Here is a 57,671-nt window from a genome sequence, read left to right as displayed (position 1 = left end):
CGGAATACAACCATGCGACATCGGGCGCTCTCAAAAACGCAATCGATTTCTTATTTCTGGAGTGGAACAATAAAGCTGCAGGCTTCGTCGGGTATGGCAGTCTTGGGGGATCTCGAGCTGTAGAAAATTTGCGGCTTATTATGGGTGAGCTCCAAATCGCGGACGTTCGTGCGCAAGTTGCTCTCTCACTTCGTGATGATTTTGAGAATTACAGCGTATTTAAACCCTTGCCGCATCAAGAAGCGACAGTAAACGCCATGTTGGATCAGGTGGTAGCTTGGTCCGGAGCATTGCAGCAACTGCGCAAATAAGTAAATCGATAGCTAGCAAAAAGCCGCGACAATTCGCGGCTTTTTTTTGATCTATATTTTCTATCAGCTTCATTGAAACAATGACATTGATCAATCATTCGAGATTTCTTAGAATAAGGCATCGGCATAAATAAAGGGGGAGATCGAGATGCCAAGAAATCTTCTGAAGTACAAAAATGTTGTTGCGGCTTTACTAGTCATTATTCTGATGCTTGTTAGTTCGATCGTTCTCGGGCAGAAGGATATTCTGTTTCCGGAGATCGCCGGAATGGCGATCGGCGTGATGGCATTCCCGGTACCAAATTGGATCAAGAGACCGATTCACTTGTGGATATCGCCGAGTTTGGCTGCATTCTTAGGCACGGCTTTGAACGAAATGAGCATCTCACCGCTGTTGAAGCTTTGGCTATATTTAATCATTATCATTATTCTCATGCATCTGTTTCGAGTTCATTTTGCGCCGACAATTCCTGCTGGCTTGCTGCCTTTCTTCTTGGGGCTCCATGATTATGTGTTTGCAATCACAACGACGATTTTTACGTTCTTAATCATGTTAGGCGCTCTTAAAATGAAAAGACAAGAAGAGCTGCCTAATGGTACTCAGCACTTTCGGAGAAAGACTGATACATTTATAATGAGCGTGATTTTATGTCTGTGGATTGGATTAGCTTACGTTGCAGAGATTCAAGTATTGCTGGTTCCGCCTATATTTGTGTTACTTTTTGAAGTCTTTCATGCACCCAAATTTGGATGGCGCAAGATCCCGACACCATTGGCGGTAGCGACATTAACGGCTATTCTCTCGGTTGGCGTTTATCGCTTGTTTCCAGATTCCATCCTATTGGTCGGTATTGTCAATGTGCTGATAACTCTGATGCTTTGCAAGTTGTTCAAAGCTCTTCTACCCGGTGCATTTGGCGTCTCTTTAATGCCATTAATTTTTCCGGCATGGGGGACTTGGTGGTTCCCAATTGGCGTCTTTGTTACAGCAGGCGTTTTAATGTGTTTAGCTGCAGCCTATCGCCAATTCAGAATGAAACAGGCAGCCGCAGTGCATATGGAAGCGAATAACGCCGTACTAAAATAACTTTCAAGAGCCATCGTCAGCTAATAAGACGATGGTTTTTGATGTATCATAACGATGTGCATGTTTCGAGTCACGGAGGCGAACTAAGATGGAGTTCAGACAATTGGAGTGTTTCAGAGCTGTTTGCGAGCATCTGCACTTTACGCGGGCAGCGGAGCAGCTAGGGATTTCCCAACCCACATTGAGTTATCAGATTAAGCTGTTAGAAGACGAAGTCGGAGTCCCCTTATTTAATCGAATTGGCAAAAAAATCACGATAACCGCGAGCGGAGATATTTTATTGAAATATTGTTTGCAAATTTTCGGAGCGCTATCCGGCTTCCGTAACGAAATCAACGAGTTGCGTCAAATGGAACGGGGCGAGCTTTCCGTCGCTGTATTGATTGGTGAAATAAATGAGTTCGTTTCAGGCGTGCTGGGAGAGTTTTCTCGCGATCATCCGAATTTGAAAATCAGAGTTATCGGTTCCGAAGATGTAGTAGCCCCGATTTTAAACGAAGAGGCCGATATTGGCGTCACCATACTATTGAAAGACGATGATCGGTTTGGGAAAATTCCTATCTATGAAGAGGAATTTTACTTCGTGATGCGAGACGACCACCCCTTATCTGGAAATACCTATGTTGAATTCGATCAGATTCGCCATGAAGACCTGATCATGTTTCCGAACACCTATCGTTGCCGGCAAATGCTTGATGCGGTTAGTTTTGGCATAGGTTTCAAGCTGTTACCCAAAATCGAGACAACAACCATCAATTCCTTGTTGAAGCTTATCCAATCCGGAGCCGGTGTAACGATACTATCCAGGACTTTACTTCATTTGTATGAGCGTCAAGGACTTGTTGCCATTCCGATTGCGAATCCTTCGTTAACCAGGGAAGTGGGCATCGTTTACTTAAAGGAAAAGTATTTGGAAACGGCAGTCAGGGAATTAATTGACCTCATTAGACAAAGTGCGCTTGAGCTTAATTTAGTGAAAACAAAGTAAGATTCTTTTGATCTATTTCATCTATCGTTTATATAGAAATGTTGAGATTGATCAATGATGCTGAAATTCTTAGAATGAAGTTGTGGGAGCGAAGAAGGGAGGTTACTCTTATCAAGCCGACTTGTTAGCTATGATCTTGATTTCAGAAGTTTTCTTAGTACAATGGTTTTATGACAACTGACAAAAGATTGAATAATGAGCATAGGGCCAGAATATTTAAGGCTTTGGCTGACGAGACACGATTGGAGATTATACGGAATCTATACGCCAGCAAGAAAGAGATGAATTGCGGAGAAGTAGGGGACGTCAAAGGGACTTCAAAGTCGAATACTTCGTATCATTTACGTACCTTGAGGGAGGCGAAATTGATAAAGGTGCGAAAAGAAGCTCAAACGAGGTATATGAGTATCCAGATGGAGACCTTTCAAACGTACTTGCCCGGATTTCTGGATACGTTGTAGTACGTTTTTACATTCATTAGTTCAATAGTTATTGAACTAATGAACAAAAAGAGCAACTAACTAGAGAAATTATAGGAGTGAATGGCCATGGCTAAAATGCTTATCATCAACGCGCATCCAAAAGTGGATTCCGAGGATTCATTTAGTTTGAGAGTATTGGAACATTTTTTGAAGGTGTACAAGCAGCTGAATCCTGCTGAGACCATCGAACAGATTAATCTTTATGAAGACGAGATTCCTCTGATCGACCGGACTTACCTTCAAGCACGCGAGAAAATCGCGAAAGGGATGCCGCTCCAAGATTCGGAACAGAGCATTATTGATGTCGCTAACGAGCTTCTTAAACAGTTCAAAGAAGTGCGGAAGTACGTTATCGTCATGCCTTTGCATAATTTCAATATTCCATCCAAACTAAAAGACTACATGGACCACGTCATCGTTCCTAGAGAAACTTACAAGTTTACGGAATCAGGATCGGTCGGATTATTAAATGATGGGCGAAGTCTTCTCGTCATACAAGGCAGCGGGGGAGTTTATACAAATAACGACTGGTACACAGCGGTGGAATTCTCGCATCAATACCTGAAGGCCATGTTCGACTTCCTGGGCGTAAAGGATTATCAAATCGTAAGAGCACAAGGAACATCGATCTTAAACCCTGAAGAGGTTCTGACGGAAGCGTACATCAGCGTCGAGGATGCCGCAAAACATCTGTCTGCAGTAACCGTAAGTCATTAAGCGCGTTCTAATACGTTCTATTACGATCTAGAGATCTTCTTTTTTTGTTCGGTAGTTCAATATATTTTGAACTGCCGAACAAATTGGAAAGGGTGATTCAGAATGGGCAAGTTGACTACATTATTATTCACCATCATGTTTTTTATCGGCACGGATACATTTTTGATCTCGCCCTTAATCCCAACCCTACAGGAATTGTTTGATATCCCGACCCAGTATTCCGGATGGATGGTGGGGGCATACGCACTAGGTTATGCCATATTCGCATTGATTGCCGGACCGCTCTCCGATGGTTGGGATCGCAAAAAAGTGATGTTTTACGGGATGATTGCTTTTTCAATCTCCACCATTTTATGCGGACTTGCCACCGGTTTTTGGTCGATGTTTCTATTCCGGCTTCTGGCTGGGATCAGCGCAGCATTTACATCACCGCAAGTCTGGGCATCCATACCGGTTCTGTTCCCTGCGTCCAAGAACGCCAAAGTATTCGGTATCGTAATGGCGGGCTTGGCCACCGCTCAAGCATTCGGCATCCCAATTGGAGGGCTGCTCGCATCAACCCATTGGTCCTATCCATTCTTTGTAATCGGCGCTTGTTCACTCGTGGTGTCCATGTTTATCCATAAATCATTACCGTCGATGAAGCCAAACCAGGCTACAAGCTCTAGAATGCCGATTTTCTCAAGATATCTCCCGCTGCTCACAAGCAGAATTGCAAGAAGAGCTTTCATGGGACATTTCTTGTTTAATTGCGGATTCATGGCTGGCTTTGCTTTCATTGGCAAATGGATGACGGATCGCTTTGATCTCACGGTTGAACAGGTAGGATTCGTCATGTTCTTTCTGGGTATCGGTAATCTGGTGGGGAGTTTTGGCGGTGCTTATGCCGTTCAGAGGTTTAATCGATTTAACACGCTGGTTGGGGGCTTTCTTCTCGCCACCGTATGTTTTGTCATCTTGCCTTTCTTACCCTCGGTAGCGGCTTTCGATGGTGTATACTTCTTCATCTTCTTGAACATGGGAATCGCATTTCCGTTAATCATGGGACTGTTAACCTCGTTAAATCCGACTATCCGCGGCACGATATCAAGCATGGGCAATTCCATCATGTACGCTGCGACAACAATCGGCTCCTGGATTGCAGGCTTGATCTATGCGACTTTTAACGGCTTCATCGCGGTCGCCATATTTGCGGCTCTGTGCTTTGTCGGTGCATTATTCTATTTCATAACAAGCGGCATTCTGAAGAATCAATCGGAATTAAAGAAAAAACTCGCGTCATAACACTAGCGATGAGATAAGGAAAGCGGTCATCCGGCTCGTTCTATTGTCTGATCCCGCTTTCCATGATATTGACTTGTACATCTACATCCACGTTCATCATCGGATATTGGCGCATCCAATCTTCTTCGTTCCAATGACGAGTTCGGCTTCTTGCGAAGTCACCTAAGCCGAGAGGATCGATCGCGTTTTTTTGAAAAGTTTTGATTAGTTCCGTCTCCTCTTGAATGAGCTGCTGTTTGAATCGTTTCGTTAAGCTGCGGAGATGCTCATCTGAAGTAGGGTACCCCTCTGCTTCTCTTATTTTGCCCTTCATGGACAGGTTGATCGTAATGGCTTTATTCTTGAGATGATATTTTACGCTAGAGCCCACATTTTCTACTGCCAGGAACAATCCATTGTCCAGTTTTACTTCGTAGAATCCTTGATTCATGTCTTGCAGCAGCAGCTTCATGAGCCTTGATTGGTTGAGGTCCAGCGCTGCGACGTACTTGTCCTTATGGAATAAGGCAGTACCGGTAACGGCAATACGGTCGTTATGAAACTGAAGAATCGGCAAGAAGGAGTCCATTCCTTTTCCTACAAGCGCATATTCAAATTCATGCAGATTTTGGCCAGGAAGTGCGCCTTTCCTCGTATTCGAATCAAGAAGCTGGTAGAGGAACATTCCTTTTTCATCTTTTTTGCTAAAATCTTCGCTCAGTAACTCTTTGGCCTTTCCTTCAACGACGGCCAAGTAGATCTTGCGCGAGAAATAAGCGTTGCGCAGCAAAATATCGAGCTCCTTTTTCAGTCCGCTCGCAGCTTTGGCGCTCCCGAATATGACAACGGACAGCTTGCCAGGCTGCAATGGTTTGTCCATTTGCGTAGCTATGGTGTCCCGAATTCCGGTGCTTGTGTGACCTGTTCTCGAGTACATTTGGTCTGTCACGGTCTCGGGCTTACCTGCTTGAAACTGAGGTACCGCTAACGTGACTTCAAGCTGGTCTCTCGATATTTCATCGAATCCGGCGACGATAAACAGGTTGATTCTTTCTAGAATTTGTTGCTTGACGCAAGCCGTCAATAGCACACAGATCATTAACACCATGCAGAAGGTCCGTTTCACTTCGTTTTCTTCACCTTTGCTCTGAGGATATCGAATAAAAAGAGAGAAGGGAAGTAACCGAATATCACGCTAATTCCCGACAGCTTGATCCAGGATTGAACGACGTCTACTCCGATCCGATTCGGAATGAAACAGGTTGCGACAAACACGACACCTAACAAAACCGGCAGAACTCTTATTTGCCTGATGGAGAACGTAAACTTCATGATGCGGCTGGCAACCCATATGCACAGACAGATGATGGGGAACAATCGCAGCACCGTAACTGAAGATCCGATAAACTCGAATCGTTCAACGAACGGGAACTGGATGAACTTGTATTTAGTCAACCCCGGCCATAATTCATTCGATAACTGCTCCGGTCTGAAGGTTATGACGGCGAAGATGACCTCCACAACATAGATGAACGTCATGGATAGAACTCCCCAATGCGCCCACTTTTGCGATTTTCTCGGTGTTTTAATAAACGGATAGCAGAATGGAATGATTTCGATTCCCATGTAGGAAGCGGTTAATTCCTTCGTTGCCCCGAAAATATCATGAGGGGAATGGCTCATGGCAGGCAATAAGTTGTTGAAATGAAAATATGGAATCATAAAAAAAATCGTCAAAAATAGAATGGTGTTCAACAGGCTGAACATACATATGCCCACAATTACGCGAAAACCGCATGAAACGATGTAGAATGCGATGAGGAGCAGCACCAGTGCCAGTGACCACGTTTTCATTTCCGGAAACACCCAAACTTGGATCACTTCAATGAATAGCCGCAGCTGATAGACCGTAACGAGCAGAAAATAGCCCGCAAATAGGATATTAAGCATCCATCCCATCCATTTGCCGAACAGCAAGATGTGAATGTGGATCAGATCCGTCTGATGACGGTTAAGGAAACTGTACATCATGACAATGACAATATGAATGCCAGCGGAGCACAGCAAGACGGCCGTCCAGGCATCTTGGCCTGCCATTTGGACCGGCTTAATGGTAAGGAGCAGAAAGTCGATTCCGAAGAGCATGGCATGAACGATAACGAAAGTGAGATAAGGAGAGACGGTATTGCGTTCTTGTATGCGTGAAGTCAAAGCGACTTACCTCCTTGCCCAAAGACCAGTTGTTACTCGTCGATATCTTTTTTCAAGTTGGACTTTCTGTTATCATACCTGACCGGATTCTTAGTCCTATAGAACCCTGGTCGATGATGCAATTTGGAGTAGGGTGGACGGATTACTGTATCTGTTAAACCCTTCAATCGTAACGGGTAGAACGGAACCAGATACGGCATCCCTAGGGAAGTCAATCGCAGAAGATGCGTTACAACGATTACGCTGCATAAGAAAATCCCGAGCAACCCCCACATTTGAGCAAAGAGGATAAATGGAAATCGAAGGATGCGTATCGTATTGCTCATTCGAAAAACAGGCGTTGTGAAAGAAGCCATGGCAGACAAAGCGACGATGATCAGCAGAAAGTTGCTTGTCAGCGCGGCCTGAACGGCTGCGGTTCCGAGTACGATACCGCCGACAATCCCAATGGTTTGTCCAATTTTAGACGGTAATCTCGCTCCTGCTTCTCTTAGAAGCTCTATGGCCAGCTCCATGATGAGAACCTCAACAACCGGTGGAAAAGGAACATTAATTCGTGAAGCGATAATCGTTGGCAAGAACGAATTTGATATTCCATGACCATGATAAGTCAGCACTGCGACATACACGGCAGACGCTAATATGGAGAACAGAACGGATGTAATGCGGATCATGCGAATAATGGATCCGATTATCCAGGGCAGAAAATAATCTTCGTACGAAGTGAAGAAATGCTCGAGTGTAACGGGGCCAAGGATCGCATTCGGTGAACCGTCAACGAGTATACAAACCTGCCCCAAAGTCAACCCCCATACAATACGATCCGTCCGTTCTGTCCCAAGCATCTGCGGAAAGATAGAGTTTGAATTGTCCTCGATGATTTGTTGAATGATGGTGATATCCGAGATGGTATCGAACTGTATGTCCCCTATTCGCTGCAGACAGGTTTGCACATATTGTTCATTCGTGATGTCTTCCATATAACAAATTACAACTCTCGACTTAGAGAGGTCTCCGACCTGGAGTTCTTTGATTCGTAACGAAGCAACAGGTAACCGCTTGCGAATCAAATTCAGATTCACATCCAAGGATTCGACAAGAGCTTCCTTGGAACCCTCGACATTGAATTCGATTTCGGGTTTAGATACCGTACGTCCTTTCGATATGGACGCATTAAGCAAGATGGTTTGAGCACTCGCGGCATGTTGAACGGCTACATATCCGACAAGCAATTTATTCCTTATCGCGTCCCAGTCGGAGGAGAGTTCTTTCTCTGCGATAGGCAGCTCCTCGAATAACTCATTGAAGTGAAGACCGTTGTTCGCGCTGATAAATTCAAGAATTTGTTCGTTGAGCGTGTTCGTATCCGTAATGGATTTAAGAAAGCAGATCAAATATTGTTCATTTTTATTAGATTGGCGCAGATAAACGAAATCAGAGGATTCCCTAAATTCCTCCCACATTTTAGGGATTGTAAACATGCAAAATCCAGCCTTTTCCTGTCGCTTTTTGTATCATTATGTCCTTAAGAGAAGTACTTATACGCTTATCTGTCGCCTTGAGCTGCTGCGTATACCCGGTCATGCAAACGAGAAATATAGATAGGGAGTCGGATGAGGGAATGAGTAAATCGAGCTGCAAAAAAAGCAGCTCGATTGGATGATCTATTCGTTCCAGTGGTTATGAAGTACGCAGTCGCAGAAGCTGGGGCGTTGGTAACCTGGCAGCAATCGTTCGCATACATCAGACTTGATGTTGCCGAATGTAGTTTCCGGCTTATGCTTGAATCCTTCCAAGAACGCATGCAGAATCTTCTGTTTAAAGTTGTTGCGAGGGAATGCGGCAATGACCTGTTCCCGAACCTCAGCTGAAAGTGCTTCGAAATTCTCGCCCATAACGTCGTATCCGACACCGGAATAGATCAACGCAACTTCCGGCTCCTTGTATTGAGCGACTCCAATCGTCGTGTGAAGCGCGATCGCATCCCAGACAAGGCGGATGGATTCCTGAGGTACGCCATGAGACCTTAGGAAATCGCGGGCAGCGTTTGCTCCGTCAACCTCGAAGCGTTTATCTGGGCTGCTGAACTTCTTGGTTAAACCCAAATCGTGGAACAATGCACTAATATAAAGCAGCTCTGCGTCGAATTTCAAGCCGGCCTTTTGTCCTTGAAGGGCGCCAAAAAGAAATACGCGATTGGAATGGTTCCATAGTAACTCGTCTCCATGTTCTCGCAGCAACTCCGCTGCCTGAGTAGCAAGCCGACTATCCGGTATAACAATATTAGCAATCGTATTCGGCATTAAGATGACCTCCCGAGTTGGATGATGTCTTGCACACTCAGTGTAAATCTATAAAATGCATAGATCAATTTCATTGTTTCTATTAAAACGATAGAAGGAACTAATCAATCAGAATGGTTATCGGAGGTTAGCAATCCATTTAGTTCATCTATCATTTCTATTGAAACGTTGAGATTGATCCATCATGCTGAATTTCATAGAATGAAGTTGCCCGAACGATGACGGCAAACAGATGAGATAAATACAACGAGGAGGAATTACGATGGAGGTCATTTCCTTAACAAAGGATAATTTTCAGGACCAAATAGATGTTGGACTTACGTTCGTTGAATTTTTTGAGTCCGAATGCGACGCCTGTCGAGAACAGTCTGCTATTGCCGAGGAGCTAGCTGAAGAACTGAGACATATTGCTACCGTTGTTAAAGTGAATATCCGTCAAGAACAAGAAATCTCAAATGAATATCACGTAACAAGCACACCGACAATAATGCTATTTAAGGATGGTTATCAAGTGGAAACCTTAGTTGGTCTGCAAAGCAAGGACGTGTCGCGCCAGACTGTCCTTCGATATGCGGCTATGGGTGATACTTGTTAACAATGGAAACAAGGCATGCTCATGAGGAGCATGCCTTGTCTTTTTTTGCTTTTGCCTAATTACTTAACCGACTTGGTAACGAGGTTAATATGGTCAAGTCCCGTTCCGGTCGTGCCATTGAATATGAATTCAAGTTGGTACTTGCCACGGACGTAAGTGATTTTCTTTTGTACGAGTTTGCCCGATTTAATAAGAACCGATTCATTCGGCGTGCCCCAGTGCTGAACGAGCATGCGGACAGAAATGCCGCCAAGGTTAGTCTGGCGCTCGACGTTCGTTCCGAAATAGCGCATTTCCCGTATTTTGTTCAGCTTGTAGTTTATCGCGTAGCCGGGATGTCCCATCTCTGCGTGATAAACGTCGAATCCATCAGCATCTTTTGCCGGGTCTTCGGCTTCGCCTAGCGCCTTAATAACCGTTCCATGCGTGGTCGAACCGAGCGTAAAGCCGTGGAAATTCGGGAACTGGCCTTGGAGAGCCGGTTTGTAGAAGCTCATCAGCGTTTCGAAAGCCTTCGTATGGGCGTCAACCGGAGCAGCGGCTGTGGTTGATGCGTAAGTCGGTACAGCAGCGACAGTGGACAGAGCCAAGGTTCCGGCAACCACCGCAGCAACCGCCGTTTTTTTCATAGATGTATATACGTTCATTATTAATTCCTCCTCATTGTTGGACCAACTGTTTCTTACATGCTCATCTTATCCGATACACGAATGGAGTTCGTTACAAATGAGTAACGAAATAGTTACAATAAGGTTAAGAGAGGTGGTGCATTTGTAATGGATAACGCAATTATGAATACAGAGCTCGCTACATTTGCAGGAGGCTGTTTCTGGTGTATGGTGCAGCCGTTCGACACGCTCCCCGGGATTATCTCTGTCATTTCCGGGTATACAGGCGGCCATACCTTAAATCCGACCTACCAAGAGGTCGGTACGGAAACGACAGGTCATGCCGAAGCTGTTCAAATTACATTTCAGCCGGAATTGTTTCCTTATGAGCGACTGCTTGACATCTATTGGCAGCTGATTGATCCCACTGATCGTGGCGGACAATTCGGAGACCGAGGCTTATCGTACCGAACCGCGATATTCGTACATAATGAGGAACAGCGCAAGAAGGCTGAAGCCTCTAAGCAAGCGCTGCAGAAGAGCAAACGATTCAAGAAGCCGATTGTGACCGAGATCGTACCCGCGGTGGAGTTCTTTCCAGCAGAGGATGAGCATCAGGATTACTACAATACACATCGAAGATCCTACAATTTGTATCATGATGGCAGCGGACGAGAAGAATTCTACGAACGAAGCTGGAATTCGAAGAAAGACAAGGATCAATTGCGTCAGAAATTAACGGAGCTGCAATATCGCGTTACACAGAATAGGGAGACAGAGCCTGCATTTCAGAACGAATATTGGAATAACGAACGTGAAGGACTTTATGTCGATGTCGTTAACGGCGATCCGTTGTTCAGCTCCAAGGACAAGTACGATGCGGGAACCGGCTGGCCGACCTTCTCGAAGCCCATCGAAGAGGGCTGGATTCGGAAAGAATCCGATCTAAGCAATGGTCAGGTACGAACAGCGCTGCGCAGTCTAATATCCAAATCGCATCTGGGTCACCTGGTCCAAGATCGCAACAAGACGCAATACCGCGTCAATTCTGCTTCTTTGCTCTTTATTCCGGTAGAGCAATTGGAGAGGGAAGGGTACGGCCGCTATATGCGGTTTTTTGACGCCTGGATCGATTAGATCCAGGCGTCGTCGTTTTACTTTTCGACTTATGACGCATTAAATCGCATCAGAGGTATGGAACACTTGGCTTTGCTCGCCATTATGGAGCACGGCCGATTTGGCCGGGATAACCAGCTCGTAGAGCGGTTTGATAGTCTTCCCAAACGGAACAACAGGAATATATAGGTATAAACAAATTTGACATAATATCATCTTCTGGATAGACATACGAATACATTATGCGACATTAACAATATGGATGGAGGTCATCCAATATGCAACAACCTCAAATATGGCACTATGGCCTTGTCGCCCGGGCGCATGCCGAATTGTGGACGCAAGATGGTCCGGAAACCGCGTACTACAAGAAGCTGATCGAGACGTCCGGACAACCGGCGCTTGACCTTGGCTGCGGTGGCGGACGCTTGCTGCTTCGCTTCTTGCAGGCTGGTCTGGACGTGGATGGCTGCGACTATTCGGAAGATATGCTTGCAGTCTCCAAGGAGCGATCAGCGAAAGAAGGCTTTTCGCCCCGGCTCTATGCACAGGCAATGCATGAACTGGATCTGCCCAGACGCTACATGACGATCGTTGCATGCGGTGTGATTGGTCTCGGTGGAGAGCATCGTCTAACTATGCAAGCTATGCAGCGCTGCTACGAGCATCTGCGTCCAGGCGGCACGTTCGCATTCAACTATACGGTGCGATGGAACGATCCGCCCGCTTGGCTGGCTAGGCTGCCCCAGTACAGGCAGGCTGAACCCGAGGAATGGCCTGCATCCAGTGAGCGCCAGCACCTAGTCGACGGAATGGAGCTGGAATTAGCTGCACGGACGCTTAAGACAGATCCTTTGGAGAACGTCGCCACCCGTCAGATGCGAGCCCGGCTGTGGCACGAAGGAGTTCTTATCAAGGAGGAAGTTCACACGCAAAGAGCGGAAGACTTTACGAAGAACGAGCTGGTGCTGATGCTTGAGCGCGCAGGCTTCAACGACATACAGATCTTCGGAGATTTCAGCGACGAACCGGCTACCGCAGACCACCATGAACTTATCTTTATATGCCGGAAGTAAATCGCGTCCCAAGATGTTAGTAGGTTAGAACCTAAGAAGGGCCTACGGGAGTTACGGGAGTTACGGGAGTTACAGGAATTACGGGAGTTACGGGCTTGACCGGGGCAACAGGTATGGCTCCGACCACATCAACAGCCCTTCCGATGGTGAGGGGGTCCGTCTGCCAATGTGCTCGTATCGAACGGCGCGCCTTACGTGCTAGCCCCCGCAACCATATCTTGGACCAGTACAATGATCGGAAATCCCATTGCGCGTGATAATGCGCTGAGTCTATTCGCGACCCCCAACACCTCGCAGAGCGCTGCATTTGCCGTTTTTGTCAATACAGCCATTTAATATCGCAGCATTTAAATTTCGAAGAAACGGGATACGATCGCGCAAGAACAACAATAGGCTGCCGGCATCGGCAGCCTATTTGGTGTTTCTCGTTCAGCTCAACAAGCTCTCAACCAGCTCACAGCCAGCCAATCAATACGTCTTCACATCATCCATTCCAATCGAACTGCTGCCCGTGCCGCCTGAGCCTTGGTTAATATAGAAGTTGAGCTCAGCGACGGAGGAGAGGTCGACTATCCCGTTGCCGCCGCTGTACCAGCCCGGATGCTGGAAGCTGGTGAATGGCAGCTGCAATGAGGCAGCCGTCGTGCCTGACATGGTGTAATACGTCTCCCATGTCTCACCATTCGTCTCCTTGAACTGAATCGTCAGCGTACGGTTCGATCCGTCCGGCTTCACCCACAGCTGAAGTCCGTTCGCGGCGCTCCAATTGGCCGTGCCCAGTGTCCGCGTAACGCCCGCATAGTTAGGCGAGGCAGAGATCGTATACGCCGCCTTCATGCTATAGGTTCCGGCATCCTTGGTCGCGCTGTCCCGAGTTACGGTAAAAGCGCCACCGCTGGCATTCCGCACATAAGCGGCTTGAAGCGCGCTGTCCGAACTGTACGTATCGAAATTATCGATCGTTATTGGGCCTCCCGCAGCGGAAGTCGTGAAGGAAATGCCCGCGTTGGAGGAAATTGTCGTTCCGCTGCCGTTCTGCGCCGCCACTTTCCAATAGTAGGTTTTGCTATTCGCCAGCTGGATGCCTGACGTATACGATGTTCCCGTCAAGCCGCTTGCCGACACGACAGGACTGCTGTAGCTTGAATTATCAGCTACGGTGAGCGTATAGGACGCTGCATTGGAGGAAGCCCCCCAGCTGAAAGTCGGCTGCGTACCGACATTCGCAGCTCCTGATGCCGGCGCGCTCTGGGAGAAGCTGCCCGGAGCAGGGAGCGTCGTGCCGGAAATTGCGTACACATTGGAATAAGCGCCGGTCACTCCGCTCAAATTATGTCCCTTGACCCGGTACCAGACCGCCGTGCCGCTGGCGATGCCGGAATCCGTCCAAGGCGTCGAATTATCGGTTGCGCATTGATTGCAGATGACAGTCCAAGGTCCGCTGGCGCCTGCCGTGGAACGCTCGACGGTATAGGTTGCTGAAGGAACCGCGCCGCGCCACTTCAGCACATTCAATCCGCCGCTTACCGAAGCTCCAGTAATGAGCGGTGCACCTGGTATGCCGTGAGCCGGAACCGCAATGCCGCGCATTGCATAGGCATGCGTCCGCATCTGCTGTGTTTTCGTCGACATTGCGGCATTGTCGCCCGGATAGTGAATCGTGTAACCATCGTTATGCTGGACGTAGCCGTAATCGTCGCTGTGGCCGAACAGCGCCCAAGGCGCATCTCCGGCAATGACAGGGTTGCTTTCGATGGCGCTGTAGAAGCTCGCGAGCGTACCGTAGCCTTCCTCGTTCCATGCGTACTCGCCGACGTACATGACTTTGCCGGCATTCGCGACCTTCGTCGCTTGCGTGTTAAGCTGCGAGACGGACAGCCCCTTGCAGCAGCTGCCGATGGCAGGCCATTTGTAGAAATGATCGGAGTAGATATCGATGCTGGAGATAGAAAGGTGGGTGTCTTCGACGCCATAGTTGCCGTCCATGATCAGATGGTTGGCATCGAGGCTTTTTAAGTAGTTCGCAATTTCTTGCGTCCAGGCAAGCTCTGCGGGCTTGTTATCATACCAGAGCAGCTCGTTGCCTGTTTCCCAGGCCATAATGGTCGGGTCGTCTTTATATTTGACTCCGGTATACGTATTCGTCCGATTCAAGAGCACGCTGAGATGCTGCTTGAACGCATCAATAATTTCTCGTTTGTTGAAAAATTCGTAGCCCGAGTAAGGCTGACCATCATCCGGATAGCCGAACCAGTTGACGGTCCATGTTTTCTTGCCGCCATGATAGTAGCTGTACTGATCAATGAGAGGCAGAATGAGTCGAATGCCGTGATCGCCGGCTGATTTGATGGCGTAGTCGAGTTTCTTGAAGGCTTCTTCGTTGTAGTTGCCGAGCGTGGGCATGATGCATTTGGCACAGCCAAACGAGATGGCTGCGTGCGAACGAATGACGTTGAAGCCCATTTCCTTGGCAGTATCAAAGACATCGTCGACGCGGAAGGAAGTAGGGTTGTCGATCGTACCCGGCGGAACATTCTCGTCGACGCCGAGCCAGTAAATATTCGCGGACCCGAAACGGAACGGCTGTCCATTCAAGAGCAGCTGGCTGCCGGAGCGCGTGACGAAGCCGGTAACGGAAGCCTGCGCAGGTGCAGGCGCAAGAAGCGCGAGCAGGGTGGAAAACAAAAGCGCGAGTACTGCGATGAGCGATAAACCGCGCCGTGGAATTATCATAGACGTCCTCCTTTTATCCTTAGCGTTTGTGCGGAAATTAATCTCGGAACCGCTTTCACCTCCGTGCTAATTTTTATAGCCGCACCGCATTATTACCGTATACCTGAAGCCGTTTTTTTACATTGGACTAAAGTTAGATTTCTTATCTTCAATTCATAGATTCTAGCCCTGAACCTTTTCAAGATCATAAATATAAACAAGCCGGCTAGTTTTATAGCCGGCTTAGTTATGGAATATCTCAGATTCCGCACGAGCAATTCAATATCGGCTTCCGTGCCGCATTCGTCTCGTCGAGCCGGCGCACGACGGTGCCGTAGGGGGCGCCTGTGACGAGTTCGGGAGTCGTACGTGCTTCTTCGGCGATCTGAATCATCGTATCGATGAAGCGGTCGAGCGTCTCTTTGCTTTCGGTTTCGGTCGGCTCGATCATCATCGATTCCTCGACGTTGAGCGGAAAATAAATCGTCGGCGGGTGATAGCCGAAATCGAGCAGCCGCTTGGCGACGTCGAGCGTCCGGACGCCGTATGCCTTCAAGCCGCGTCCGGACATGACAAATTCATGCTTGCAGACGCCGGGGTACGGAATTTCGTAATGGGCTGAGAGGCGGTGCATCATGTAATTGGCATTCAGCACGGCGCATTCGGACACCTGACGCAGCCCTTCAGGTCCATAGGTACGGATATACGTGTAGGCTCGGACGAGTATGCCGAAGTTGCCGTAGAACGCTTTGACTCTGCCGATCGATTCCGGACGGTCATAGTCGAAATAGTAGGTCCCGTCGCTATGGATGCCAACGATCGGCTTAGGCAGATACGGGATCAGCATGCTTTTGACACCGACTGGCCCCGCGCCCGGACCGCCTCCGCCATGGGGAGTGCTCATCGTCTTGTGCAGATTCAAGTGCACGACGTCAAAGCCCATATCGCCGGGGCGGGTAATGCCCATAATGGCGTTGGAATTGGCTCCGTCGTAATATAGCAGCCCCCCGGCCTCGTGGACAATTTGCGCGATCTCCAGGATGTGCTCCTCGAAGAGGCCGAGCGTGCTCGGATTCGTCAGCATGAGCGCGGCGGTATCGCTGCCGACGGCTGCGCGCAAGGCATCCAGATCGACCATGCCGCTCGCATCCGACTGAATCGTTATCGTCTCGAACCCGGCGGTCGTCGCGCTTGCCGGGTTCGTGCCGTGCGAGGAGTCGGGAACGATCACCTTCGACCGCTTTTCGCCCCTGTTCTCGTGGTAGGCACGAATCATCATGAGTCCGGTCCATTCTCCATGCGCGCCGGCAGCGGGCTGAAGCGACACCTGATCCATGCCCGTTAATACGGCCAAATCGTTCTGCAGCGTATAAAGAAGCTCAAGAGCCCCCTGAATACTACCAGCCGGTTGATAGGGATGAATGTGGGCAAATCCGCTAAGCCTCGCCGTATCCTCATTAATCTTCGGATTGTATTTCATCGTGCACGAGCCGAGCGGGTAGAAACCGTTGTCGATGCCGAAGTTCCGCCTCGAAAGCGCCGTATAATGGCGAATGACATCGACCTCATACACTTCGGGCAGCTGAGCGGGCACTTGCCGGATCATCGATGCTGGAATGCAGACAGCAGCCTCTAGTTCAGGAACGTCGCAGGCAGGCAGCGAGTAGGCGATACGGCCCGGTTTGCTTAGTTCGAAAATAAGCGCTTTTTCCTCCGTGTTCATATCAATTCCCCCAATCTGCTTGCCAAATGATCGATTTCCTCGCGCTTCCGTTTCTCCGTGACGGCAACCAGCATATGACCTTCAAGCTCCGGATACGCCAGCCCGAGATCATAGCCGCCGAGGATGCCGTATGTTAGAAGCTGCCGGTTGATCTCACTCACAGATGGTCCTTCTTCAGGCAGCCGAATGACAAATTCATTGAAGAACGGAGCGGCAAAAGGAAGTGTGATCCCTTCGTGGAAGGCAAGCTGGCTATTGGCGTAATGCGCCTTCCGCAGATTCAGATTCGCTACGTCGATTAGGCCTTGCTTGCCCATTGTAGACAGGTAGATCGAAGCGCATAGGGCTAGCAGTGCCTGATTCGAGCAAATGTTGGAGGTCGCCTTCTCGCGGCGGATATGCTGCTCCCGCGCTTGCAGCGTCAGCACGAACCCGCGCTTGCCATCGATGTCCTTCGTCTGGCCGACGATTCGGCCGGGCATCCGGCGCATCAGCGGTTCGGCGACAGCGAAGAAGCCGCAGGTCGGTCCGCCGAGCGATTGCGGAATGCCTAGCGGCTGCGCATCGCCGACGACGATGTCGGCGCCGAGCTTGCCTGGCGCTTCGAGAAGTCCGAGCGAGATCGGATTGGCGCTGACGATGAACAGCCCTTTGACGCCATGGATGATCGGTTCGATCGCGGTCAGGTCTTCCAGGCAGCCGAAGAAGTTAGGGGATTGGACAAGCACAGCCGCAGTATCCGCGGTAACCGCTGCTCGCAGTGCCGCCAGATCGGTGACGCCGCTTGCGGAATAGCCTACCTCGACGATATCGAGGCCGAGTCCCCGCGCCATCGTTCGGACCGTTTCTCGAGCTTCCGGGTGAACCGTGCGCGAGACGACGAGCTCGCGCCGTTTGGTAGCTCCGGCTGCCAATGCGCCGGCTTCCGACAATGCCGTCACGCCGTCGTACATGCTGGCGTTTGCAACGGCCATGCCCGTCAATTCGCAAATATAGGATTGAAACTCGAAGATGGCTTGCAGTTCGCCTTGGCTTATTTCCGGCTGGTAAGGGGTATAGGCGGTATAAAACTCGGAGCGGGAGATCATGTGGTTGATGATTACCGGTATATGATGATCATAAATGCCAGCGCCGAGGAAACTGATGCAGCTAGCAGTATCCGTGTTGCGGCCGGCCAGTTCTTTCATATGGGCGAGCAGCGAAATTTCATCCAGGGCAGGGGACATCGGCAGAACGCCCCGATAACGGATCGCATCTGGAATATCGCGGAAGAGATCATCGGTCTGGGCTGCTCCGATCGCGGCCAGCATCTCGGATTTATCCCGCTCGGTCATCGGGATGTAGCGGTGCGGTCTCGTCATTATGCACGCTCCTTGCTCATCTTTTGTAAAAAGGGGTTTTGACGACTTCGGCCTTGAGCAGCTTGCCTCGGACCTCGACCCATACTTCGGTTCCAATCCCGGTGCAGCCAGTCTCGATAAGCGCAAGACCGAGGTTTCGCTTCAGCGTGGGGGATTGGGTGCCGGAAGTGACCTCACCGATCGGCGTGCCATCGGCAGTACAGACGGGATAGTGGCAGCGGGGGATGCCGCGGTCGATCATCTCGATGCCGACGAGTTTGCGGAGCACGCCGTCCGCCCTTTGCCGAACCAACGCGTCGCGGCCGATGAAGTTCCCTTTATCGAGCTTGACGAAAGGGCTCAGGCCTGCTTCGAGCGGCGAAATCCGATCGGACAGCTCTTGACCGTACAGCGGCAGCCTCGCCTCAAACCGAAGCGTATCGCGCGCGCCAAGACCGGCGGGCTGAAGACCGAATGCCTCGCCTGCAGCAAACAGCGACCGCCATACGTGCTGCGCCTGATTGGCAGACACATAGATTTCAAAGCCGTCTTCGCCGGTATATCCGGTACGGGAAACGAGAGATTGAACACCGCCGACCGAGACTGCGGCCTCGAAGCGGAAGGGAGCAAGCTTACCGCAGTCGAACTGCTCCGCGGCCAGCGCCATGATTGCGGCTGCAGATGGCCCTTGTAGCGCAAGCAGGGCAAGCTCGCTCGATTTATTTTCGAGCGTGACGTCGCCTATGAGATGCTCTCGCATCCATTCGAAATCGCGGTCGATATTGGCGGCATTGACGACAACCATGAATTGATCGGCCGTTATCCGGTACACGAGCAGGTCATCGACGACGCCTCCATCCGGATAACACATGAGCGTATACTGCGCCTGACCGTCAACCAGCTTCGAAACGTCGTTAGTGGTCACCAGCTGGAGAAAGGCTTCGGCGAAGCGGCCAGTAACGAAAAATTCACCCATATGCGAAACATCGAAGAGTCCGGCTTGCTGACGAACCGCATCATGCTCTTTTTGTATGCCGGAGAATTGAACAGGGAGCTCCCATCCGCCGAAGTCGATGCACCGCGCACCGGGATAATCGGCGTAGAGCGGATAAAGCGGCGTTCTCTTCAGATCGATCGCCATTTCGTTGCCCTCCTAGACGAGAATGCAATGCAAGACAATGCAAGACTAAGCCCAAACGCCATAAATTGAAATAAGACAGCAGCAAATAAGCTTGACGAACGCACAGCATGGCTGCGCTTGCCGTTCTCGCTCTTTGCTCTGTCCTTTGTACCTGAGAGTTACCCCGAACAAAGAAAGCACAAACCCCATACGTTCAGGTTTCCCCGTCGGTGACGCCGAGGGTCGGCAACCGACCTCGCGCGTGCTCTCCAGAGATGCGTCCGGTAAAGGTCCTTTTGCCTGAGAGATTCACTTCCTGAGAGGCTTACTCCTTCGGCGCCGCCGTTATTAGTGCCGCAGGCGGTCTCTCCCGTTACCATCATCCGCTTATTCAGTTCTCATATATGGCATTGGCATAATGCCTACCATCATACATTAAGATATACACCCCTATTAGAGAAGATGTCACTTTGAAAAAGTCGATTCCATTTCGGGAGGATGTTAAAGATGAGCTTGGTCAAGCCAGGATTAGGCTATACGGAGGATCATGAATGGGCGGAAGCGGGAAGCGGAGCCGTTAAAATTGGCATCACCGATTTCGCTCAATGTCAACTAGGCGATATCGTGTTTGTCGAGCTTCCCCAGATTGGCCAAGAGGTAGAAGCGGGACAGCCGATGGGTACCATTGAATCGGTAAAAACCGTTTCCGAGCTGTACAGCCCGGTGACGGGTAAAGTGACGAAGATTAACGAAACGCTGCTGGATGCGCCTGAGCTTGTCAATTCTGATCCGTATGGCGAAGGCTGGATCGTCGAAGTAGAGGTCGACGGTGATGCTGCCGATCTGGTGAACAGTTTGCTCAGTGCCGACCAGTATGAAGCCATTAATAAATAGCGGGCGTTTGCAGCATGATGCTGGTAATGAACGGTCGCCATGGCGTTTCTTGCATACAGGAAGACGATCTCCTGCGGAAAACATGGCGATTGACGAGGCGATCTCGATTGCACACAGTGAAGGCGCAGTAGCGCCGACAGTACGTTTTTACGGCTGGAACCCGGCTTCGCTGTCGATCGGCTACTTTCAGCATGCGGAGAAGGAAGTAGATTTCCGAGCGCTTCGCGAGCATGGTCTGGGGTTCGTCCGCCGATCAACGGGAGGACGAGCCGTCCTGCATGATCAGGAGCTGACATACAGCATCGTCGTCTCCGAAGGGTATCCGGGCATGCCGGCGAATCTCGCAGAAGCTTGCGCCGAGTTAAGCCGCGGCTTATTGATTGGCGTTCAGAGACTGGGATTGGATACGACTATGACAGGACAGATTGACGAAACGGAGGAGCAAAGCGGAAGCGAGCGCGTTTCCGAACGGAAGCCGCTTACCGCAGCCTGCTTTGACGCGCCGTCCAAGTACGAGCTGCTTGTCGACGGACGCAAAATCGCCGGCAGCGCGCAGATGCGAGGGAACGGCGTTATTATGCAGCACGGCTCGATTCTGCTCGAGCTGGATGACGAGAAGCTGTTCTCCGTCCTTCGATTCGGGGGTCCGGATATCAAGCAGCGGATGCGGAAGCTATTTGGACGTAAAGCTGCTTCGATTAACGATTGCCTGCGACGGAGGGAAATGCCGCCAGTGTCGGTGCAGCGTCTTGAACAAGTATTCCGTGACAGCTTCGCGGAAGGCCTTAACGTCGAGTTCATGGATGGGCAGCTAACCGAAGGCGAACTGGAGCTCGCGGCCAAACTCTCCAGAGAGAAGTATGGGGCGGATAATTGGAATTATCTCAGATAATGGTCACTAAACAAGACCATTGGTAGACAGGTCATTTGTCCCAAAGACTCGGAATAAAATGAAGCGAGAAGGAGGGAGATCGGATGAGAACGATGCCGCTTATCGGCATTACGGGCTATCATGTCTCCGGCGCGGAGGGAATAGGCGGGACATTCCGAGGCATGCCCGGACAAGGGTTTGGCGTGATCGGGCACGATTATATGCATGCCGTGCAGAAGGTCGGCGCGGCGCCGATTGGCATACCGGCTTGCGACCCTTCAGCTTGCGAGCGAATTGTCGAAGCGTTGGACGGCCTCATTCTGGCTGGCGGGGAGGATGTCGATCCGCAGCTGTACGGGGCGAATCCCGATCTGCGCTGCGGAATCCTTGCGCCCGAGCGGGATCGGTTCGAACTGCGATTGATAGAAGAGGCGCTTCGGCAGAAGAAGCCAATCCTGGCCATCTGCAGAGGGATGCAGCTCCTCAATGTGAGTTTCGGCGGAACGCTGTATGTGGACGTAGCGGATCACACGGTAGATGTGCTCGCCCATCAGTTCTCCCGAGCGCCTCGCTGGTACAAGGTGCACCGGGTGAGGCTGCTTGAGACGGGGATTCGGCGGCTATACGGAACGGAAGAAATCAGGGTAAACAGTTATCACCATCAAGCGGTTCGAGGACTCGGGAATGGACTTGTTGCGGCTGCAGTCGCTGAGGATGGTATTATCGAAGCGATCGTTCATCCCAGTCACCCGAACGTGCTCGCTGTGCAATGGCACCCTGAGATGATGGCCGTTCACGATGACGAAGGTCTAGTCCCGTTCCGCTGGCTGATCGATCAAATCAACGGAAGGAGCGGTAGCCGTGAACAGTGGGAACGAGGAGATGGATCCGAGCCAGGAACTGGATCTGGATATGGACAGATGGAACTGCCAATGGATTAACGGGGAGAAAGTGACAGAGGCACGGGACAGCTTGATTGTCTACAATCCCGCGACAGGCGAGGCGGTCGGCAGAGTGCCGAGAGGAAACGGCGAGGCTGCGGCTCGAGCCGTCGAAGCTGCGTCGCTTGCGCTGCCCGGCTGGGGTCGGCTGACTGCTGTGCAGAGGGCCTCATATCTAAACCAGTGGGCGGATCGGATTGAGCGGGAGCGCGATGACCTCGCGCGCTTAATCTCGCGGGAACAGGGGAAACCAGTCGAGGAAGCGGCGGGAGAGCTGGAAGGATCGGCGCAGTTTATCCGCTGGTATGCCGAGGAAGGCAAACGTAGCTACGGCGAGACGATACCCGGCTCCCGTCCTAATCAGCGCATTATGGTTTGGCGCCAGCCTGTCGGCGTCGTCGGCATGATTACACCATGGAATTTCCCCGCAGCGATGATCATCCGCAAAGCTGCCCCTGCGTTGGCAGCCGGCTGCACGATCGTGGTCAAGCCGGCGAGCCAGACGCCGCTTATTGCCGTCGCCTTATTACAGCTGCTGATGGATACCGGCATTCCGAGCGGCGTCGCGAATCTGGTGACCGGAAGCGCCGCAGCGATCAGCGACGTATTCTTATCAGATTCCCGTGTCCGCAAAATCTCCTTCACAGGTTCGACTGAAGTGGGGAAATCAATTATGATGCGGGCGGCGGGAGGGCTGAAACGGCTGTCGCTGGAGCTTGGCGGCATCGCGCCGGTCATCGTTTTCCCCGATGCAGACGTTGAGCTGGCAGCGAAGTCGATCGTAGGCAACAAGTTTGAAAATTGCGGGCAAGTGTGCAACGGCATCAATGTGATATATGCCCATGAGGCGATTCATAAAGAGCTAATTGAGCGGATCTCCTCGCTAGCCAGCATGCTTCGCGTCGGCCCTGGCGATGAGCCGAACGTCGACATCGGACCATTGATTGACGGGGAAGCGCTGCTTCGGGTTGATCGGCTCGTGGCAGACGCTGAGGCGAAGGGGGCGTCCATTCTGACCGGCGGGTACCGCCTGACGGAAGAGAAATATGCGCATGGTCATTTCTATGCACCGACTGTACTGACGGACGTGAATGAAGAGATGGACGTGATGAAGGAGGAAATTTTCGGACCGGTGGCGCCGATTGTGTCTTTCGCTTCGGAAGACGGGGTCATCGCCCGCTGCAATGCGACGCCCTACGGACTGGCGGCGTATGTGTTCACCCGCGAGGTGAGCCGTGTGTACCGGATGTGCGAGCAGCTCGAGTTCGGCATGATCGCCGTGAATGGAACCTCGCTCAGCGTCCCTCAAGCGCCGTTCGGCGGCATCAAGGAGAGCGGTACAGGACGGGAAGGCGGACATCACGGGCTGGACGATTTTCTGGAGTTGAAATATATCAATCTGAACCTGGAGGAGAAGGGAGGATGAACGATGGATGACAATCGGAAGAGGAACGAGCCCGAGTCCAGCTCTGAGTCCAGTTCCAGTTCCTGGTCAAGTGGACTAATATCCACAGCGGAGCTCGAAGAAGCGATGAAAGCCGGCGAGATCGACACGCTGATTCTCGCCTTTTGCGATATGCAGGGCCGGTTGATGGGAAAACGGCTGACCAGTGATTATTGTCTGCGCAGCGGGTTGACGAAAGGAACCCATTTCTGCGTCTATTTGCTCGGTACCGATATGGAGATGAATACACCTAGCGGTTATTCGCTGATGAACTGGGAAAGCGGCTATGGCGACTGGCTGGCTAAGCCGGATTGGAGTACACTGCGCGTCATTCCGTGGCAGGAGAGAACGGCGCTCGTGCTCTGCGATGTCGAGGAAGAGCATACAGGCAGCAGAATCGCCGTGTCTCCGAGGGAGATTTTACAACAGCAGCTTCGGCGGGCGGAACAGCTCTCCTTCCGCATCGTGACAGCGAGCGAGCTAGAGTTTTTTCTATTCCGGGATACATACGAGCAGCTCCATACAGATGGCTATCGCACCACGAAGATGAACGTCGCAGGGCATTACAACGAGGATTATAACTTGCTGCAGGGTACTCGGAACGAACCGCTGTACCGGCTCATTCGCAGCAGCATGAATGCGGCGGGCATTCCCATTGAGTCGACGAAAGGCGAAGCGGCCATCGGGCAGCATGAGATTAACATGCGTTTTGCGGATGCGCTGACCTCGGCTGATCGGCACGTCATCCTGAAGCATGGCATCAAGGAGATATGCATGCAGCAGAACTGCTCCGTTACGTTTATGGCGAAGCCTCATCACGGCTGGACTGGATCGAGCGGCCATATCCATATCAGCGTCTGGGATGAGAAAGGGGAACGCAATCTGTTCGACGATCCAGACCAGCAGCCGTACGGGATGTCGGAGAAGATGCGTTATTTTCTCGGCGGAATATTGGCCAGCACCCGTGACTTCTCGCTGTTCTTCGCCCCGACAGTCAACTCCTACAAACGGTTCGCGCCTGAGAGCTGGGCTCCGGTGAGCATCGTCTGGAGCCGAGATAACCGGACGAGCGGACTGCGCATTGTCGGCGAACGGCAAAGTCTGCGGATCGAAAGCCGTATTCCCGGTGCGGATATGAATCCGTATCTCGCCTATGCAGCCATGATCGCAGCAGGTTTGCATGGCATCGAGAATCGGATCGAACCGCCGCCGGAGTGGAAAGGAAACGCTTATGCGGCCGAGGGGCTTCCCCGTGTTCCGGCATCGCTGAATGAAGCGATGGCGGTATGGAAAGCAAGCCCGCTCGTGCGTTCGGCGTTCGGCGATGTAGTGACGGACCATTATTACAATATGGCCCGCGTGGAACAGCAAGCCTATGATGCATTCGTCACCGACTGGGAACGGATGCGGTATTTTGAACAAGGGTGATGGAGAGGAGATTGCTTCGATGGGACGCTTGCAGGATCGAGTATGTATAATAACCGGCGCAGGCAGCGGGATGGGGCTGACGGCGGCTCGCATGTTTGCCCGGGAAGGCGCGAAGGTCGCCTTGTTCGAGGTAAACGAACAATCGGGACAGGCAGCGGTGAGCGATATTTCGGAGCAAGGCGGAGAGGCGGCTTTCTTCCGGTGCAACGTCGCGGATGAGCAAAGTGTGGAGACGGCGGTCAGCCAAGCCGTGGAACGGTTCGGTCATGTCGACGTGCTTTACAACAATGCTGGCATCATGCCGGCAGAGGATGGCTCCGTCATCGATACGACGGTCGAGGTATGGGACCGGGTGATGGCTGTGAACGTGAAAGGGACTTTTCTCATGTGCAAGCACGTCATCCCGCATATGGTCCAGCGAGGAAGCGGCTCGATCATCAATATCGCGTCGTTCGTCGCATTCATGGGATGCTCGGTGCCGCAGGATGCCTATACCGCATCCAAAGGAGCGATCGTGTCGCTCACGAGATCGCTCGCGATTCAATTCCGCCCGTACGGCGTGCGCAGCAACGCCATCTGTCCCGGCCCGATTGAGACGCCGCTGCTTACGGAATGGCTGCTCAAGGATGAAGAGGCGAAGCGGCTTCGACTGAACCGACAGCCGAGCGGACGGTTCGGCCGGCCGGAGGATATCGTGAACAGCGCGATCTACCTCGCATCGGATGAATCCGATTGGACGAACGGCGCGATCTTGAATATTGACGGCGGGATTACGTGCAATTATTTTTAATGAGGCATTAGCAGGAGATTCAGATATGGTATTTCTCAAAGAGCCGCATATCTTTGCGGCTCTTTTATATGTCAACCTCTTAATGGTTCCATGGCGACGCGGTGGAAGAAGCCCTCAAGAGTTTGGTCGGAGAACGATCCTGCGACATTTTTCAACTCTTGGAAAAGAAGGCAGGGGGGCGTATGAAGTGGAGCACGCGCTTGACTGAACTGCTTGGAATCCAATATCCCATTATTCAAGGCGGCCTTGCCTACTTGGGGTATGCCGATCTTGCAGCGGCCATCTCCAATGCGGGAGGTCTTGGCCAGATTACAGGGATGAGTTTGCCGAATGCAAGCGTTCTTTTTCGCCTGCTGGCAGGAGTGTCTACCTCCACCGCGAATACAACAGAAAACGCTTATGTTGTGCCGTAACCGATTTATTACGAGATCAAAGTAATGGAGGCGAACGGAAGGATGGAGCAGCAGGAAAAGACGATTGAACAAAGGACAACGCGTACGGTAATCATCGATTGCGATGTGCACCCTTACCCTAGAAACACGGAGGAACTCCGTTCCTATATGAGCCAGCCGTGGAGGGAGCGTTATAACGGAGGCGGTCGCGGCTTTTACGGAAATCCGGTGCATGGAGACCGCTTGGACGCGAGACCTCCGCAGGGCGGTCCATCTGGCTCCGATCCGGAGCTTCTGCGTAAGCAGCTCATCGACGAGTACGGGTATGCGTATGCGATTCTGATGCCGCGCGCATTCTGCAACCTGCAGCCTGATCCCGATTTCGGAAACGCAATCGCGGCGGCTTACAACGATTGGCTCGCGGATACGTGGCTTAGCAAATATAATCCGGATGGCGTATTCAAAGGCTCCATCACGGTGAATACCCAAGATCCTGTGGCCGCTGCGCGCGAAATCGAGCGGTGGGCTGGGCATCCGCATTTTGTCCAGGTCATGACGGATTCCGGATCTCGCGCTCCATTCGGACAGCGCCAGTTCTATCCCATCTATGAAGCTTGCGAGAAATTCGGACTGCCCTTCGCCATTCACCCCGGTACTGACGGGATGGGAATTAACGTGCAGCCGACCCCGGGGTTTCCGACCCACTACATCGAATGGCACACTTGTTTGTCTCTCGGTTTCCAAGCGCATCTCGTCAGTTTTTTGACGGAAGGCGTTTTCGAGCGGTTTCCGGACTTTAAGATTGTCCTTGTCGAAGGCGGAGTCGCGTGGCTGGCTCCGTTGATGTGGCGGCTTGACGCGGAATATAAAGCGCTCCGATATGAAGTCCCTTGGTTGAAACGCAGACCTAGCGAATACTTGCGCGATCATGTGCGGATTACTTCGCAGCCATTGGAAAGACCGGACAACGACGCCTACTTGCTGCGAATGTTCGAAATGATGGACGCCGAGTATATTCTGATGTTCTCGAGCGATTATCCGCACTGGGATTTCGATTCCCCGACACGCGCTTTCCCGAAACTGCCGGAGTCGCTGCACCGCCGGATCTTCTTCGATAATGCGAAAGAGTTATATAAGCTTTAGCAGAGGAGGCAACCATTATGGGGAGGCATGTCATCGGACCGGTCGCCGAATTCCCTGCGGGAACGAGAAGGATGCTGGTCGTGGAAGGACGCCCGATCGGAATATTTAACGTGAACGGTTTATACTACGCCCTGAAAAACAGCTGCCCGCATCAAGGAGCGCCGCTTTGCGTCGGTACCGTAACGGGTATGACGCTTCCATCTGCGCCGGGGGAATATGTATACGGCCGGGAGGGCGAGATCGTACGCTGCCCATGGCATGGCTGGGAATTTGACATCACCACCGGCAAATCGATCTTCGATCCGCACAAATGTCTGGTCAAGACCTATGATGTGACGGTTGAAGTGGAGGATGCCCCGGGAGTGGAGACGTATCCTGTCACGGTGGAATCCGGAACGATCGTTGTGCATATATAACTTGTTGGCAAGCAGGGGTTGACTTATTTTTCCAACGTATATAAGATGTAGTAGACCAATCGAATACACGGGAGCTTGGTTTAGCCAGGCTGAGAGGATAGCCGATGATGCTGTCGACCGTAAAACCTGATCTGGGTAATGCCAGCGGAGGAAACGTTCAAGCCTTTGTGTATACAAAGACCGCTTCTTTTCGTTGCGGTCTTTTTTATATGTTTAAGAGGCGTCTCCGCTTGCTCACATTGATATCCTAAGGAGGCAATTAAATGGCAAGCGAAATCAAACGTACGAATGAAATTCCAGACCTAGCATCTTTTCCGGGCAGCAAGAAGGTTTATATTCAAGGTTCACGTCCGGATATTAACGTCCCGATGCGTGAGATTGCATTGACCCCAACTGGCAGCGCCGGTAACGAACAACTAAATTCACCTGTGAGGGTTTATGATACAAGCGGTCCGTATACAGACTCACACGCACAAACAGATATCCGTAAGGGGCTCCCGCTGAATCGGCTGAATTGGATATTGGAACGTAACGATGTCGCAGAATATACAGGCAGAACCATCCAAGCTGAAGACAATGGACGAAGAGCAGGGGAATTCGTCAATCAAGGAGATCTATTCCCTGGATTGAATCGCCGCCCGCTGCGTGCTGCAGCCGGGGCAAACGTAACCCAAATGCATTACGCAAGAAAAGGAATCATAACCTCTGAAATGGAGTACATCGCGTTAAGAGAAAACGTCACTCCAGAATTCGTGCGTAACGAGGTAGCTGCCGGTCGAGCCATTATTCCATCCAATATCAATCATCCCGAAAGCGAGCCAATGATCATAGGCCGAAATTTCTTAGTAAAAATCAATGCCAATATCGGAAATTCCGCCGTAGCTTCATCGATCGACGAAGAAGTAGAGAAGATGAGATGGGCAACGCGGTGGGGTGCGGATACCATTATGGATCTTTCCACAGGCCAAAATATACATACGACGCGGGAATGGATAATCCGCAATTCCCCGGTACCCATCGGTACAGTACCTTTATATCAAGCATTGGAGAAAGTCGGCGGCAAAGCGGAGGAATTGAACTGGGAGATTTATCGCGACACGCTTATCGAGCAAGCCGAGCAAGGTGTCGACTACTTTACAATTCATGCCGGCGTACGATTACGGTATATTCACTTGACTGCTGCACGCGTTACAGGCATTGTCTCCCGCGGCGGCTCCATAATGGCCGCATGGTGCCTTGCTCATCACCAAGAAAATTTTCTTTACACGCATTTCGAGGAAATTTGTGAAATTATGAAAACCTATGATATCGCATTCTCGCTGGGAGACGGGCTGCGTCCTGGATCAATAGCGGATGCCAACGATGAAGCGCAGTTTGCCGAATTAGATACGCTGGGCGAACTTACCCAAATCGCGTGGAAACATGACGTACAGGTCATGATCGAAGGACCGGGCCATGTTCCCATGCATCTGATAAAAGAAAATATGGATCGGCAGATGGAGGTTTGTCGGGAAGCCCCATTTTATACGCTGGGACCGCTCACTACGGACATTGCCCCTGGCTACGACCATATTACTTCAGCTATCGGCGCAGCCATGATCGGATGGTTCGGAACCGCAATGCTCTGCTACGTCACGCCAAAAGAGCATCTTGGCCTGCCAAACAAAAATGATGTTCGCGAAGGGGTAATCGCATATAAGATCGCCGCCCATGCGGCAGATTTGGCAAAAGGTCACCCCGGCGCGCAAGAGCGAGATCTTGCTTTATCCAAAGCGCGTTTTGAATTCCGCTGGAGAGATCAATTCCATTTATCGTTAGATCCGGAAAGAGCGATGGAATATCATGATGAAACACTTCCGGCAGAGGGGGCCAAAACGGCTCATTTCTGTTCCATGTGCGGGCCTAAGTTTTGCAGCATGAGGATTACGCAAGACATTCGCGATTATGCGAAACAACATGGGCTCGAAGAACATCAAGCTATCGAGCAGGGAATGAAGGAAAAATCCAAAGCTTTCAAAGATGCGGGTAGTATCATGTAACAAAAGTTGTATTCAGGCTGCCAATCCTGACAGGCTCCCCTACTAGTGGACAGATTTCATGAATAAATCGCCACTTGTAGGGGAGTTTCTAAGTTGCGTCGCGATCTCATGGTTATTCTGTCCTTATGTATTATTGTTTCATATTTTATAGATATGATATATTCTGCTTGAACGAGGCGCGTTGGAGGTGATCCTGCTCTTCCACAACGTATACATTCCGCTTTGCCGCTGATTGACTACGCAAACGATCTGTTTGCCCTCACTGATCTAACTTCACAATTAATTAACCACTTCCACTGTATGACTGCTCCGCTGACCAACCAACGCCAGACGCATGCACCTAAATTCGAATAAGCAGCGAGCCGCCGTTTTCTAACACGGACTTGGAGGGATTCTCGAATGCTAAATGTTGCCATGCTCAGCAAGTGGCATGTTCATGCCGACGGGTACGCCAAACACCTGCAATCGCTTGGAAACGTTAACATTACGGCCGTTTGGGATGAAAACAAAGAACGGGGAAGCGCCTGGGCGGCGGAGCTTGGAGCCGGGTTCGAAGCCGACCTTGAAGCACTGTTGCGCCGGGAAGACGTGGACGCCGTAGTCGTCGACGCCCCGACTAGCATGCACGCCGAAGTAATGATCGCCGCCGCGAACGCGGGCAAGCATATTTTCACCGAGAAAGCGATGGCGCTTACCGTTGCGGAATGCGACCTTATTTCGGCAGCCGTCCGGCAGGCGGGCGTCAAGTTCTGTATTTCGTTCCCCGCCCGGACAAGACCGCATCATCTGTTCGCCAAGAAGCTGCTGGACGAAGGCCAACTCGGCGCGATCACGCTGCTGCGCATTCGGAACGGCCATGACGGCGCGCTTCGTAATTGGCTGCCCGACTACTGGTACGACGAGAAACTGGCGGGCGGAGGCGCCATGATGGATCTCGGCTGTCACCCGATGTACCTTGCCAGCTGGCTGCTCGGCCAGCCAAAGCGGATCACGTCCATGTTCAACCATTTCACGGGCAGGGCAGTCGAAGACAACGCGCAATGCTCGATCGAGTTCGCGAACAATGCCGTCGCGCTGCTGGAAACCAGTCTCGTCACTTACAGGACGCCGCCGGCTTTCGAGCTGTACGGAACGGAAGGAACGCTCATCGTCTCCGGAGACAGCGTGCAAGTGGCATCCAAGCATGGCGACTCTCAGCTGCAGGGTTGGATTGCTCCCTACCGGTTACCCGAAGCGCAGCCGCTGCCGTTGACTCAATGGGTGAACGGTGTCCTGAACGATAGGCCGATGCCCTTCGGGCTTGAGGACGGCACGAAGCTGACGGAGCTGCTGGAAACGGCTTATATTGCGCATCGCGAGCGAAGAACGGTCGAGTTCAAGCAATCGGGAGGGATGTAAGCATGCGGACAGTCAAGATCGGAATCATCGGATGCGGCATGATCGCGAACGGCAAGCATATGCCGAGTCTGTCCAAAGTGGAACAGGCAGAGATGGTTGCATTCTGCGATCTGATCGAGGAACGCGCGCGGGAAGCCGCCGAGAAATACGGCTCTCCCGGCGCCCGGATATTCACGGATTACAAACAGCTGCTATCCATGGAAGACATCGAAGTCATTCATGTTCTGACGCCGAATATCTCGCATGCCGAGATTTCGATCGCGGCATTGGAGGCCGGGAAGCATGTCATGTGCGAGAAGCCGATGGCAAAGACCGGAGCCGATGCGAAAGCCATGTACGACGCTCATGTCCGGACCGGGAAGAAGCTGACGGTCGGCTACCAGAACCGGAGCAAGGCGCAGTCCCAGTTGCTGAAGAAAATGATCGAGAACGGGGAGCTCGGCGAAATCTATTATGCCAAAGCGGTCGCGACCAGACGCAGAGGCGTTCCCACATGGGGCGTGTTTCTAGACAAGGAGAAGCAGGGCGGGGGTCCGATGATCGATATCGGCACCCACTCTCTGGATCTGATTCTCTGGCTGATGAACAATTACGAGCCGGAAAGCGTCGTGGGCAGCGTCTTCCACAAATTAAAGTATACGGAGAACGCGGCGAACGAGTGGGGATCCTGGGATCCACAGGAATTCGAAGTGGAGGATTCGGCCTTCGGCTATGTGAAATTCAAGAACAACGCCGTCGTTTCGATCGAAACCAGCTGGGCGCTCAATGTCGCCAAGACGGAAGGGTCGTATTTGTGCGGCACGAAAGGCGGAGCGGACTTCAACAACGGCCTGCGAATCAACGGCGAGCGGGACGGCAGCCTGTTCCTGAACGTCATCGACGTAGACCCGAAGGCGAGAGAACGCTTCAGAGGCGAGAATTTGACGGACTTCGAGTACGAAGCCAAGCAGTGGATCGACTGCATCGTGAACGATGCGGAGCCGCTCGTGAAGCCCGAAGAGGCGATGGTTGTCTCGGCGATTCTGGAGGCGGTCTATATCTCTGCCGAAACCGGGAAGCCTGTCTACTTCGACTGACCGGCCGGACCATGGTCCAGATAGGTGGCATATTTGTGGGCTTTGGCTTATTGGCCAAGTTGTCCATCCTCCATTGTAAGCCCATGGGGTCCGCATACATCGGGGGATTAGTCGAGTACCTAGTAAAAGGATTCGCCGTGGCGAATCCTTTTACTGCAAAATATAAAATTAACTATGCTGTCAGAAAAGCTTTTATGCAGGGATTATGGCGAATCAGATTCACACAAAGACAAGGAGTGAAGTAATGAAACTTTTGCTTACATCCGGAGGCATCATTAACAAAAGCATACACGACGTGCTTGTTGGCATGCTGGACAAGCCGATCGCAGAATCTAATGCCCTCTGCATTCCCACGGCGATGTACGGGCACCCATGGGTTGGCCCCGGATCCAAAACCTGGCAGTTCATCAGTGGAAATTCCGAAGATCATATGGTTGGCCTAGGCTGGAAATCTGTCGGCGTGTTGGAGCTCACAGCGCTGCCAAGCATCCACGAAGAGCGCTGGGTGCCCCTCGTCCAGGAGACGGACGTTCTGCTGGTTTCGGGCGGCGACGCCCTTTATCTGAGTCACTGGATGCGGCAGTCCGGATTTGCAGATCTCTTGCCATCGCTGAACGCCGTCTATGTGGGACTGAGCGCCGGGAGCATGGTGATGGCACCTCACATTGGGGAATTATTCGTTGGCTGGACTCCACCCACCGGTGAGGATGAAACGCTGGGACTCGTTGATTTTTCAATATTTCCGCATCTGGACCACGTGATGCTGCCGGGAAACACCATTGCTGCTGCGGAGCAATGGGCAGCAGGGATGAAGGGACCTGCGTATGCAATTGATGATCAGACCGCCATCAAAGTGATCGACGGAGCTGTCGAAGTTGTTTCCGAAGGGTATTGGAAGCTTTTTTCGCCCAACGGTAACCATCGATGCTTCTAAATTCATTAAGAAAGTTGGTATCCTATGAACATAATTAATGATTTTTTTAATGAAATATCAAATGGGGATTTGGATGAAATAAAAGTTTTTATCGAGAATGGTATAAACGTGAATGAAAAAGATGAAAACGGACAAACAGCATTAATGGCTGCCGTGATGAGCAATAATCCAGCAGCAGTTAAACTCCTGCTGGAGCGCAAAGCTGATGTAGATGCATTCGGAATCCATAAGGAAGATCGTAATCCTATTAATTTTGCTTCCGCTCATGGCTTTGTGGATGTTGTTAAAATTCTACTTGAATATAGACCAAATATGAAACTTCTGAATGTATATGGCGGAACACCATTGATACCTGCTTGTGAACAAGGACATTATGAGGTTGCAAAATTATTACTAGAAGAAACTGATGTAGATGTTAATCATATAAATAACTTAGGGTATACGGCCCTTTATGAAGTTGCATTTTCTCCAAACCGAAGTTCAGTATATGAAGATATTACAACTTTATTAATTAAACACGGGGCAGATATTAATATTAAAGATAAAGAGGGAAGAACTCCCTTAGATATTGCTAGAAAGAACGGATTACAAGCTATAGCTCACATTTTAGAAGCTCAGTGAGGAATGACAAGAACATTATCTCTTTAATGGCAAGGTATGCGGGCACAAATTGAACTTAGGCACATAGAATATTGAAAATAAAGGTAAGCGAGTTCGTTAAAGAAATGGCGTCCTTGAATGGAGTGGCATCAACATGTACGACTCGTTAAGAAGCGTCAAATTCATTTCGATCATTCTTATCGTACTCGGTATCATCTTTTTTTTGTTGGAATTGGCGGCTGCAAGAAGCGTATCTCTAATTGGTTTAATCTTGTTCTTGATCGGATTCGGGCTGAACTCTTTGATGCGCGCGGTAAGAACCGAGCTCGAGAAACTTCGGCTGGAGATCGCTGAATTGAGGCGACAGACGAAAGAAAAGTGGAAATGAGCAACCTGATACGAAGCCGCGTATATCGCGGCTTTTTTTCATCATCCATGCTATAATTTATTAAAAAACGTAATTGTTACATCATTTGGAATATTATGATAGTCGGGTGAATGGGAGAGGACATGTCCATGAAATCGATGAGATTTGATATCTTAACAATCCAAGCTATCTTCGAGAAGCATCATCTCGGACCAATTGATCGGATCGAATATTCGGATCGGGGAATCGTGAATCCATGTATTTTTATTAATGATCATTATGTCGTTAGAGTAAATGCGAGAGACGTGGAGCTCCCGAAATTCGACAATGAGCAGCAAGCGCTTCGAATGATGAAATCGGCAGGCATACCAGTTCCAGAAGTTCATGTGTTTGATAACAGCCATGATCATTTACCATATGAAATATTGATTACAAGCAAGATGCCAGGCATTGATGTATGGAAAGCATTGGAGACGGCTCCCGATGAATCAAAAATCAAGATGGCATACGACTCTGGCGTTTTACTTGCCCAAATTCATGGGATTGGTCGGGACAAGTTTGGAGAGCTTGCTCTCTCGTCTAATAATAAATACGACAGCTGGCAGCAGTACCTGGAAGAGGGCATGAAGCAAAGAACCGATCGTTGTCTGAAGCTTGGCATTCTAAATCCCGAGGAAGCCGAGCGTTATGTCTACGTTTATAAGAGAGCTCATCGTTTGTTCCGTGGAATATCAACAGCATCATTGGTTCATAACGACTATCATTTTGCGAACATGCTGTGTGCAGATGGAGAAATTACAGCTATTCTGGATATGGAGTGGTCGATATCCGGCGATCCGGAGTTCGACTTCAAATCGCTGTCATTCAAGGATGAATTGACGGATACATCGGTGATGCAGAAAGCCTTCCTGACAGGTTATTCAACCCTACGCAAGCTGTCGCCTTTGTTTGAGATCAAGCAGCTGTACTATCAGCTTTTTGAGACCGTCGAGCTTATTTCGGTGTCCTATCTGCATTGGGGAGATGAATCCTACCAGGGGTTTAAAGCTAGTGCCAGGTCATGGTTGGAGCAGATAGAAGCTGCATGGCCAGCAGGAGACTAGAATCACCATGCTGAATTCGGAAACAAAAATAACAATCGCTATGATGCGGTGGTTATTTTTTGTGACTGCGTCGGATCCAAGAAAGCCCTATTTTTGCTTGCGCTGTGGATAAGAAATGGGAGGAAATGGGGGACAGCGTGTAGAATGATGTGTGGAGCCAAATGATGACAGACCTAGGCTAGAAAAGGAGAGTTTTCTATGAGAGCCATAGTCAATTATGCATCAGGCAGTGGAAGCGTTGAAATTCAGGACGTCCCTATTCCTTCAGAGCTGGGTCCGAGAGAAGTATTGATCCAAGTGAAGGCAGCAGGTGTTTGCGGAAGCGATTTACATATGTATCATGACATTCAGGGATTTCCTGTAAACCGTCCGGTCACGCTCGGTCATGAATTTTCCGGGATTGTGGCTGGAATCGGTTCGGAGGTAAAGCACGTAAAGATCGGTGATCGGGTTGTAAGTGAAACGCCTGCTTATATTTGTGAGACTTGTATTTATTGCCGAACGGGTCAATACAATCTCTGCCCGACAAGGCGCGGCTTCGGCGTGTTGGAGAATGGCGCGATGGCCGAATATGTCAGAACGAGAGAAGCAATTGTCCATCTTATCCCTGACAATGTCAGTTTCGAGCAAGCTGCGCTCACGGAGCCCTCTTGCGTAGCTTATAACGCAGTCGCACACCACTCCCATATTCGCCCCGGCGATTATGTGGCGGTCTTCGGTCCGGGTCCCATCGGATTGTTGTGCGTACAGATCGCTAAGCTCTTCAGCCCAGCCAGACTTACGGTCATTGGTACGGAGAGAGATGCTAATCGTATGGAGGTTGCGAAACAGTTTGGTGCGGACAGCATCATTGTTGCCGAGAAGCAGAACGTCGTTCAGGAGCTGCTCGCTTACGGAGATGGCTTTGGTCCCGATTTGATTCTCGATGCGGTCGGTCTCAGTGCAACGCTGCGCCAAAGCGTGGAGGCGATTCGGCCAGGGGGACAAATTACGAAGATCGGCTGGGGACCGGCACCTGTCGGTTTCTCGCTCGATCCACTCATTCAGAAGGCTGCGAGATTGCAAGGTTCGTTTAGCCATAATTATCCGATGTGGGAGAAGGTGCTTACGTTGATGAGCAGCGGGTTGATCGATCCCCTTCCTATGGCAAAAATGTACGGCATCGGAGATTGGAAGCAAGCTTTCGACGAGATGGATGCATTGACGCACGCGAAATCGATCATTTTGCCTGAAGTCTAGAACGAACCTAAGGAGCTGACGCCACGGTGGAACCCATTGTACAAATCTCGCTTGATTTGACTACGATTAAGGAAGCGCTTGAGATGGCAGAGGTGGCTGTAGAAGCAGGAGTAGACTGGATCGAGGCAGGGACGCCGCTCTTGCTGGGGGAAGGATTGCATGCGGTTGTCGCACTGCGTAAGGCATTCCCGAACCATCCCATCATTGCAGATCTGAAGACGATGGACGGTGGCTATTTGGAAGCAGAAATGATGGCGAAAGCCGGCGCGACGCATGTTGTTGTCATGGGTGTGGCGCATCCGGCAACTGTTCGCGCCGTCGTTAAGGCAGCGCGAGATTATGGCATCAAGGTAATGGGCGATATTATGGCTGCTTCCGACCCGGTGGCATGCGCGAAAGCTTTGGAACAGAACGGCGTCGACTACATTCTCGTGCATACCTCATTTGACGAGCGCGGAGAGGATCCCGCCCGCAGTCCGTACGATCATCTGGAAGCTGTGGTGAAAGCGGTTAATATTCCTGTTCAAGCTGTAGGCGGTCTGTCCATTGACCAGGCGGCAGAGATGCCGAAGCTTGGAGCGCCGCTAGTCGTCGTAGGAGCTCCGCTCGTCATTGATCGCAAGGAGTTCCGTCCAAGCACCGATCGCAGCGAGCTGAAGCTGGTATTGAAAAATCTTGTCGCGAAGGTGAAGAACAGTGTTAACTCCTAGTCTGCGAGACGCGCGTATCGCTGCTTTTCCGAAAGGCTTCATGGATGAACTGACAAGCGGCAAGTTGACCCTTTTCGAATGGATTGAAATGGCCAGTACGCTTGGCGTGGATGGCCTTGAGCTGTATCCAACCTTCCTGAAGCAGGATAATGAAGAATATCTCCAGGCCGTTATAGCAGCTGCTAGTCACTATCAACTTGAGCTTCCGATGATGTGCTCGTCTCCCGACTTCACGAATCCGGATCCTGCGCAGAGAGATGCTGAAGTTCAGAAGATGCGCCGAATGATTGATATCATGGCACTTCTCGGTCCGACTGCATTTCGCAGCGTTCGAGTATTATCCGGCCAGAACCGTCCCGGAATAGCCCGCGAGGATGGGATCGCTTGGACGATCGAATGTATCCAGCGTCTCATTCCTTACGCTGAAACGAGAAACGTGCACCTCGTGATGGAGAATCATTATAAGGACGGCTATTGGGTGTACCCGGAGTTTGCGCAATCCACGGATGTGTTCTTGGCAATCATTTCTAAGATTTCTTCACCTTGGTTTGGCGTGAACTTCGATCCATCGAATGCTTTGCTTGCAGGAGAAGATCCTCTGATGGTCATGGAGCAGGTGAAAGACAGAATCATGACCATTCATGCGAGCGACCGTTATTTGAAGCCCGGCTATACGCTTGATGATCTGAGAGAGTACACGGTCCAAGGCTATTCGGACGCGCTTGCTCATGGCGTGATCGGCAGAGGGCTTAACGATTATGATGCGATATTTTCAAATTTGCGCGACATTGGTTTCCATCGGTGGATTTCCATTGAGGATGGTATTAACGGGCTCGAGGAAATGCGGCAATCTGCTGATTTCTTAAGAGCACAATTAGCAGCGTGGGGAGGAGGGTGACCCTCCGAACCCGCCACAGGCATGGGCGTTTGGAAGATGAAAGTAGCATAGAAAACAAGTTGAACAATACCCTAAAGCAGGCTGCCGATTAATCGGTGGCCTGTGTCCTGAACTCCATCCTACCTGTTCTTCCGGATGAAAAAATCTCAGGTGATAAGAACATTATTTTCATGAAAGCCGCGAATATCGCGGCTTTTTTTAATTATGCGATCAAGTTCTTGCCAAAACCACATGACAAGAACTTGATCCCATTCCTAAGGAAAGATTGGGAATCGCATACTTACTCTCCGGCTTAACCGCCGAACTGCGCCTCGTGCAATCTGGCGTAAACGCCGCGCCGAGCAAGCAGCTCGTCGTGGCTGCCTTCTTCGGAGATACCGTCCTCCGTTACGACGACAATGCGGTCGGCATGGCGGATAGTGGCCAGTCGGTGCGCAATGATCAATGTCGTTCGATTGTAAGATAGCTCCTCAAGCGACTGCTGTATAATTTGCTCCGTCTCGGTGTCCAGCGCCGACGTCGCTTCATCGAGAATTAGGATCGGCGGGTTCTTCAAAAACATACGCGCTATAGCCAGGCGCTGACGCTGCCCACCGGACAGTTTGAGCCCGCGTTCCCCAATAACGGTGTCAAGCCCTTCCGGAAGCGCCTCTAGGAATCCCTCCAAATGGGCATGCTGCGCAGCTTCCAAAATGTCAGCTTCGGAGGCGACGAGCCGGCCGTAGGCAATATTCTCGCGGATCGTCCCGTTGAAGAGAAACACGTCCTGCTGCACGAAGCCGATTTGGCTGCGCAGCGAGCGCTGCGTCATGCGGCGGATGTCAAGACCGTCGATCAGGATCGCCCCGGCATCGATTTCATAGAAACGTGGAATGAGCGAGCATAGCGTTGATTTTCCAGCGCCCGACCGACCGACGATCGCAATCGTTTCCCCAGCGCGAACTTGCAAATCAACATGCTGTAGAACCTTCGTATGTCCCTCATATCCGAACGTCACATTGCGAAATTCGATATCCCCGCGCAATCTCCGCACATCGACAGCACTCGGCTCGTCGCGAATGTCCGGCTCGGTGTCGAACAGTTCGCACGCCCGTTTGAAACCAGCCATCCCTTTTGGGTAAATATCCATCAAGGCATTGATGCGTTCGATCGGCTTCAAGAAGATGTTTACATACAGAAGGAACCCGATAAGCTCTCCGTAGCTTAATTTGCCTGCATAAGCAAACCACGCACCTATTAGGAGTGCAAGCAATGAAATAAGCCGCGTCATCAGGTACATCCCCGATGAATAGTACGACATCAAAAAATTCGATCGCAGCTTTGCAAGTCGTAATCGATTATTGTTTTCGCGGAACGCTTCGACCTCGTACACTTCGTTGCCGAACGCTTTGACGACGCGAATGCCGGAAACGCTGTCCTCGATGCGAGCGCTAACGTCGGCGGTACGGGAATACATGCTCCCAGCGACGTCGTGCAGCTTCTTGCTAAAATAGACGATGAGCCAAACGAGAATCGGCACCGCAATGATCGTGACGAGTGCAAGCTCCCAATTGACGATCAGCATAATGCTGAAAGCTCCGGCGAACGTCATGAGCACGATAAAGAGCTCCTCAGGACCGTGATGCGCCAACTCTCCAATTTCCCACAAATCGTTTGTTAGCCGTGACAGAAGCGAGCCTGTTTTCGAATTATCAAAAAAGCGGAACGAAAGCTTCTGCACGTGCTCGAACAGCCGCTGGCGCATGTCGGTTTCGATGTTGATGCCCAGCTTATGTCCGAAATAGCCGACAATGAAATTTAGCCCTGTCGTTATGAGGTACAAGATAAGCAAACCAAGACCGGTCAGCAAGATCATCGACCAACTGCGGCTCGGCAGCTGCGTATCGACCATCCATTGCACGGCGAGCGGGAATGCAAGCTCGAGCAGCGCGGCGACTACGGCGCATGTGAAATCCATTATGAACAGCCGTTTATACGGCGAATAATACGCAAAGAAACGACGAATCACGACCTCACCTCCAGATCACTCAAACCGATGTCATATAGACAAAAGCACACCTTAAGAAACCTGCCTTTGCGGACAAGTTTGCTCATACCGTGTACAAACGCTAAACAAGACACTTCGGCTTAGTTGAGAGTGAGGAGCAGCATGCTGCAGATTCTCCTTTTTATCCCGATTCTTACACAGCTATGGTATCACCTAGGATTTGTCCATGTGAATAGACTGCCGAGAATAAGCATCATCAATATTTAATATTATTTTGTCGAATCCTGTGCAGGAAAGCCTTGGAATTTTGTCTAATTATAGAAGAGGGGCGCGGTTAATTTTACCTATGTGTTGAGGTGTTGGCAGGCATGAGGCTAAACGTATTCATCAGAATTTTTTTGATCATAACGAGTATCTTTACAATCGTACCGATTCCCGCGGGAGCATCCACGGCTTCGGCCGATTCTTCGATCTCATCCTGGCAGATCAAATGGGAGACGAAAGCGGATCAGCTTGCAGCACCCGATCAAGCGTTGAAAGCTGCTGGGTGGCAGGACATACAGGCTTCGGATCCGGCAGTATCCAAACCGGAACATGCCGTGTCCGCATGGATCCGGATCAAGCTTCCCGTAATCGAAAAAAACCAAGGGATGTTCTTTCATTCGATTTATGCACAGAACATCACCATCTTCCTGGGCGGGGAGGAGGTCTATCATTCGGAACGCAAGCATTGGTTCGATCTGAACCGCGTTTTGATTCCGCTTGAGAATCACGACTCCGGTCAAGAGCTGGTCATGCATCTGGAAAGCCAAACGGACAGATTGGGCCTCGGAAGCGAGAATCACATCTCGGATTACCAGGATCTCATGCGTTTGTACGCGAAATTCGATTTGCTCGACATCATCTTGGGCGGCGCCTTTGTCTTCGTCGCCTTCGTCATGCTCGTATGTTCGGTTTTTCTCGATCGGAATCAATTGAAGAGCTGGCTATCGCTATGTTTTATCATTTTGCCGATCGGCGGATTATTGATCGGGTACTCGCCGTTCCTGTACACGTTCTACGGAAAGTACGGTTTCGTTTATCAAGCGATGTTCGATCTGTCCTTGTACCTGTTTTTGCCGTCCTTAATGATGTTTTTCGAGCTGTTGTTCGGAAGCGGCTATCGCGGTATCGTCAAGCATTTCCGCCAGTTCCAGATCGCTTATTCCATCTTTGGAATCATCGCGATGACTGTCAACTGGGCGTCGGGTTACACGTTTCAGCACTATTACTTTTTCGTATCGGTTACATTTATCGGCGTGATCATGCTGGCCCAATTTATCCTGATCCTCATCATACTGGTCAGGCAGCTGTGGAATCGCAATATCGATTCGATTATTCTCTCTATCGGATTGGCTGTCTTTGCATCGGTCAGCGTAGCGGAATTGTTGAAATTCTACGCGTCTTCCAAAACATACGACCTCTCGTGGTGGAAATGGGGGTTGGTCGCCTTCGTGCTATCGCTCATTGTGCTGCTCGGAAGGCGTTTCTCCTACCAGCATAAATTAATCATGACCTACTCGCGGGACTTGGAAATTTACAACTCCGAGCTGCAGCGATCGGAGAAAATGGAGATTATCAGTCAGCTAGCGGCTTCCGTAGCGCACGAGGTCCGCAACCCGCTTCAGGTAACGCGCGGTCTTCTGCAATTACTCGAGGAACGCCACAAAGTAGTAGTTCCGAATACCGAGAACTATTACAAGCTTGCAATCGATGAGCTTGACCGGGCTTCGACGATTATTACCGATTTTCTTACCTTCGCCAAGCCGCAGATGGAACAGGTGCATGAATTGAATTTGGCGGAGGAATTCAAGCACGTGGAAGGTATTATCGTCCCACTGGCCAACCTTCAGGGCGGCCACTTGGAGATGAGCGTGCCTCGTTCGCTGCGAATCATGGGGAATTCCTCGAAGCTAAAGCAGGCATTGGTTAACATCATTAAGAATAGCATCGAAGCGCTGGAAGGCTCCGGCGTCGTGAAGATTTGGGCATACGAGGAGCACGAACAGGTGGTCATTCATATTGCGGACAGCGGTGCCGGGATGGATGAGCGCATACTCGAAAGGCTGGGGGAACCGTATTTCACGAACAAAAACAAGGGGACCGGTCTTGGACTCATGGTGACGTTCAGGATCATCGAGGTCATGCAGGGAACGATCAAATTTAAGAGTCAGAAAGGCGTCGGTACCGAAGCGATGATTCGTTTCCCGGCCGCGCGCTAAGAAGAAACAAACGCGAAGGTCACGATATGACCTTCGCGTTTTTTTGTAGGAAGCTGAGTATTACCAAGTACTGAGTTCGCTGTCCGTTTTTACTACGTCAGCCGGGTTTTGAGGGATAACGAGTGCGAGCTTGGAAGGCGTTTCTTCGATGACGACCAGTTCCACGTCTTCCGGCAAAGTCAGATTGAAGGCTTCTTTCAACGCTGCTTTCGGGTCCGCTAGCAATTGGGCTTTGAACGATTCGTCGGACCATGCTTTCTCGATGATCTGTTGCTGCAATTCTTGTTCGGACATCTGGCTGCACCTCATTAATAGGAATATACTACCACGTAAAGTTTATCACTATTAATGGGACAATTCTACTATGAATCGCTAGAATCCGACAATTATCGCACTGAGAAAGGGATCATTCGTTCACACGTTGATTACCGGAAAGGGAGGTTTATTTTGCGAAAGCCAGTACGTAAATCCGCCGCCGAGCAGTTGTTTCTTCGTTTGACTCAAATGCTCGCTTGCCTCCTTCAGCTTGTCAGCCAAATGAGATTGGAACGCAGCCAAATAGGGGAGAGTTAACTCCAGTCCTACAAAAGCCTCGCCATTCTCTTGTGCAAGCCGCGAGTAACGGCTTAAGGCGCCGTCGATGTAGATGGCATTCCTGATATCGGTTCTCGTAATCAGGGAAGGGGACGCCTCTTTCTCGGAGGCAATCATGCTGATCAGGCTGTTGGCGTTATGTAAGTCGAAGTCTTCTTCCCAATCGGCCCAATCGTCAGACATCTGCAGCGTAGCCAATACGAGATCAACTGCCTCTGAAACGGCGCTTTCAAGCTCGTTGCGACCAGCGAGAAGCAGGGCGCCGATGCTTGCCAATTTGACAGGCGCCGCCTTTTGCGCGAGCTTGGCTGGAGATAGGCTGACGAAAGGAGTTTCATAGGCAACCGCCATGGACCAGTCCGTCACGTAAGCGCGATAATAGTTCCAGAAAGGGGAGCTGCTTTCAAACAACGAGCGGTACAGGTCAAGCATGCTTAGATGAAACATATTACCGAGGGCCAGCTGTTCTTTCCAATCGGACGGGGCGGTATCCATGAGATCGTCCTGGATGAAAAAATACAGCATGACGAATACGTTAGCGAGCGACAGATCGCGATAGCGCTGTGAATCCAGCTCCGTAATGGGCTGCATCCAAAACGGAAGCAGGTAGCAGATATGGTTCTTCGTGCCGGAAGGATTCAACGGGTTGAAGGCTTGCAAATATTCGCGCCCTTTGTCGTTAAGCGGTGCCGGAAAGGCATCGATCAGGTTTTCCGCTGCCAGGAACACATGGGCAAGTTCATGTTCGTAATCAGATCTCCATGTCATCGTTTCTTGGACCTCCCGGATAGGTAATCAATTGCGTTGAAACGATAAGGCGAACATGCCGGCCCTGTAGGAAAAATACTCCTCGCTAAGCCAGTGGTCCAATTCCTGCTTCCGCTCATCAGACAGATGGCCACTTTGCATAATTCGGGTCACCGTTTCCATATAGCGGTGCATCAGCCGCTTCGTTTCGCCGTCTTCAGCCAGGATGTGATAAGACTGAAGCTTTGTTTGGAACCCGCCGAAGGCCGACATTAATTCGGCCAGTCGATCGCCGACAGGCTTCGGGAAGCGATCCAGCAGCGGCTTGCGCGAAGCCCGGAATAGCGTTTCGAATCGACGCAGGCAGTAGGCAGGCAGGGGTCCGGTTGCGTCGTCGTCCAAATCGATGACGATGATCAAGGAACCGGCATGGGTGACGGATCGCAGCCAAGTCAGAAAATGTCCGACGTCCGGTAAATGCAGAACGACCAGCCTAACGATGACGACATCGAACGGCTCTGCCCATGGCGTCTGCTCCCGATAATCAGCTTGAACAAATTGAAGACCCGGTGCGGTTCTTGCCGCCGTAAAGCGGTAAATCCGTTCGTCCTTCTCGAGACCGGTGCATCGCAAATGCGGGTAGTCCTGTTTGACGGCCTCCAAATAAGCACCGTTCCCACAGCCGATATCGAGTACGGACGAAGCGGATTGAAGCGGCTCATGCAGGACCAGCGAACGCTCGCGCTCATAGAAGAGCTGCACGGTCAGCGAAAGCATATCGCTGAACAACTTGGTAGAATCGTCGATGCCCAGCGTTAACAGCTCCTTAGTGGCAATGTGATTAACTAGATTAAGTATAAAGTGAAGAATGCTGCCGAACAATGCTAAAATGACAGTCATTGTCAGTGATTATTGTGTACACTTGGATCAGGAGGCGATTTATGTGGTGAAGAAATCGAGTGACTTGCCGGTTATGTCCTTTGCCGATCCATTCTCTTTTGAGAGTTGGCTTGACGATAATTGTGATACATCGCCCGGCATTCGATTACAGATTGCGAAGAAGAATTCAGGTATCGTTACGGTTTCCTATAACGAAGCGCTCGAGGTTGCCCTATGTTATGGATGGGTCGACAGTCAGAAAGAAGCGTTAGATGAGAAAACTTGGCTCCAGCGGTTCACTCCGCGCGGGTCCAAGAGCATCTGGTCGAAAATCAATAAAGAAAAAGCGGAACAGCTGATCGCAGACGGGCGAATGAAGTCGTCCGGATATAAGGCAATTGAAGAGGCTCGAAAGAACGGGTACTGGGATAAAGCCTACGAATCGCAAAGTATCGCCTCGCTACCGGAGGACTTCGCGCTCGAGTTGGAGCGTAATGCCCAAGCTAAGGCGTTCTACGATACGCTCGATAGACAAAATAAATACGCGATCTTGTTTCGAATTCACAATGTCAAAAAACAAGAAACCCGAGAGAAGCGGATCCGGCAGTTCATCGAGATGCTTGAGAATGGCGATAAAATTTATCGAGCTAATAAATAATAGAAGAAAGCCGACCAGACAGGTCGGCTTTCTTCATTCTACTAACCGGCAGATTAATGATATATGGCAACAATTAGTGCTTCAGATTCGTTAATAACAACAAGGACAACCAAAGCAATTTACCCACTGGATTTGGCACGGAATCGTCCCTCGTCTGGGCAGGATCGGGGTTATGGATCTCGAATTAGTTTTTTAAAATCACATCATAAGGAGTGCTGCCATGAAATTGAACCAAGAGGACCCGAAAAGCCAAGAATACCGCAAACGAAACGCGTTTTCGCTGCGTTTGAATGTGTTTTTCGGTATGACGTTTATCGTATTCAGCATATTGATCGTACGGCTTGCGATTTTGCAGTTCGTCGACGCCCCGAAGTTTCAGGCACAATTGAACGACAGCAGCACGAGACCGGTGAAAATACCGCCGATCCGCGGCAATATCTTGGATTCTCAGGGTAAGCAGCTGGCGTATTCGACGTCGACCCAATCATTGTACTACACGATCCAGCCGGGATTGAAAGAAGCGGACGCGGACAAACTGGCGCAGACACTATTCGATATTTTCGCCAAATACGGCAAGCCGGACCAGACGATTAGCATAAAAGAAATCAGGAAGCGAATGGACCTCGGGCATGTTCAAAACACGTACGCGGTACCGCGACGGATCAAGATGGGCCTCACCAACGAGGAGATCGCCTATTTCTCCGAGAATCACGAGCAGTACCCGGGCTTCGATATCGTGGAGGAGAGCGTCCGCAACTACGACAAGGACGACGTCGCGGTGCAGCTTATAGGCTATCTGAAGAAGTACCGCGGCGTCCGGGAATCGATGACCAAATATAAGAGCATTGCAGATGAGGAAAACGTAAAGCAGCAATATTTGGACGACGAGGATGTCGGGGTCGACGGGCTTGAATATATGTACCAGGACTTGCTTCGCGGCCAGAACGGGCTGAAGGAATATCCCGTTAACGCGAGAGAGTTGATCATCGGTCCACCTCAGCTCACAGCGCCTATCAAAGGGGACAATCTGTACTTGACCATCGACAAGCGCGTGCAAATGCTGACGCAGCAGGCCATTATGGATCATCTCGCCTTTATGAAGACGGCCCCGGGGTTCTATGCAGACGGCGCGGATGCGACGACGGGCTATGCCGTTGCCATGGAAGTGAAGACGGGGAAGGTTGTCGCCATGGCCAGCATGCCGGATTACGATCCGAGCGTCTGGGAGGGCGGCTCGATCAGTCCGGAGGACTTGGAGAAAACGGCGTATTTTCAAGCGAACGGCACCATTCGCCAGGCATATCCGCCGTATCCAGACGAGAAGGAGCGCAATCGCCATCCTTCGTCGATGGTGCCGCTCGGCTCCACGCAGAAGCCGCTTTCCGTGCTTATCGGCTTGAACGAGCATTTATTCACGACGCATGACGTGTACAACGACACCGGCGTATTCACCTTCGGCAAATCGGATCCGCCGGTTGCGATCCATGACTCGCAAGGCCATGCGTATGGCCAGCTCGACGCCGCAGGCGCTATCGCGCATTCATCCAATACGTTCATGGCTGCGATGGTCGGGAACAAGCTGTATCAGAAGTACAAAGGCGTCAAAGGCGTGGACGTGTGGGACAATTATGTCAAGCAGTTTGGCCTCGGCGTATCTACGGAAAGCGGGCTGCCTGGCGAGAACAAAGGCGTTATTGATTACTATCACGAAGCCGAAACTGCGAGCTCGCAGTCGGCGCTCATCCGGGCGTCCTTCGGCCAGCAGGCCAAATATACGACGCTGCAGCTGGCGCAGTACGCGGCGATGCTGGGCAATCAGGGTAAGCGGATGCAGCCGCAATTCGTCAATAAAGTTCTGGATCAGAACGGAAAAACGGTGCAGAGCTTCATGCCGAAAGTATTGAATACCGTGTCGTTCCCGAAAGAATACTGGGACGAGGTTTACGATGGCATGAGCAGAGTTAGCGTACAGGGCTTCGATGGCTTCAAGTACAACTTCTTGCGCAAAACCGGTACGTCCGAGCAAGACGTAGGTGACAGGAAAAAGGTCGAGAACTCCGTGTTTATAGCCCTGGCACCTGCGGAAAATCCCGTTCTCGCCGTAGCGGTCGTCGTGCCGGATGGCGGATTCGGCGCTTACGGCGCCGCGCCGATTGCGCGGAAAATTTTCGACGCCTACGACGAGTACATCGGCTTGGACGGTACGCCGCATCCGAGTCCTACGGCAACAAGAGGAAACATAGCAGGGCATTAGGTATCAGATGGGGCAGCTTGCAATCCGCAGCTGCTCCATTTTCATTGCGCTAACGAGGGAGATTCGCCAGATTCGTCCAATCAGATAAACACCTGAATAAATAAGATATGACAGCGGGATGATTTTGCTCACGATATCTTGTTTATGAAAGGGGAAGTAGGGATGGTTCGTAAATATACGACTGGACCTCTGAATAATTTGACGGAGAAAGATAGGACGGTATCCAAAGATATTGTTGTAAACTCGTTAAATCAGAATCAACATGAGAATGCGAAAGTAAGAATCAAAGTGTATGCATTAAACGGAAGGAAGAAATTGATTCATAACGTTGCGTTTACTGTGAAACCGAACGCCTCCGCATATAATAGTTTTTTTGTTGGAAATACGAAGCAGTATGAAGTCCAATTTATTTCTAATCAACGAAAGGTGCAATTTGCATCGTTTGGGATTAGTCCGAAAGATCGTTTCGTTGCCGCACATCGAGTAATCAACAGTGAATTAACAAGACTGGTATGAGTAACTCCGCAGCTCTTAAATTCCGCGTTTTTACGCGGTTTTTTTATTTTAAGGGTACAAACTCTTGTCCACTCGCCTCCTGCAGATCAGATATGAAAGTGCTATCAATAGAAAAATCTTGATATATCTTCCATTCCTAGGACTCTTATAATTAAATTGTTGCAGCAATGCCTGCACTACTATTTGCATGCGGGAGGATGAGTAATGAGAAGAGGATTGCCGGTAATGAAGCGCTTGCCGCTTATCAGCTTTTTGTTAAGTACGCTGATGGCAACGCAAGTCTTCGCAGCGGGTTCCGATGTTTCAGGCGGATCCGGAGTTGCATCGTCACCGTCCATTCAGAGTGTTGCAGCAGGCTCCGGTTATGGAGGGCATTGGGCGGCCAATGCGTTGAACAAATGGTCCAAGGCCGGGTATTTCAACATTTTGTCGAACCCGGTAACGGACCCGAACAAGCCGATCACAAGGGCAGAGTGGGCTGCGCTCCTCGTGAATTGTTCGGCTACCAGGATAGCGGGGCTGCGAATTACAAAGATGTGGCCGAAGACGCGTGGTACAACGGATTCGTCAAGCTGGTCTCGTCAGCCAACATTCTTACCGGATACGACGGTTATTTTCGCCCCCAACGATCCGGTAAACCGGGAAGAAGCGGCCGTATCCCTTCTTAGAACGCTGAGTCTTGCAGGCAAAACTTCTGATCATGCGCAGTCCTATCGCGATTATCGCGAGATGTCGAACTGGATCAAGAACGCCATCGGCGTCAGCAGGGACCGACCTATATGTTCGTGCGAAATCTGCACCTGCTCGACAGCATCTGGGCGCTTGTGCTGCCGGGAGCGCTGCCGATCTTCAACGTTATCTTGATGCTCAACTTCTTCAGAGGCTTGCCGAAGGAACTATCGGAGTCGGCGTTCATTGACGGCGCCGGGTATTGGCAGACACTCTGGCGGATCATCATCCCGCTCTCGATGCCCTCGATTGCTACCGTTACGCTGTTCGCGATCGTCTCGCACTGGAACGAATGGTTCAATGGACTGATCTATATGAACGATCTGAGCCACTATCCGCTAGCCAGCTACTTGCAGACGATCGTCGTCCGTATGGATATGTCTTCCATATCCGACCCCTCGATGCTGCTCTTGTTATCGAAGCTGAACGTCCGGTCGGTTCGCGCGGCGCAGATTTTCCTCGGCATGGTGCCGGTGCTGTGTGTATATCCGTTTCTGCAGCGGTACTTCATGAGCGGCATGACGCTGGGAAGCGTGAAGGAATAAGCGTGCGTGTATACGATTATCTTAATGGCGCTCTATTTGAGCGTCTTTTTGATTTCTTGTCATACATAACATGTCATTGCCAACGCGTCTCTAGTTACTTTAAGGTAACCAACTAAACACTATTTCCGTACTTAAGCATCCCTATGTTCTTTGCTATAATGCTCATGAGAAACTGATGAATTGATTTGATCTATGAGGAGGAGCTTTGCATGAATTATAGAACACTCGGCAAAACAGGCCTGCAAGTATCTGAAATAGGCTACGGAGCATGGGGAATCGGCAAATCCAGCTGGATTGGGGCGAATGACGACGAGTCTATCATCGCTCTAAATCGGGCAATTGATCTGGGATTGAATTTTATCGATACGGCACTTGGTTACGGCAATGGACATAGTGAATCTCTTGTGGGACAAGTCATCAGGCAGCGTTCAGAGAATATCTATGCGGCAACCAAAATTCCGCCAAAAAACGGTCAATGGCCTGCTCAAGCTGGAGTCCCTGTGGAACAAACCTTTCCAGCGGAACATGTTATTGCATGTACGGAACAGAGTTTGAAAAACCTCGGTTTGGAAACAATCGATGTCCAGCAGCTCCACGTTTGGTCGGACGAATGGGTAAATCAAGGGGATTGGCTGGAGGCGGTTCAGAAACTAAAGGAACAAGGAAAAATCCGTTTCTTCGGCATATCCATTAACGATCATCAACCAGAGAATGCGATCAAGCTAATTGAAACCGGTGTGGTGGATACGGTGCAGGTCATTTACAATATTTTCGATCAAAGCCCGGAAGACCGCTTGTTCACTGCGTGCATACAGAATAATGTCGGCGTCATTGTCCGAGTGCCGCTAGATGAAGGCGGTTTAACGGGCAGAATTACACCGGAAACAACTTTCGAAGAAGGAGATTTCCGAAATCATTATTTCCATGGGGATCGTAAACAGGAAGTATATGAGCGAGTGAATGAGATTGCTGCTAATCTTCAAATTCCAGTTGAGCAAATCGCTGAAACTGCATTGCGCTATGTTTTGAGTCATCCTGCTGTTTCTAGTGTCATTCCAGGCATGAGATCCGTTGTCAATGTAGAGCGCAACTGCTTGGTAGGGGATGGACATGGACTATCGAAGGAGTACATCGAGAAGCTGAAAGCAAACCGTTGGATTCGCAATTTTTACAACTAGCAGGAGGTAGATGTGATATGAAGGCTTTGTTTATCGGAGGTACGGGAACGATTAGTTCGGCAATCACCAAACAGTTATCAGAAGATGGGTGTGACATCTATCTCCTTAATAGAGGCAATCGAAATGAGAGCCTCCCTGATAACGTAAAAATCCTTCAAGCAGATATTAACGATGAGGAACAAGTATCGCAGCTTATCCGTCACTTGAACTTTGATGTCGTAGCGGATTTTATCGCTTTTCATCCCGCGCAATTGGAAAGAGACTTCCGGTTGTTCCATGGTAAAACGAAGCAGTTTATTTTCATTAGTTCCGCTTCTGCTTACCAAAAACCTCTATCGGATTATCGCATTACAGAAAGCACGCCGCTTTCTAATCCATATTGGGAATATTCAAGAAACAAGATCGCCTGCGAAGAATATTTGATGAAGAAATACCGTGAAAATGGCTTCCCAATCACAATTGTAAGACCTAGTCACACCTATGATGAGCGCTCCATACCACTTGGCGTACATGGCGCAAATGGAAGCTGGCAGGTAGCAAAACGTATGTTGGAAAACAAACCTGTGATTATCCATGGAGACGGAACTTCGCTTTGGACGATGACGCACAATCGCGATTTTGCGAAGGGCTTCATCGGTTTAATGGGCAATATTCATGCAATCGGGGAATCGGTGCACATTACTTCCGATGAAACCGTCACTTGGAATCAAGTTTACGAGGCGATAGCCGATGCTCTTGGGGTAAAGCTTCAAGCCGTCCATGTTTCATCTGAGTTTCTGGCTGCTTGCAGCAAGCAGGATTATCGAGGCGGGCTGATTGGAGATAAGGCGAATTCCGTTGTCTTCGATAATTCTAAGGTGAAAAGACTCGTTCCGGGATTTGTAGCAACAACTCGCTTTGATCAAGGGATTAAGCAAACGGTGGATTACATACTAAGCCATCCCGAGCATCAGAAAGAAGATATAGAATTTGATCAGTGGTGCGATAAAGTGATTCATGCATTGCAATTGGCTGCAGCATCCATATCAGAATAGCTAATCATGAAGCGAGATGTGAAAGGGAATATCAGATCGGAAAAGGGGCCATCCGCAAAGGATGGCTCTTTAACTTGTTAGCGTAATAACTCATCAGGAGAATCTGGCTCAGTACGCTAAGCTGATAGAATAATGAGTAAGCAGGGGGCAAAGGCCGCGAAAATCGCGGCTTTTTGTATTAAGCGGTCTTTTTTTTATTTCTAAACGGTTTCTCCAGGAACATGCTGATAAAAAACAGTTAAATATAAAAGTTACTTTGTAATGAAATGGGGGAGATGTCACAATTATAGCCATAAACAACAGGAGGCGAATGGCTATAAACAGACTCATCAAATTATTAGGCTCATGTGATCTCTCCGATGTGACTTCATTAAGAGCCTTATATAAAAACGATAACGTTTATTCATACAATGGAGTCACGATAGTTTGCAATGAAACGCATAAATCAAAACCTGAATTTGTAAAGTTTACGCTTCAGATTCCCGCCCAGCTGTTAAGCCTTGAACGCCGCGACAGAACTTTAGATGCATCAACGGCCGACTTTTGTTTGCGGGCTTTTGTTTCTCTTATCGAAAAGATAGATTTGGCACAAGAACATAAGACGGGGAAAGAGAAATTCACGGGCAAAATATACGTTCATGAACCTAACCAAAAAGTCATTGTCCGCAACAGCTGTTTTTTTAAAGATGACATGCTGAATCTTGCGTTGGTCATCCGTTTCCCTGTGCACATGATGGAGAAACGGAATGTTGTTGCAGGCAAATTGTCCGTCAAGATCGTGAGGAAGGAATTAGGAAAGGCGATCAAAGACTTTGTTGACTTCTTCGACAATGATGCCTGCGTTCAATTTAACACCGTGTATCGAAGACAGATGGAGATCAGGGGTTTATTGCAGGAACGGAAGCTGGTATGTTTTATAGCCAACAACAGTGTTCTCCCACGGGGGAAAGGAGACAAACCGCTAGGCAAGGCCGTTCCCTTTATTTCCCCGACTGAAGATGAAATCGAATTTACATTATCGGACGGCTTTGTTATTAAAGGAATGGGGGTTGCCGAAGGCGTTACCGTTATAACTGGAGGAGGCTACTCGGGGAAAAGCACTCTTTTAGACAGTATGCTATCGGGCATTTACAATCATGTTCTGGGGGATGGGCGCGAATACTGCATAACCGAAGAGAGAAGCTGCAAAATCATTGCAGAGGATGGTCGGAGCGTAACTTCCCTGGACATTACGCCTTTTATACGGGATATTCCGCATTCCAATACCAAGGCTTTTCATTCCAATCATGCCAGCGGAAGCACCTCGCAAGCGGCCAATATTGTCGAGGCCGTATCCTTCGGATGCAGAGCATTGCTGATTGATGAAGACCGAACAGCAACCAACTTTATGATACGCGATTCCCGCATGAAGCAAATTATTCAAGATGATCCCATCGTCCCTTTTACGGATCGCGTCCGTCATTTGTATAACAAAGCGGGGGTTTCGACCATTCTTATTATCGGCGGAACCAGTGAATATCTGGATTTGGCTGATCATGTATACATGATGAAAAACTATACCCTGCATAACTTTAATAGCGAGTTAAAGCCGTTCAGACAACATTCATATGAATTCTACGAAAGAGAAGATGAGCATGAGGTACAGTGGAAGCTGGAGAGATGGGTGAAAACAGACTCTCTTTCCACCTTCAAAAGAGATGCGGAGAGTAATCGGATCTTTGAATATGTGAATGTCGGCACTAATACGATTCATCTGGGCACAGATACGGTGGATGTTTCTCGCTTGGATACGATCATTTCACAACAGCAATTAGCGACAATTGCATATATTATCCGATATTTGGCCAACCGGACGAGGGAGCCGAAATTTAATCTATACCGTTCCGTTCAAGAAGTATTCGCCTTTCTCTCCGAACAAGGGCTTGATGCCATATATTCCAACAGCTTCGACATTCCTCATGACCTGGAATTACCCACATTGCACGACGTTTTGTTTTCTTTCTCCAGGATGAGTTCTCCGGTGTATGAGTAAAAGCCGCCATATTCGCGGCTTTTTTCTATGTGCAGGTTTCTCCAAGAATCCATATCGAATACACACATTGGACACACGAACCACCTATACTTCAACTTGTAGAGCAAATGGAGGTGCGAATGAATGATAAGAATGCCGAATTTCGGGTAAACCTGTGATATACCATTGCGGTTCCGCAAGTGTCAAAGGAACCTTTGCCAGAAAGAGGCGGGATTCAAATGAAGCGAAGCATTTTATTAGTGGAAGACGATATTCTCATGCGGGAATTTATAACGGATTATTTTAGAAAAGAGCAATGGGATGTCCATGAAGCAGAGAACGGAAAGGTTGCGCTAGAGTTGTTCGAGCAAATCTCTGTCGACTTGGTTGTCTTAGACATTATGATGCCGGAGATGGACGGCTGGCCCGTATGCAGACGGATCCGCGAGAAATCGGACATACCTATTATTATGATTACGGCAAGGGCAGAGGACGAAGATCAATTGATGGGCTTTGAACTGGGAGCTGACGAATACGTAACGAAGCCGCTAAGCCCGAGGGTGCTGGTTGCCCGAGCAAACGCTTTAATGAAGCGAACAGAACGAACGGTAGGGCGGGAAGCGGAGCTTCTGGAGTACGGTGAATTATCGGTAAATCGGGATGCTCATACGGTTACGGTGGCAGGGCAACTCATTAACCTGTCGCCCAAGGAATACGATCTGCTGTTGTTCCTGATCAAGCATGAAGGCAAAGTTCTGTCACGCGAATTTATTCTGAATGCGGTATGGGGATACGAGTATCTTGGAGATTTGCGAACCGTGGACACGCATGTCAAGAAATTAAGAGCCAAGCTTGGGGATTCCGGCAAGCTGATTGCGACCGTTATCCGATCCGGTTACAGGTTTGAGTCATAAGCATGAGAAGACATGGCGTAGTCCTCAAGTTGTTCGTCATCACGTCTGCCTTCATTTTGTTTATCTTTACCCTAGTCATGCTGGCAGAAGGGTTATTCTTTGAACGGTTTTACCGGATGTCCCGGATTCATCAGCTGGAATCGTCTATCAATCGCGTAAACGATCAGTATAACGAGGTAAAGGGAAATGAAAGGGAGCTTTCTAATCTGCTCGGGAAGTTCATGAATCAGAATGATACTAGCTCCGTCGTGCTGAATAAAAGCTTTAACAAAGCCAACTTAAATCCGTATTATGTAAAACTTCAGTCAGGTGCAAAGATCATTACCGTTCCGATCCCAACAGCGGGTGCAACAATCAATACCATTCCGCGAGGCGTATCGCTTGACGACAATATGGTTGTGGATGGGATTTTCATGGACGAGAAGGATACGGTGCTTCACCCAATTGCCTTCTGGCCCGATAACTCCGCACCACTTGATCAAGGTTTAGTACGGATTAAAGGAAAGGTATTGGAGTTTTTGTTGCCGGAGCAGCGGTCGTTCAATCCTCTATACCAGGATGCGCTTGTCGACGAAGCCTTACAGGATTGGACTGCATCGGTGGAGAAATACTTGCCCCGACTGCATGCGGGAGAGACGGTATCGAGCGAATGGAAGGATCCATGGAGCGGAGTCGAGTATGCCGTACTCGTAAAATTCCTTACCGATACAGAACAAGATGAACATTATATGTTCGTCATGGCTTCACTTCAGCCGGTAGGAGAAGCCGTTAATATTTTGAAAAAGTACGTCATTTACTTGGCGCCGGTTATCCTTGCACTTGTTCTTGCGTTGTCGCTGATCTATTCGAGAATAGTCTCGCGCCCACTGTTGACTCTTAATCGCTCGGCCGCACGGCTCGCCATGCTTGATTTCACCGATCATCCGGAGATTCGTTCCAAGGACGAATTCGGAGAGTTATCGAAGAATATGAACACCTTATCCCAAAACCTGGATTTGGCACTTCATGAGCTTAGGCTTGCTAACGAACAGCTGCAGGAAGACATGAGAGAAAAACAGAGATCCGAGCAACTACGCAAAGAACTGGTAGCGAACATATCTCACGAGCTGAAAACACCGCTTGGCATTGTAAAAGGGTTTGCGGAGGGGCTGCAAGATGGGGTAGCGGATGACAAAAAAGAACGTTACCTCGCCTTGATCGTTAACGAGACTGACCGGATGAACGCACTTATTATGGATATGCTGGAGCTTTCCAAATTCGAAGTGAAGGCCATCCAGCTGAAGATAGAACGGTTTTCCTTAACCGAGCTCATGAGAGAAGTCACGGGCTCCTTCACGCAGCAGCTGGAGATAAAACATCTGTTGCTAAGACTTCGACAGGACAGAGAAGAGGAGCTGTACGTTAATGCGGATCGTAAACGGCTCGAACAAGTCTTGCTCAATCTGCTCAGCAATGCGATTCGGTACGCCGTGCCTGATAGTACAATCGTTATAGAAATGGAAATGGCAGAAGGCGCAACCATTAAAACCATCGTGGAGAATACCGGTCCTTCAATTGCGGAAGAAGATCTGAGCCGGATTTGGGATCAGTTCTACAGGGCAGAGCGTTCGCGCGACCGCAAATCCGGCGGAACCGGCCTAGGGCTGGCTATAGTCAAACATATTTTGGAGCTGCACGGTAGTATTTACGGGGTTGTTAATACCGGGAACGGAGTCGCTTTTTCATTCCTACTACAAGAAGACAAAGGAGAAATTGATGATGAATAAAAAATCTTTCAGCTTACTGGTCGCATCGTTAGCCATTCTGGTTGTAATAAGCGCATGTGGAAATAAATCGGAAACAGGGAATACAAATACAGTAAATACAGGCACAGTGACAGAAGCCCCGGCATCTAATTCGTCTAGCAGCAATGCCGGAAATGCGGAGGAATCCACAACGCCTGACAATAACGCAGCGTCTAACGCAGCCGGTGACAATGCTAATGAAGACATTCTAATTATCATTGATCAAACCGAGAAACCAATCGAAGGTAACAGCTTTGATTTTGTGGTCAACAAGCGCCCAGAAGGCTACACGCTGTCCAAGATGGAATGGAAATCCGGTAATACCCGTATCGTCAATACCACTCAAGAAGCGATTAAGCACGGTGGCAACGGAGACGACGGATTCTACATCAGCGGGGACGGACAGTTTATGGGCTTCTTCTATCCGGACGAATTGAAGGATCAGAAGGGCGATGTAACATTCACTTTTGTTAATGATGCGGGCAAAGAACTTACTTGGACGAAGACGATCACTTTAAAATAATTCATGTCGGGTGACAAAAACAATATCTCAATAAAGGCCGCGAGTATCGCGGCTTTTTGTATTTATGGGATCAAGTTCTTGTCAAAACCACGTCTTGCTGTAACCTTTTTTAGCCAATGCTCGTCTACCCTAATTGTACGGACAAAATCGACTATAAGAGGTGTACATAATGAAAAAGACTTTCAAGATGATGACGATGACAGCAACGGCGGCAATGATGTTAACTTTTGCGGGGCAGACCTTTGCGGCAACTCCAGGTTTTACGGATTTAGAGAATAATACAGCAAAAGATAAAATCATTTCTTTGCAGCAACGGGGCTTACTCCAAGGAGTTTCGACCAATCACTTCGCACCGCGTTCCATCTTGACAGAAGCACAAGGCGTACAATTGATTGTGAACGCGTTGAATCTCAACCTGGATTTGGTTCGATTCTTCAAAGAGCCTAAAGCATCGGATTACTTCCCGAACGCGCAGGATGATGCTTGGTACGCGAACGCGCTAATTATCGCGTCGGTCAACGGACTCGAACTTCCGAAAGCTCTGAATCCGGATCAGTTCTTGACTCGGGAAGAGTTTACGCATGAGTTAATCCATGCGATCGAAGTGACAGGTAAACTGCCCATGATCAAGCCGGTTGCCGTTGAAATCGCTGATCAAGACCAAATCAACGTGGAATACTCCGGTTCGATCGTACGTGCATTGAATTACGGCGTCATTAAAC

Annotated in this window: 51 protein-coding genes, 2 pseudogenes and 3 riboswitches (2 of these 56 running past the window's edge); of the genes and pseudogenes, 40 read left to right on the top strand and 13 right to left on the bottom strand. The window is 50.0% G+C overall.

What is annotated here, in order from left to right; all coding sequences use genetic code 11:
- The 6 genes from A8990_RS05690 to A8990_RS05665 form a co-directional block, all read left to right on the top strand.
- Window positions 1-311, top strand: the 3' portion of a protein-coding gene (locus A8990_RS05690; RefSeq protein ID WP_116188049.1) for an NADPH-dependent FMN reductase. The gene continues 250 nt to the left of window position 1, outside the view; 311 of the gene's 561 nt are visible here — the last part of the coding sequence; the start codon falls outside the window, past its left edge; the stop codon is at window positions 309-311.
- 148 nt (window positions 312-459) lie between these two features.
- The gene (locus tag A8990_RS05685; protein WP_116188048.1) at window positions 460-1,398 is read left to right on the top strand and encodes a hypothetical protein; all 939 of its coding nucleotides are present in this window, start codon (window positions 460-462) and stop codon (window positions 1,396-1,398) included.
- An 88-nt stretch (window positions 1,399-1,486) separates the two neighbouring features.
- Window positions 1,487-2,386: a LysR family transcriptional regulator gene (locus A8990_RS05680; RefSeq protein ID WP_116188047.1), complete on the top strand. Its 900-nt coding sequence runs from the start codon at window positions 1,487-1,489 to the stop codon at window positions 2,384-2,386.
- A gap of 170 nt (window positions 2,387-2,556) precedes the next feature.
- A complete protein-coding gene (locus tag A8990_RS05675) occupies window positions 2,557-2,847 on the top strand; it encodes an ArsR/SmtB family transcription factor (protein WP_116188046.1) in 291 nt (96 codons plus the stop codon).
- Window positions 2,848-2,934: 87 nt separating this feature from the next.
- A complete protein-coding gene (locus A8990_RS05670; RefSeq protein WP_116188045.1) occupies window positions 2,935-3,585 on the top strand; it encodes an FMN-dependent NADH-azoreductase in 651 nt (216 codons plus the stop codon).
- A gap of 102 nt (window positions 3,586-3,687) precedes the next feature.
- The gene (locus A8990_RS05665; protein WP_116188044.1) at window positions 3,688-4,869 is read left to right on the top strand and encodes an MFS transporter; all 1,182 of its coding nucleotides are present in this window, start codon (window positions 3,688-3,690) and stop codon (window positions 4,867-4,869) included.
- Window positions 4,870-4,909: 40 nt separating this feature from the next.
- On the opposite strand, the gene A8990_RS05660 is transcribed toward A8990_RS05665, so the two are convergent.
- From A8990_RS05660 to A8990_RS05645, 4 genes are all read right to left on the bottom strand, one after another.
- Window positions 4,910-5,974 (bottom strand): Ger(x)C family spore germination protein, encoded by a 1,065-nt coding sequence (locus A8990_RS05660; RefSeq protein WP_116188043.1) that lies wholly within the window; start codon window positions 5,972-5,974, stop codon window positions 4,910-4,912.
- A complete protein-coding gene (locus A8990_RS05655; protein WP_116188042.1) occupies window positions 5,971-7,059 on the bottom strand; it encodes a GerAB/ArcD/ProY family transporter in 1,089 nt (362 codons plus the stop codon). The genes A8990_RS05660 and A8990_RS05655 overlap by 4 nt, the downstream gene beginning before the upstream one ends.
- Window positions 7,060-7,091: 32 nt before the next feature.
- Window positions 7,092-8,540, bottom strand: coding sequence for a spore germination protein (locus A8990_RS05650; protein WP_116188041.1), 1,449 nt, complete (start codon window positions 8,538-8,540; stop codon window positions 7,092-7,094).
- A gap of 183 nt (window positions 8,541-8,723) precedes the next feature.
- Window positions 8,724-9,362: an HD domain-containing protein gene (locus A8990_RS05645; RefSeq protein WP_116188040.1), complete on the bottom strand. Its 639-nt coding sequence runs from the start codon at window positions 9,360-9,362 to the stop codon at window positions 8,724-8,726.
- Window positions 9,363-9,624: 262 nt separating this feature from the next.
- Between A8990_RS05645 and A8990_RS05640 the strand changes: the two genes are divergently transcribed.
- Window positions 9,625-9,957, top strand: coding sequence for a thioredoxin family protein (locus A8990_RS05640; protein WP_116188039.1), 333 nt, complete (start codon window positions 9,625-9,627; stop codon window positions 9,955-9,957).
- Between the two features lie 59 nt (window positions 9,958-10,016).
- Here the strand turns inward: A8990_RS05640 and A8990_RS05635 are convergent, their stop codons facing one another.
- Window positions 10,017-10,604, bottom strand: a complete 588-nt coding sequence (locus A8990_RS05635; RefSeq protein WP_116188038.1) for a YjgB family protein — start codon at window positions 10,602-10,604, stop codon at window positions 10,017-10,019.
- A 129-nt stretch (window positions 10,605-10,733) separates the two neighbouring features.
- Between A8990_RS05635 and msrA the strand changes: the two genes are divergently transcribed.
- Both msrA and A8990_RS05625 read left to right on the top strand, forming a co-directional pair.
- Window positions 10,734-11,702: a peptide-methionine (S)-S-oxide reductase MsrA gene (gene msrA, locus A8990_RS05630; protein ID WP_245995855.1), complete on the top strand. Its 969-nt coding sequence runs from the start codon at window positions 10,734-10,736 to the stop codon at window positions 11,700-11,702.
- Window positions 11,703-11,959: 257 nt separating this feature from the next.
- Window positions 11,960-12,757: a class I SAM-dependent methyltransferase gene (locus A8990_RS05625; RefSeq protein WP_116188037.1), complete on the top strand. Its 798-nt coding sequence runs from the start codon at window positions 11,960-11,962 to the stop codon at window positions 12,755-12,757.
- Window positions 12,758-13,225: 468 nt separating this feature from the next.
- On the opposite strand, the gene A8990_RS05620 is transcribed toward A8990_RS05625, so the two are convergent.
- The 4 genes from A8990_RS05620 to gcvT form a co-directional block, all read right to left on the bottom strand.
- Entirely contained in the window at window positions 13,226-15,490 is a 2,265-nt protein-coding gene (locus A8990_RS05620) for a cellulase family glycosylhydrolase (RefSeq protein ID WP_116188036.1), read from the bottom strand.
- 238 nt (window positions 15,491-15,728) lie between these two features.
- Complete coding sequence (gene gcvPB / locus A8990_RS05615) at window positions 15,729-17,192, bottom strand: aminomethyl-transferring glycine dehydrogenase subunit GcvPB (protein ID WP_116188035.1); 1,464 nt, start codon at window positions 17,190-17,192, stop codon at window positions 15,729-15,731.
- The gene (gene gcvPA / locus A8990_RS05610) at window positions 17,189-18,553 is read right to left on the bottom strand and encodes an aminomethyl-transferring glycine dehydrogenase subunit GcvPA (protein WP_116188034.1); all 1,365 of its coding nucleotides are present in this window, start codon (window positions 18,551-18,553) and stop codon (window positions 17,189-17,191) included. Before gcvPA ends, gcvPB begins: the two co-directional genes overlap by 4 nt.
- A 16-nt stretch (window positions 18,554-18,569) precedes the next feature.
- Window positions 18,570-19,673, bottom strand: coding sequence for a glycine cleavage system aminomethyltransferase GcvT (gcvT, locus tag A8990_RS05605; protein ID WP_116188033.1), 1,104 nt, complete (start codon window positions 19,671-19,673; stop codon window positions 18,570-18,572).
- Window positions 19,674-19,809: 136 nt separating this feature from the next.
- Window positions 19,810-19,927: riboswitch (glycine riboswitch) on the bottom strand.
- Window positions 19,928-19,930: 3 nt separating this feature from the next.
- Window positions 19,931-20,035, bottom strand: a riboswitch (glycine riboswitch).
- A 124-nt stretch (window positions 20,036-20,159) separates the two neighbouring features.
- Between gcvT and gcvH the strand changes: the two genes are divergently transcribed.
- From gcvH to A8990_RS05505, 19 genes and pseudogenes are all read left to right on the top strand, one after another.
- Window positions 20,160-20,546 (top strand): glycine cleavage system protein GcvH, encoded by a 387-nt coding sequence (gcvH, locus tag A8990_RS05600; RefSeq protein ID WP_116188032.1) that lies wholly within the window; start codon window positions 20,160-20,162, stop codon window positions 20,544-20,546.
- On the top strand, window positions 20,527-21,438 hold the full coding sequence (locus A8990_RS05595; RefSeq protein WP_116188031.1) for a lipoate--protein ligase family protein: 912 nt from the start codon (window positions 20,527-20,529) through the stop codon (window positions 21,436-21,438). The genes gcvH and A8990_RS05595 overlap by 20 nt, the downstream gene beginning before the upstream one ends.
- An 83-nt stretch (window positions 21,439-21,521) precedes the next feature.
- Entirely contained in the window at window positions 21,522-22,358 is an 837-nt protein-coding gene (locus tag A8990_RS05590) for a gamma-glutamyl-gamma-aminobutyrate hydrolase family protein (protein ID WP_116188030.1), read from the top strand.
- Window positions 22,330-23,784 carry an NAD-dependent succinate-semialdehyde dehydrogenase gene (locus A8990_RS05585; protein ID WP_116188029.1) on the top strand — a complete coding sequence of 485 codons (1,455 nt, stop codon included), beginning with the start codon at window positions 22,330-22,332 and terminating at the stop codon, window positions 23,782-23,784. The genes A8990_RS05590 and A8990_RS05585 overlap by 29 nt, the downstream gene beginning before the upstream one ends.
- 3 nt (window positions 23,785-23,787) lie before the next feature.
- Window positions 23,788-25,230, top strand: a complete 1,443-nt coding sequence (locus A8990_RS05580) for a glutamine synthetase family protein (RefSeq protein ID WP_116188028.1) — start codon at window positions 23,788-23,790, stop codon at window positions 25,228-25,230.
- 19 nt (window positions 25,231-25,249) lie between these two features.
- Window positions 25,250-26,020, top strand: coding sequence for an SDR family NAD(P)-dependent oxidoreductase (locus A8990_RS05575; RefSeq protein ID WP_116188027.1), 771 nt, complete (start codon window positions 25,250-25,252; stop codon window positions 26,018-26,020).
- 182 nt (window positions 26,021-26,202) lie between these two features.
- A pseudogene (locus A8990_RS05570) lies at window positions 26,203-26,346 on the top strand (nitronate monooxygenase); the annotation flags it as partial.
- A 129-nt stretch (window positions 26,347-26,475) separates the two neighbouring features.
- The gene (locus A8990_RS05565) at window positions 26,476-27,555 is read left to right on the top strand and encodes an amidohydrolase family protein (RefSeq protein WP_116188026.1); all 1,080 of its coding nucleotides are present in this window, start codon (window positions 26,476-26,478) and stop codon (window positions 27,553-27,555) included.
- 17 nt (window positions 27,556-27,572) lie between these two features.
- On the top strand, window positions 27,573-27,971 hold the full coding sequence (locus tag A8990_RS05560; RefSeq protein WP_116188025.1) for a Rieske (2Fe-2S) protein: 399 nt from the start codon (window positions 27,573-27,575) through the stop codon (window positions 27,969-27,971).
- Between the two features lie 57 nt (window positions 27,972-28,028).
- Window positions 28,029-28,141: riboswitch (TPP riboswitch) on the top strand.
- A 93-nt stretch (window positions 28,142-28,234) separates the two neighbouring features.
- Entirely contained in the window at window positions 28,235-30,010 is a 1,776-nt protein-coding gene (thiC, locus tag A8990_RS05555; RefSeq protein WP_116188024.1) for a phosphomethylpyrimidine synthase ThiC, read from the top strand.
- Between the two features lie 399 nt (window positions 30,011-30,409).
- Window positions 30,410-31,408 (top strand): Gfo/Idh/MocA family protein, encoded by a 999-nt coding sequence (locus A8990_RS05550; protein WP_116188023.1) that lies wholly within the window; start codon window positions 30,410-30,412, stop codon window positions 31,406-31,408.
- A gap of 2 nt (window positions 31,409-31,410) precedes the next feature.
- Entirely contained in the window at window positions 31,411-32,484 is a 1,074-nt protein-coding gene (locus tag A8990_RS05545) for a Gfo/Idh/MocA family protein (RefSeq protein ID WP_116188022.1), read from the top strand.
- Between the two features lie 244 nt (window positions 32,485-32,728).
- Window positions 32,729-33,418: a Type 1 glutamine amidotransferase-like domain-containing protein gene (locus tag A8990_RS05535; RefSeq protein WP_116188020.1), complete on the top strand. Its 690-nt coding sequence runs from the start codon at window positions 32,729-32,731 to the stop codon at window positions 33,416-33,418.
- A gap of 24 nt (window positions 33,419-33,442) precedes the next feature.
- On the top strand, window positions 33,443-34,039 hold the full coding sequence (locus A8990_RS05530) for an ankyrin repeat domain-containing protein (protein ID WP_116188019.1): 597 nt from the start codon (window positions 33,443-33,445) through the stop codon (window positions 34,037-34,039).
- 133 nt (window positions 34,040-34,172) lie between these two features.
- Complete coding sequence (locus A8990_RS05525; RefSeq protein WP_116188018.1) at window positions 34,173-34,406, top strand: hypothetical protein; 234 nt, start codon at window positions 34,173-34,175, stop codon at window positions 34,404-34,406.
- Between the two features lie 128 nt (window positions 34,407-34,534).
- Entirely contained in the window at window positions 34,535-35,488 is a 954-nt protein-coding gene (locus A8990_RS05520; RefSeq protein ID WP_181909415.1) for a phosphotransferase family protein, read from the top strand.
- A 198-nt stretch (window positions 35,489-35,686) separates the two neighbouring features.
- Window positions 35,687-36,727 (top strand): zinc-binding dehydrogenase, encoded by a 1,041-nt coding sequence (locus A8990_RS05515; protein WP_116188016.1) that lies wholly within the window; start codon window positions 35,687-35,689, stop codon window positions 36,725-36,727.
- A gap of 26 nt (window positions 36,728-36,753) precedes the next feature.
- Window positions 36,754-37,437, top strand: a complete 684-nt coding sequence (locus tag A8990_RS05510; protein WP_116188015.1) for an orotidine 5'-phosphate decarboxylase / HUMPS family protein — start codon at window positions 36,754-36,756, stop codon at window positions 37,435-37,437.
- Window positions 37,424-38,335, top strand: a complete 912-nt coding sequence (locus A8990_RS05505) for a sugar phosphate isomerase/epimerase family protein (protein ID WP_245995854.1) — start codon at window positions 37,424-37,426, stop codon at window positions 38,333-38,335. The genes A8990_RS05510 and A8990_RS05505 overlap by 14 nt, the downstream gene beginning before the upstream one ends.
- A 292-nt stretch (window positions 38,336-38,627) precedes the next feature.
- Here A8990_RS05505 and A8990_RS05495 read toward each other — a convergent pair whose 3' ends face one another.
- Window positions 38,628-40,343, bottom strand: coding sequence for an ABC transporter ATP-binding protein (locus A8990_RS05495; RefSeq protein ID WP_116188013.1), 1,716 nt, complete (start codon window positions 40,341-40,343; stop codon window positions 38,628-38,630).
- A gap of 347 nt (window positions 40,344-40,690) precedes the next feature.
- Between A8990_RS05495 and A8990_RS05490 the strand changes: the two genes are divergently transcribed.
- On the top strand, window positions 40,691-42,583 hold the full coding sequence (locus A8990_RS05490) for a sensor histidine kinase (RefSeq protein WP_116188012.1): 1,893 nt from the start codon (window positions 40,691-40,693) through the stop codon (window positions 42,581-42,583).
- Between the two features lie 60 nt (window positions 42,584-42,643).
- Here A8990_RS05490 and A8990_RS05485 read toward each other — a convergent pair whose 3' ends face one another.
- The 3 genes from A8990_RS05485 to A8990_RS05475 all read right to left on the bottom strand — a co-directional run bounded on the left by A8990_RS05485 (window position 42,644) and on the right by A8990_RS05475 (window position 44,824).
- On the bottom strand, window positions 42,644-42,877 hold the full coding sequence (locus A8990_RS05485) for an NHLP leader peptide family RiPP precursor (RefSeq protein WP_116188011.1): 234 nt from the start codon (window positions 42,875-42,877) through the stop codon (window positions 42,644-42,646).
- Between the two features lie 120 nt (window positions 42,878-42,997).
- On the bottom strand, window positions 42,998-43,945 hold the full coding sequence (locus A8990_RS05480; RefSeq protein ID WP_116188010.1) for a hypothetical protein: 948 nt from the start codon (window positions 43,943-43,945) through the stop codon (window positions 42,998-43,000).
- 27 nt (window positions 43,946-43,972) lie between these two features.
- Window positions 43,973-44,824 (bottom strand): class I SAM-dependent methyltransferase, encoded by an 852-nt coding sequence (locus A8990_RS05475; protein ID WP_116188009.1) that lies wholly within the window; start codon window positions 44,822-44,824, stop codon window positions 43,973-43,975.
- Window positions 44,825-44,870: 46 nt separating this feature from the next.
- Here A8990_RS05475 and A8990_RS05470 point away from each other — a divergent pair, with 46 nt between their 5' ends.
- The 11 genes and pseudogenes from A8990_RS05470 to A8990_RS05415 form a co-directional block, all read left to right on the top strand.
- Window positions 44,871-45,461, top strand: a complete 591-nt coding sequence (locus A8990_RS05470) for a YdeI/OmpD-associated family protein (protein ID WP_245995853.1) — start codon at window positions 44,871-44,873, stop codon at window positions 45,459-45,461.
- Between the two features lie 220 nt (window positions 45,462-45,681).
- Window positions 45,682-47,715, top strand: a complete 2,034-nt coding sequence (locus tag A8990_RS05465) for a peptidoglycan D,D-transpeptidase FtsI family protein (protein WP_116188007.1) — start codon at window positions 45,682-45,684, stop codon at window positions 47,713-47,715.
- A 683-nt stretch (window positions 47,716-48,398) separates the two neighbouring features.
- Window positions 48,399-48,899, top strand: a complete 501-nt coding sequence (locus A8990_RS05455; protein ID WP_116188005.1) for an S-layer homology domain-containing protein — start codon at window positions 48,399-48,401, stop codon at window positions 48,897-48,899.
- A 102-nt stretch (window positions 48,900-49,001) separates the two neighbouring features.
- Window positions 49,002-49,505, top strand: a pseudogene (locus A8990_RS05450) (carbohydrate ABC transporter permease); the annotation flags it as partial.
- Window positions 49,506-49,714: 209 nt separating this feature from the next.
- Window positions 49,715-50,683: an aldo/keto reductase gene (locus tag A8990_RS05445; protein ID WP_116188003.1), complete on the top strand. Its 969-nt coding sequence runs from the start codon at window positions 49,715-49,717 to the stop codon at window positions 50,681-50,683.
- A 17-nt stretch (window positions 50,684-50,700) separates the two neighbouring features.
- On the top strand, window positions 50,701-51,717 hold the full coding sequence (locus tag A8990_RS05440; protein ID WP_116188002.1) for an SDR family oxidoreductase: 1,017 nt from the start codon (window positions 50,701-50,703) through the stop codon (window positions 51,715-51,717).
- A gap of 310 nt (window positions 51,718-52,027) precedes the next feature.
- Window positions 52,028-53,749: a P-loop domain-containing protein gene (locus A8990_RS05435; protein ID WP_116188001.1), complete on the top strand. Its 1,722-nt coding sequence runs from the start codon at window positions 52,028-52,030 to the stop codon at window positions 53,747-53,749.
- Window positions 53,750-53,967: 218 nt separating this feature from the next.
- The gene (locus tag A8990_RS05430) at window positions 53,968-54,642 is read left to right on the top strand and encodes a response regulator transcription factor (RefSeq protein WP_116188000.1); all 675 of its coding nucleotides are present in this window, start codon (window positions 53,968-53,970) and stop codon (window positions 54,640-54,642) included.
- 2 nt (window positions 54,643-54,644) lie between these two features.
- Entirely contained in the window at window positions 54,645-56,408 is a 1,764-nt protein-coding gene (locus A8990_RS05425; protein WP_116187999.1) for a sensor histidine kinase, read from the top strand.
- Window positions 56,398-56,949 carry a hypothetical protein gene (locus tag A8990_RS05420; protein WP_245995851.1) on the top strand — a complete coding sequence of 184 codons (552 nt, stop codon included), beginning with the start codon at window positions 56,398-56,400 and terminating at the stop codon, window positions 56,947-56,949. The genes A8990_RS05425 and A8990_RS05420 overlap by 11 nt, the downstream gene beginning before the upstream one ends.
- Before the next feature lie 169 nt (window positions 56,950-57,118).
- Window positions 57,119-57,671, top strand: the 5' portion of a protein-coding gene (locus tag A8990_RS05415; RefSeq protein WP_116187997.1) for an S-layer homology domain-containing protein. The gene runs 488 nt beyond the window's last position; 553 of the gene's 1,041 nt are visible here — the first part of the coding sequence; it begins with the start codon at window positions 57,119-57,121; the stop codon falls past the right edge of the window.

Origin of the sequence: Paenibacillus taihuensis (genome assembly GCF_003386535.1) — a bacterium.
GTDB classification, from domain to species: domain Bacteria; phylum Bacillota; class Bacilli; order Paenibacillales; family Paenibacillaceae; genus Paenibacillus_Z; species Paenibacillus_Z taihuensis.
This window is presented reverse-complemented; position numbering and strand designations above follow the sequence as displayed.

Excerpts from the sequence above, each read along its gene's own strand:
- A8990_RS05685 (WP_116188048.1), top strand. The coding sequence starts at position 460 with ATGCCAAGAAATCTTCTGAAGTACAAAAATGTTGTTGCGGCTTTACTA.
- A8990_RS05680 (WP_116188047.1), top strand. The coding sequence starts at position 1,487 with ATGGAGTTCAGACAATTGGAGTGTTTCAGAGCTGTTTGCGAGCATCTG.
- A8990_RS05675 (WP_116188046.1), top strand. The coding sequence starts at position 2,557 with ATGACAACTGACAAAAGATTGAATAATGAGCATAGGGCCAGAATATTT.
- A8990_RS05670 (WP_116188045.1), top strand. The coding sequence starts at position 2,935 with ATGGCTAAAATGCTTATCATCAACGCGCATCCAAAAGTGGATTCCGAG.
- A8990_RS05665 (WP_116188044.1), top strand. The coding sequence starts at position 3,688 with ATGGGCAAGTTGACTACATTATTATTCACCATCATGTTTTTTATCGGC.
- A8990_RS05650 (WP_116188041.1), bottom strand. The coding sequence starts at position 8,540 with ATGTTTACAATCCCTAAAATGTGGGAGGAATTTAGGGAATCCTCTGAT.
- A8990_RS05645 (WP_116188040.1), bottom strand. The coding sequence starts at position 9,362 with ATGCCGAATACGATTGCTAATATTGTTATACCGGATAGTCGGCTTGCT.
- A8990_RS05640 (WP_116188039.1), top strand. The coding sequence starts at position 9,625 with ATGGAGGTCATTTCCTTAACAAAGGATAATTTTCAGGACCAAATAGAT.
- A8990_RS05635 (WP_116188038.1), bottom strand. The coding sequence starts at position 10,604 with ATGAACGTATATACATCTATGAAAAAAACGGCGGTTGCTGCGGTGGTT.
- msrA (WP_245995855.1), top strand. The coding sequence starts at position 10,734 with ATGGATAACGCAATTATGAATACAGAGCTCGCTACATTTGCAGGAGGC.
- A8990_RS05625 (WP_116188037.1), top strand. The coding sequence starts at position 11,960 with ATGCAACAACCTCAAATATGGCACTATGGCCTTGTCGCCCGGGCGCAT.
- A8990_RS05620 (WP_116188036.1), bottom strand. The coding sequence starts at position 15,490 with ATGATAATTCCACGGCGCGGTTTATCGCTCATCGCAGTACTCGCGCTT.
- gcvPB (WP_116188035.1), bottom strand. The coding sequence starts at position 17,192 with ATGAACACGGAGGAAAAAGCGCTTATTTTCGAACTAAGCAAACCGGGC.
- gcvPA (WP_116188034.1), bottom strand. The coding sequence starts at position 18,553 with ATGACGAGACCGCACCGCTACATCCCGATGACCGAGCGGGATAAATCC.
- gcvT (WP_116188033.1), bottom strand. The coding sequence starts at position 19,673 with ATGGCGATCGATCTGAAGAGAACGCCGCTTTATCCGCTCTACGCCGAT.
- gcvH (WP_116188032.1), top strand. The coding sequence starts at position 20,160 with ATGAGCTTGGTCAAGCCAGGATTAGGCTATACGGAGGATCATGAATGG.
- A8990_RS05595 (WP_116188031.1), top strand. The coding sequence starts at position 20,527 with ATGAAGCCATTAATAAATAGCGGGCGTTTGCAGCATGATGCTGGTAAT.
- A8990_RS05590 (WP_116188030.1), top strand. The coding sequence starts at position 21,522 with ATGAGAACGATGCCGCTTATCGGCATTACGGGCTATCATGTCTCCGGC.
- A8990_RS05585 (WP_116188029.1), top strand. The coding sequence starts at position 22,330 with ATGGACAGATGGAACTGCCAATGGATTAACGGGGAGAAAGTGACAGAG.
- A8990_RS05580 (WP_116188028.1), top strand. The coding sequence starts at position 23,788 with ATGGATGACAATCGGAAGAGGAACGAGCCCGAGTCCAGCTCTGAGTCC.
- A8990_RS05575 (WP_116188027.1), top strand. The coding sequence starts at position 25,250 with ATGGGACGCTTGCAGGATCGAGTATGTATAATAACCGGCGCAGGCAGC.
- A8990_RS05565 (WP_116188026.1), top strand. The coding sequence starts at position 26,476 with ATGGAGCAGCAGGAAAAGACGATTGAACAAAGGACAACGCGTACGGTA.
- A8990_RS05560 (WP_116188025.1), top strand. The coding sequence starts at position 27,573 with ATGGGGAGGCATGTCATCGGACCGGTCGCCGAATTCCCTGCGGGAACG.
- thiC (WP_116188024.1), top strand. The coding sequence starts at position 28,235 with ATGGCAAGCGAAATCAAACGTACGAATGAAATTCCAGACCTAGCATCT.
- A8990_RS05550 (WP_116188023.1), top strand. The coding sequence starts at position 30,410 with ATGCTAAATGTTGCCATGCTCAGCAAGTGGCATGTTCATGCCGACGGG.
- A8990_RS05545 (WP_116188022.1), top strand. The coding sequence starts at position 31,411 with ATGCGGACAGTCAAGATCGGAATCATCGGATGCGGCATGATCGCGAAC.
- A8990_RS05535 (WP_116188020.1), top strand. The coding sequence starts at position 32,729 with ATGAAACTTTTGCTTACATCCGGAGGCATCATTAACAAAAGCATACAC.
- A8990_RS05530 (WP_116188019.1), top strand. The coding sequence starts at position 33,443 with ATGAACATAATTAATGATTTTTTTAATGAAATATCAAATGGGGATTTG.
- A8990_RS05525 (WP_116188018.1), top strand. The coding sequence starts at position 34,173 with ATGTACGACTCGTTAAGAAGCGTCAAATTCATTTCGATCATTCTTATC.
- A8990_RS05520 (WP_181909415.1), top strand. The coding sequence starts at position 34,535 with ATGAAATCGATGAGATTTGATATCTTAACAATCCAAGCTATCTTCGAG.
- A8990_RS05515 (WP_116188016.1), top strand. The coding sequence starts at position 35,687 with ATGAGAGCCATAGTCAATTATGCATCAGGCAGTGGAAGCGTTGAAATT.
- A8990_RS05490 (WP_116188012.1), top strand. The coding sequence starts at position 40,691 with ATGAGGCTAAACGTATTCATCAGAATTTTTTTGATCATAACGAGTATC.
- A8990_RS05485 (WP_116188011.1), bottom strand. The coding sequence starts at position 42,877 with ATGTCCGAACAAGAATTGCAGCAACAGATCATCGAGAAAGCATGGTCC.
- A8990_RS05480 (WP_116188010.1), bottom strand. The coding sequence starts at position 43,945 with ATGACATGGAGATCTGATTACGAACATGAACTTGCCCATGTGTTCCTG.
- A8990_RS05475 (WP_116188009.1), bottom strand. The coding sequence starts at position 44,824 with ATGACTGTCATTTTAGCATTGTTCGGCAGCATTCTTCACTTTATACTT.
- A8990_RS05465 (WP_116188007.1), top strand. The coding sequence starts at position 45,682 with ATGAAATTGAACCAAGAGGACCCGAAAAGCCAAGAATACCGCAAACGA.
- A8990_RS05455 (WP_116188005.1), top strand. The coding sequence starts at position 48,399 with ATGCCTGCACTACTATTTGCATGCGGGAGGATGAGTAATGAGAAGAGG.
- A8990_RS05445 (WP_116188003.1), top strand. The coding sequence starts at position 49,715 with ATGAATTATAGAACACTCGGCAAAACAGGCCTGCAAGTATCTGAAATA.
- A8990_RS05440 (WP_116188002.1), top strand. The coding sequence starts at position 50,701 with ATGAAGGCTTTGTTTATCGGAGGTACGGGAACGATTAGTTCGGCAATC.
- A8990_RS05435 (WP_116188001.1), top strand. The coding sequence starts at position 52,028 with ATGGCTATAAACAGACTCATCAAATTATTAGGCTCATGTGATCTCTCC.
- A8990_RS05430 (WP_116188000.1), top strand. The coding sequence starts at position 53,968 with ATGAAGCGAAGCATTTTATTAGTGGAAGACGATATTCTCATGCGGGAA.
- A8990_RS05425 (WP_116187999.1), top strand. The coding sequence starts at position 54,645 with ATGAGAAGACATGGCGTAGTCCTCAAGTTGTTCGTCATCACGTCTGCC.
- A8990_RS05420 (WP_245995851.1), top strand. The coding sequence starts at position 56,398 with ATGATGAATAAAAAATCTTTCAGCTTACTGGTCGCATCGTTAGCCATT.